Here is a 57,671-nt window from a genome sequence, read left to right on the forward strand (position 1 = left end):
GTTAATCGCGGCAGCTTTCAGCATGGCATACTCGCCGCTCACTTGGTATACAAAAGTGGGGGCACCAAATTGATCCTTCACACGGCGTACGATATCCAGATAAGGCATGCCGGGTTTAATCATCACCATATCCGCTCCCTCGTTCAAATCTAACCCAACTTCCCATAACGCCTCATCGGAGTTTGCCGGATCCATCTGATAGGTATATTTATTCCCCGCGCCAAGATTCGCTGCAGACCCAACTGCATCACGAAACGGTCCATAGAAACTTGAAGCATATTTTGCGGAATACGCCAATATACGGGTATGAATAAATTGTTGGCCGTCCAAACCATTCCGGATCGCTGCTATGCGTCCATCCATCATATCGGAAGGCGCGACAACGTCAGCTCCAGCTTGTGCATGCACCAACGCTTGCTGACACAAAACATTTACGGTTTCATCGTTCATGACGTAACCGTGTTGATCAATGAGACCATCCTGACCATGGCTGGTATACGGGTCAAGCGCAACATCCGTAATGACCCCCAGCTCGGGAAAATTCTGCTTCAGTTGCTGCACTACTCTAGGCACCAATCCATCGGGATTGTAGGCTTCACTCGCAGTCAGATTCTTAAATTCAGTGTCGATCACCGGAAAAATAGCCAGAGCTGGAATACCAAGCCGCAAACAGTTTTCCGCTTGTGCCATTAACAAATCTAAACTTTGCCTGACAATCCCCGGCATTGATTTCACATTTTCGCTGCGATTCTTCCCATCCAAAACAAATACTGGATAAATCAAATCATCTGCGCGAAGATGAGTTTCTTGCATGAGACGTCGGGAAAATGCGTCACGACGCATGCGTCGCATTCTTTTTTGCGGAAATTGGCTATACAAAGACATAAATAAAAATCAGGAAAAATAATACGATAAAAAATAATTCTATTAATTTGAGGAACTAATACAGTCGAGAAGATCTCTTAGCAAAGGACATCTTGATCGTCCCCCTGTCTTTCCTCCCTGAGACAGGGCCTTAAGTGTGATATTAAGGCGATTCCCCCCGGTTTTACTCCCCTTTAGCCGGGGGCTTTTTTTATAACTTGAATCACTCAATACTAAACACTAATCTGCACTTAGCCAAGAATTAATAACGGAAGTAGCATCTTCTATTCCGCTACGAGCCAAGCTAGAAAATAATTGCACACTACATCCTGGATATGATTCTTGTAAATATTGCGTCGCATGCTGTAACGTAATGTTTGCTTGTTGTTTACTCAATTTATCAGCTTTCGTCAATATAATGTGAACTGTCTTTCCTGTCGGTATAAACCAATCCAGCATCTGAATATCCAGTGCTTTGAACGGATGCCGGATATCCATGATCAACACTAAACCTTTCAGTGATTCTCTCGTCTGTAAATATTGACTTAATAACTCTTCCCAATGCTTGCGGATGTTATCCGGAACCTTCGCATACCCATACCCAGGTAAATCAACGAGAAACTTGCTTTCATTCAATTGAAAAAAATTAATATGTTGAGTACGCCCTGGTGTTTTACTCACAAAAGCCAACCGGTTCTTGTTGGCCAAAGTATTTATAACACTTGATTTACCGGCATTTGATCTTCCCGCAAAAGCAATTTCAATCCCTGTATGCTGTGGTAATGCATGCATATCATTGATCGAGGTATAAAAAGTCGCTTTCTGGAATAAGTGCATGAAATTTTACGAACTAGATAATTCTCGTTTTTTCAATTCATCTTTAGCAATCACCACCAATCCTTCCAAAACCAAGTTATTAATTATCTTTAACGGATACTTAATAAAAGGACTCAGCAACGATGCGTTTCCACCACTGATGATGCAATTTATAGATGAATGCTTAAGTTGTGTGGATAAAACACCATACATACGCTCAATAGCACCTACCAAGCTATGTATTATGCCACTATGAATTGCATTTTGCGTATTAACGGGAAAATTTTGGTAGACACCCAATTTATTGGGCTTCAATTGAGTACCGGAATAAAGGCTATTAAGCATCAAATAAAAACCAGGTAAAATAATGCCACCCAGGAATTTTCCGTTGTCAGATAGTGTATCGATAGTCACCGCAGTACCAGCGTTAATAACTAAACAGGCTTTGTGTTCTATGTTCCAAGCAGCAATTAAAGCTGCCCAACGATCACTACCCAATTGTTTGGGATCTGAATAACCATTTAAAACACCACATTGATAGGATTGCGAATGGTGCCATATTGGTTGTATTGACCAACGTGAAATGAATTTACAAATTTTGCTTTTTGTTTCATCACGTGCTACATGCGAAATTATAATTAAATGCGGTTCTGATAAAACACTGAATTCAGTTTGCAACTCAGAAATATCATCATGCGAAACACTGCGTTGTGTTAACCAAAGATCATTATTAAACAATCCCCATTTAACAAAAGAATTACCAGAATCAATGATTAATAAAACGGAATTCATTTACCGCTTAATTATCTTTTAATCGCATAGAGATATTACCAGTACTATAAGACTGTTTACCGTTAGGTGTAATTAAGCAAATAGAACCGTCATCATTTATATTATCAACAACTCCATCAACAGATTGCTTATTTGGAAAAAGCAGTGTCACATTTTTTCCTTGATATGCATGGTAACTTATCCATTCATCTTTAAAATATGAGAAACCATATTTCTCAAAATCAGTTAAAGCATTGTATAACTGCACAAGAAGCGCACTAAAAATTTCGTTACGATCTTGAACTTTACCTGTGCATTGCAATAAATCAGTTACTTTTTGTTGGATATGGGATTTAATCGAGAAAGGAAGAAGAAAATTTATGCCAATTCCAATAACTGCAAATGCTGGACCATCCATTTTTCCACGCAGCTCAACCAATATACCTGCCAATTTACTAGTATCATGCAGAATATCGTTAGGCCATTTAAGGTAAATATTATTATCTGAAAAAGATCTTAAGACACGTACGAGGACAATACCAATTACTAAACTCAAGCCAGATAAAACAGAGACTCCATATCTGAAACGCCATAGTATAGAAAAGGTTAATGTATTACCTAATGTACCACCATGCCATTTCCGATTTTCTCGACCACGTCCTCTTACTTGAACCTCAGCAGCAACAATAACTATAGGATTGTTATCGTATTCTGACTTATCAAATCTATTCAATAAATAATTATTTGTAGAATCAATTATATTAAATATTTTTATATCAAATTTATTGGAATAATGAGAAATAAAATTAAGAATCTTATTTTTATTTAATAAATCAACTTTAGTTACAATAATACTTTTAACTTTATTCTAAGTATGAGTAAGAACAAATATTTTCGAAATTAACATTAGTTAAACTTGAGAAATAGCGGAAATATTATTCTTCACTAATTTCTTTTTTATCTGATGTCTCTTGAATTGGACGATCGAGCAATTCTACGAGTGCCATTGGAGCATTGTCACCTTTTCTATATCCAAATTTAAGAATTCTGACATATCCTCCAGGTCGTGTAATATAACGGGGACCAAGTTCATCAAATAATTTGGTCACAATTTGGCGATCACGTAATTTATTAAAAGCTGCTCTACGATTGGACAAAGACGGCTTTTTGCCTAAGGTAATAACTGGTTCGACATAACTTCTAAGTTCTTTTGCTTTTGGAAGTGTGGTTGTAATCACCTCATGACGCAATAATGAGTTACTCATGTTACGAAACATGGCCAGTCTGTGACTACTAGTTCTATTTAATTTCCTGAATGCATTATTATGACGCATGATTCTGATCCTTCGATATATTTTCTAAATTAGCAGGTGGCCAGTTATCTAATTTCATTCCTAGAGTAAGTTCTCTCGATGCTAATACTTCTTTTATTTCGTTGAGAGATTTTCTTCCTAAATTTGGAGTTCTCAACAATTCAGCTTCTGTGCGTTGAATTAAGTCTCCAATATAGTAAATGTTTTCAACTTTCAAACAATTGGCAGATCTAACAGTTAGTTCTAAATCATCAACAGGACGAAGTAAAATTGGATCAATCTGAGGCATCTGCGGTTTTTCTTTTGGAATAGGAGTACTTTCCAAATCAGCAAAAACAGATAGTTGCTGCACTAAAACGCGGGCCGCATATCGTATTGCTTCTTCTGGTTCAACAACTCCATTAGTTTCAAGGTCAATGATTAATTTATCCAAATCAGTTCGTTGCTCTACACGAGCACTTTCAACAGTATAACTAACACGTCTGACTGGGCTAAAAGAAGCATCCAAAAAAATTGTACCTATGTCTTTATCTAAATTCTTATTTTTTCTTATTGTCGCCGGAACGAATCCTCTTCCTTTCTCAACTCTCAATTCAATATTGATTTTACTATCGGAAGTCAAATGAGCAATGATGTGTTCTGGATTAATTATTTCAACATCATGTCCGGTTTCGATGTCGCCAGCAGTAACAACACCTTTTCCATTTTTCCTCAAGTATAAAGTAGCTTCATCATTATTATGAAGTTTCAGGACTATACCTTTAATATTTAACAAAATATCTACAATATCCTCTTGAACTCCATCTAAAGCAGAATATTCATGGACAATACCTGCAATTTTTACTTCTGTAGGAGCAAAACCTGACATTGAAGATAATAGAATTCTTCGAAGTGCATTACCTAATGTATGGCCATAGCCTCTTTCAAAAGGTTCCATCACAACTTTGGCGTGTAATGGTGAAATATTCTGAACATCAATAATTCGTGGTGTAAGCAGCTCCGTACCGAGCATAAAAAAATCCTTTTGTGTAAAAAGCTTTATTGATTATTTTGAATACAATTCAATTATCAATGATTCATTAATAGAAGAAGGTAAATCTGAACGCTCAGGTTTCATTTTATAGATACCTTTCATTTCGATAACATTTACATCTATCCATGAAGGAAAATTTCGGCTGCTGGCTGTTTCAATAGAAGATTTAATACGTAATTGATTTTTTGCATTTTTATCAATTTCGATTGTATCTCCAACATTAACTAAATAAGCAGGTATATTAACTTTATGTCCATTTACCAAAATACAGTTATGCCTTACAATTTGGCGTGCTTCTGATCTAGATGATCCAAATCCCATATGATAAGCGACATTATCAAGGCGACTTTCTAATAATTGCAGCAAATTATCTCCAGTTATACCTCTTTCTTTATCAGCTGATTTATAAATATTCCGAAACTGTTTTTCCAGAATACCATAGATTTTTTTTACTTTTTGTTTTTCACGTAATTGACCACCGTAGTCTGACAAACGGCCTTTCTTTTGACCATGTTGACCGGGTGGATAATTTCTGCGTTCTATAGCGCATTTATCAGTAAAACATTTTTCACCTTTCAAGAAAAGCTTTTCACCTTCTCGACGACATTGTTTACATTTGGGTGCAAGATTTCGAGCCAAGATATCTCCTTAAATACGACGTTTTTTAGGTGGTCGACAACCATTATGGGGCACTGGCGTAACATCAGAAATACTAGTGATTTTAAAACCAGCCGCATTCAAAGCGCGTACTGCAGAGTCACGACCTGGACCTGGGCCTTTTACTTTTACTTCAAGATTTTTGACGCCACAATCAATGGCTATTTTACTTGCAGTTTCAGCAGCAACTTGCGCAGCAAATGGTGTGCTTTTTCTCGAACCTTTAAATCCAGCTCCACCTGAAGTTGCCCATGATAATGCATTGCCTTGCCTATCTGTTATAGTTACTATTGTATTATTAAAAGAAGCATGTATATGAGCAATTCCTTCAGAAACATTTTTCTTAATCTTCTTTTTAACACGTGAGTTTGTTTTATTCATGATAACATCCAAAATAACAACGAGTTATTCGTATAATTAACGAGCACGGATTGCTTTGCGAGGACCTTTTCTGGTTCTTGCATTTGTTCTAGTGCGTTGCCCTCGAACAGGAAGGCCTCGTCTATGCCGTAGTCCTCTATAGCAACCTAAATCCATTAATCTTTTGATATTCATCGAAATTTCACGTCGAAGATCACCTTCAATTGTCATCCGAGCAATATATTCGCGTAATTGATCTATTTGTTCCTCAGTAAGATCTTTTAATTTTATATTAGTATCTATGCCCACTGATTCGCAAATATTCTTAGAACTAGATCTACCAATACCATATATAGCAGTCAGAGCAATGCTAACATGTTGATGATTAGGTATGTTTACACCAGCAATACGTGCCATTTATGTTTTCCTATATAAACTTACTTTCACTTTTCTGTTTAGCCTTGACGTTGCTTATGTCTTGGATCTAAGCAAATAACACGAACAACTCTATTTCGTCTAATTATTTTACAGTTTCTGCAATATTTTTTAACTGAAGCATTTACTTTCATAAGATTAAATTTGATTATTAAAAATAGTAAAGAATTATATATTATTTGCGTGTTATTTCATTATTTTGCTCGAAAAGTAATACGAGCTCTTGTCAAATCATATGGCGTTAAATCAACTGTTACTTTATCGCCAGGCAAAATTCTAATATAGTGCATACGCATTTTTCCTGAAATATGTCCTAATACTACGTGCCCATTTTCTAACTTGACTCGAAATGTTGCATTAGGAAGCGTCTCGAGGATTTCTCCTTGCATTTGTATTGTATCTTCTTTTGCCATCAAAAAATGCCGAATATTTATCTTGTAGGTAATTTTGCTTGATTACTTTTGAAATTAGTTTTCTTAAGTAAACTATCATATTGCGATGACATAACATGTGATTGAATCTGTGACATAAAATCCATCGTCACAATTACAATAATTAAAAGAGAAGTACCTCCAAAATAAAAAGGAACATTCCATTTCAAAATTAAAAATTCAGGCAATAAACACACCAATGTAACGTAAATTGAGCCTGATAATGTTAAACGCAGCATAATCTTTTCTATATATCGTGTAGTCTGTTCTCCTGGTCTAATGCCAGGTACAAAAGCGCCACTCTTCTTAAGATTATCAGCGGTTTCCTTTGGATTAAAAACAAGAGCTGTGTAAAAGAAGCAGAAAAAAATGATCATCATCGCATACAAAATAACATATATTGGTTGTCCAGGAGATAATGCTGAACTAATGTCTTTTAACCATGTTACAGATTCATCATTTGCAAACCATCCAGCCAATGTTGCAGGAAATAAAATTATACTTGAAGCAAAAATCGGCGGAATGACACCAGACATATTTAATTTTAAAGGTAAATGCGAACTTTGACCGCCATAAACTTTTTGACCAATTTGTCGTTTCGCATAATTCACTAAAATACGTCGTTGTCCTTTTTCAACAAAAACAACAATTCCTGTCACACAAGCAGCTGCGACAAATATACTTAGTGCAATTAAAAAATGCATAGAACCAGTGCTAACTAAATCTAAGGTGCCACCTATTGCACTTGGCAAACCAGCAGCAATGCCAGCGAAAATTATCAACGATATTCCGTTACCAATGCCACGTTCTGTAATCTGTTCACCTAACCACATCAAAAAAATTGTTCCTGTTACCAAAGTAATAACAGTTGTAATCGTGAACATTCCTCCAGGATTTATTACCAAACCAGCTTGAGATTGTAATGCAATAGAAATTCCATAACTTTGAACTAATGCCAAAGCTACAGTACCATATCTAGTATATTGTGTAATTTTTCTTCTTCCACTCTCACCTTCTTTTTTTAAAGACTCTAAAAAAGGGATTGCAACTGTTCCTAATTGCATTATGATAGAGGCAGATATATATGGCATGATTCCAAGCGCAAATATAGAAAACCTGGAAAGAGCTCCCCCAGAAAACATATTAAACATGCCCAAGACGCCGCTTTCTTGCGATTCAAATAAATCTTTTAAAACAATTGGATCTATTCCAGGAACAGGAACATGGGCACCAATTCTATAGACAATTAACGCCAACAACAAAAACCATAAGCGTCTTTTAAGATCAGCAAATTTATCTACAGAGAGATTTGACATATTATTTAAATTGAAAAAACTTTATGAAATTGTGCTTCCAGAAGCCAGGAGTACATCTTTAACTCCTTTACTTATTACAATATTTTTAAAATTAAAAGTTTTGGTGCAATTTCCAGATTTAAAGATTCTAACTTTATTTGTTTTTCTTGGAATTAAATTATTTGCTACTAATGTTTCTATACTAATTTCTTTTTCGAAAAGTAAATTCAAATCACTTAAACGTAAACTAGGATATTCTCGCCGTTTTAAAATGACAAAGCCTCGTTTTGGTAAACGTCTTTGTATTGGCATTTGCCCACCTTCAAAACCGACCTTATGAAATCCACCAGATCGAGATTTTTGCCCTTTATGTCCTCTTCCACAGGTTTTTCCAACACCTGATCCCATTCCACGTCCAACTCGTACTTTAGTTTTTTTTGAGCCAACAGAAGGCTTTATAGAATTCAAAAACATAATTTAATCGCATCTAACTAAATAATTAATCTTATCAATCATTCCACGCACTTCGGGCGTATCAATAAGTATTGAAGAGCTATTTAGCTTCCTCAGCCCTAAACCCCGAACTGTTGCTTTATGTGATTTTTTAGTTCCTATCATGCTTTTAATAAGTGTTATTTTGATAGTCTTTTCTTTTTGAGAATTAACCATGATTTGAACCTAATATTTCTTTAATTGTTTTGTTACGCTTAGCAGCAATTGTTGCTGGAGTGTTCATCTGATTTAAGCCCTTTAATGTTGCTCTAACAACATTATATGGATTTGTAGAACCAATACATTTTGCCAAGATATTAGTCATTCCCATTACCTCAAATATAGCTCTCATTGGCCCTCCTGCAATTATACCCGTTCCTTCAGGTGCAGGTTGCATATATACTTTCGCAGCCCCATGTGATGCGGTTATAGGATGATATATAGATCCATTCTTTAATTTAATTTTTATCATTTTACGCCGAGCTTCATCCATTGCCTTCTGCACAGCAACTGGAACTTCACGAGATTTACCTTTACCCATTCCAACACCACCATCACCGTCACCCACAACAGTTAATGCCGCAAATCCTAAAATACGACCACCCTTGACAACTTTTGTAACTCTGTTGATAGCAACCATTTTTTCACGTAAATCATCGCTGCCTTCTTCTGCCCCTATTGTTTTAGTATTCATATTTTAGACCTTGGAATCATTACATTTTATTAAAATTTCAATCCTTCTTCACGAGCAGCATCAGCTAAGGCCTTAACTCGACCATGATATTTATATCCAGATCTGTCAAACGCGATATTTGATATACCAAACTTTATTCCTTTTACCGCAATTCTTTTTCCAATTATTGTTGCTGCCTCGATGTTACCACCTGTTTTTATTTCTTTTTTAACATCTGACTCTAATGTGGATGCACTCGCAATAGTTTTATTATTTTTATCATCAATCAATTGTGCATATATATGAGAATTACTTCTATGAATTGACAATCGAATAACCCCCAATTCTGCTATGGTGGCACGTGTTTTTTTAGATCTTCTAATACGTTTATCTTTTAAATTTGACATGATGATTTCACTTATTTTTTCTTAGTCTCTTTAAGAACAATAATTTCATCCGAATACCTTACTCCTTTTCCTTTGTAAGGCTCTGGTTTTCTATATGCCCTAATATCAGCTGAAACTTGTCCAACTTTCTGTTTATCAATTCCTTTGATTATTATCTCAGTCTGTGTTGGTGTTTCAATTTTAATTCCATTTGGAATTTCAAAATCTATTGGATGTGAAAAGCCGAGTGTAAGACTCAATTTATTTGCGTTTGCTTGCGCTCTGTAACCAACTCCAACAAGCTGCAATTTTTTTTCAAAACCCTTTGAAACTCCATGAACCATATTTGCAATTAATGCTCTGAATGTTCCAGATAACGCATTTGCATGCTGAGAGTTAGAGTTTGCTTTAATTTTGAGAAATTTATCTATTTGATCAACGCTAATTTCACAAACTAATGGATACTCTAAAACCCCAAGAGGTCCTTTTACCTTAATATCCTGTTTCGTCAAAAAAACTTCAACATTTTCAGGGACAGATATTGGATTATTACTTACACGAGACATTAAATAAATCCTTTAAACTAGAGTGCACAAGAGCTCACCACCGATACCCAATACTCGAGCTTTATTTTGTGTCATAACACCTTGCGATGTCGAGATTATAGCTGTACCCAAGCCGTTCATCACATTTGGTAAATTTTTACTAGATTTGTAAATTCTTAAACCAGGTTTACTAATACGCTTAATATTTTCAATTACAGGCTCACCTGCATAATATTTTAAAACAATTTCTAACGTACTTTTGTTATTTTCTTTAATAACATTATAAGAATCTATGTAACCTTCATCTTTAAGTACATTAGCAATTGATACTTTCAAGCGAGAACATTCCATTTTAGCAGAACGCTTTCTTGCCATCTGAGCATTTCTAATTCTTGTAAGCATATCTGCAATTGGATCGCTCATACACATATTGATTACACTCTATGATTAGTTATTTAACTTATACTTGGAATATCATTAGTAGATAAAAATTTTACCAACTAGCTTTTATGATTCCAGGAATCTTTCCACTCATTGCCATGTCTCTTAATTTGTTTCTTCCAAGTCCAAATTTAGAATATACTCCACGCGGTCTTCCTGTTAATTCGCATCTATTTCTTAATCTTACAGCGCTAGAATCCCTTGGAAGTTTCTGCAATTGTTCTCGTGCTTTTGCCCTATCATCTTCATCCAATGAATAATTAGAGATTATCTTGTATAAATTTTTTCTTTTTTCAAAATATTTAGCCACTAATTTTTGTCTTTTATTATTTCTATTCACTGTTGATAACTTAGCCATAATTTCCTCAATTCTTGAAGGGAAAACTAAATGCTGCCAACAAAGCTTTCGCTTCAATATCGTTTTTTGCAGTTGTTGTAATTGAAATATTCATGCCACGTAAAGCATCAATTTTATCGTAATCAATTTCAGGAAATATAATTTGCTCTTTTATACCCATATTATAATTGCCTCTACCATCAAATGATTTTCCTGATATACCTCTGAAATCACGTATTCTTGGTATCGCAATAGTAATCAATTTATCGAGGAACTCGTACATTCTAACTTTTCTAAGAGTTACCATGCATCCGATTGGATAATCTTTTCTTACTTTAAAAGTTGCAATTGATTTCTTGGCGCGTGTCACTACCGGTTGTTGACCGCAAATTTTTTTTATATCTGAAACTGCATTCTCGATTACTTTTTTTTCGATGGTCGCTTCACCCAATCCAATATTAAGTGTAATCTTGGTTATACATGGTACTTCCATTACAGATTTGTATCCAAACTGTTTTTTTAACTCTTCAGCTATTGTATTACGGTAATAATCTTGTAAACGCGCCATATCCTTACAATCCTCTTATACTTCGATCAATTCATTTGTAGTTTTAAAAAAACGTACTTTTTTATCATTGGAATCAAATCTAAATCCAACTCTATCAGCTTTTTTTGAAGCAAAGTTATAAATCGCAACATTTGAAATATGAATTGACATTTCTTTATTAATTATTCCTCCAGTTGTTCCAATTGAAGGATTAGGCTTTTGATGTTTTTTTACCGAATTTATTCCTTGTACTAACAAACGCTCCGAACCTATCGTACGTAATACTGTACCTTTTTTACCTTTATCTTTTCCAGTAATTACAATTACATCATCGCCCTTTTTGATTTTTCTCATATCTATTCTCTTCTAGGTATTACAGAACTTCCGGAGCAAGCGACACAATCTTCATGAAACGTGCATTTCGCAACTCACGCGTAACAGGACCAAATATGCGAGTTCCAATCGGTTCAAGCTTGTTATTTAATAGCACGGCAGCATTATCATCAAATTTTAACAACGAACCATCTAAACGTCGCACACCTTTTGCTGTACGCACTACAATAGCATTATAAACTTCACCTTTTTTTACACGCCCTCGCGGTGCAGCGTCTTTAATGCTTACTTTAATAATATCGCCGATACCTGCGTATTTTCTCTTTGATCCTCCAAGAACTTTGATACACATTAATGATCTTGCACCTGTGTTATCAGCAACTCGCAATATTGATTGCATCTGTATCATTTAATAGTCTCTTTTAAAAACTCATATCGAATATTTATTTAAATTTTTTGATTTTAATTAAATAAATAATATTTTTAATAAGTATCACTAAGAATCAAAGAGGCAGAATTATACAAGAAAAAATTCTTGCCTCATATACTTTATGACAAATAACGTCTAGAATCATAATAAAACTATTTATTTCTCAGATTCACTATTAATATGCTTTACTACTTTCCAGTTTTTGGTTTTCGATAATGGGCGACATTCTTCAATTAAAACAATATCACCTACAGCAAATTGCTCATCTGGTACATGCGCATGATATTTTTTTGATCTAATTACAAATTTTCCATAAAGAGGGTGTTTTATTCGACGCTCAACCTGAACTGTAACTGTTTTATTCATTTTATTACTTGTGATACGCCCAGTCAGTGTACGTTTTAATTTTTCACTATTCATAATTAACTTGCTTTCTGAGTCATAATTGTTTTAACTCTTGCGATATCTTTTCTAATCATTTTCATTCGACTTGTATCTGAAAGTTGCTGCGTAGCCAATTGCATTCTTAAGCTAAATTGCACCTTTAATAAGGAAATAAGTTCCTTGTTAAGCTCAGATAATGATTTCTCTTTCAATTCACTTACTTTCATTGTTATCCGCCAAGTTGCCTGATAGTAAATACTGTTTTAATTGGTAATTTTGCTGCAGCTAGTCTAAACGCTTCTTTTGCTAGCTCTTCACTTACGCCATCCATTTCATACAACATTTTTCCTGGCTGTATTTCAGCAACATAATACTCTGGACTTCCCTTACCATTTCCCATTCGAACTTCAGCGGGTTTATGGGAAATTGGCTTATCGGGGAAAATCCGTATCCAAATACGACCACCTCTTTTAATATGCCTTGTCATGGCTCTTCGTGCAGCTTCAATTTGACGAGCTGTTAATCGACCTCTATCAACTGCTTTTAGACCAAACTCACCAAAACTAACTTTTGAACCGCGTGTTGCGATGCCAGTATTTCTTCCCTTTTGTTGCTTTCTATATTTAGTTCGTGCTGGCTGAAGCATTTTTTCCCTCAGAATTAATTTTTTTCAGATATTAAAGAATCTAGTACTACTGATTAAATGATTTTATCATTCAATGCTTTTATCTATTTTAGAGTCAGATTCTTTAATAAATGCCGAAGAAGTTTTTTTATTAATTTTCTTTTTTTCGCTATCTAAAGCATTACCTGGTGTATTTAAACTATTTGCGTCACTTTTTCCAAGTATTTCACCCTTAAAAACCCACACTTTTATCCCAATAATGCCATAGGTAGTTTCAGCTTCTGATGTTGCATAGTCGAGATCTGCCCTTAATGTATGAAGAGGAACGCGGCCTTCTCGATACCATTCCGTACGGGCAATTTCTATTCCATTTAATCTACCCGAACTCATTATTTTTATACCTTGCGCTCCCAGTCTCATGGCATTTTGCATTGCACGCTTCATTGCTCTACGGAACATAATTCTTTTTTCCAATTGCTGAGCAATATTGTCTGCAATTAATTGCGCATCCAGTTCGGGCTTTCTAATTTCCTCAATATTAACATGTACAGGAACTCCCATTCTTTTTTGGAGCTCAGTACGTAATACCTCTATATCTTCACCTTTTTTTCCAATAACCACACCTGGACGCGAGCTATAAATAGTAATTCTTGCATTTTTTGATGGTCTTTCTATCAAAACTCTACCAACCGAAGCATTTTTAAGCTTTTCATTAAGAAAAGTCCGTACTTTTATATCTTCATTCAACATAGTTGCAAAGTTATTGCTATTTGCATACCACTTTGACAACCAATTTCTTTGAACTGAAAGACGAAACCCGATTGGATGTATTTTTTGACCCATATCAATTAGTGCCTATGATTTTATTTAATTTGACTACCATTATCGCTTACTGTTAACGAGATATGACATGTAGGCTTCACGATTCTATTGCCCCGGCCTTTAGCGCGCGCACTTGTCCGTTTCATCAGTATCCCTCTATCGATATATATAGATGAAACTTTCAATTCATCAATATCTGCACCATCATTATGTTCTGCATTTGCAATGGCTGATTCCAAGATTTTGCGTATTATTTCAGCGCCTTTCTTAGGACTAAAAGTCAAGATATTCAGTGCCTTGTCCACTGACAGACCTCGTATTTGATCTGCTACAAGACGTCCTTTTTGTGCTGATAATCTGACTCCGCGTAGTTTAGCAGTAGTTTCCATATTTATTCCTATCGCTTAGTAACTGCTTTTTTATCACCGGCATGGCCTTTAAAAGTCCGTGTAAGCGAAAATTCACCAAATTTATGACCAACCATATTTTCTGTCACAAAAACAGGAATATGCTGCTTACCATTGTGGACTGCCACTGTCATTCCTATAAAATCTGGCAATATGGTGGATCGTCTCGACCATGTCTTGACAGGTCTTTTATCATTTGTTTCACGAGCCTTCAATATCTTTACCATTAAATGCGCATCTACAAATGGTCCCTTTTTAACTGATCGTGCCATTTAATCTATTATCCTTTTTTTGAATAACGATGACGAACTATCATCACTTCCGTTCTTTTATTTTTTCTAGTTCTATAGCCTTTAGCCGGTGTTCCCCAAGGACTGACTGGATGTCTTCCAGCCGATGTCCTTCCTTCCCCACCACCGTGTGGGTGATCGATAGGATTCATTGCTACACCTCGTACTGTTGGTCTAATTCCACGCCAACGGACAGCTCCTGCTTTACCGATCGATCTTAAATTGTGTTCTGCATTACCTACTTCACCGATTGTAGCACGACAATCAATATGAACTTTCCGCATCTCACCTGAACGAAGTTTCAGTTGCGCATAATTTCCTTCTCGTGCTTGCAATTGTATAGAGGCCCCTGCAGATCGTGCTAATTGAGCGCCTTTTCCTGGTAGTAATTCAACACAATGAATTATCGTTCCCATAGGTATATTGCGCAAAGGCAACGCATCTCCGGGTTTTATCTGAGCATTTTTGCCACTAGAAATTTTTGTACCTACCGTTAATCCTTTTGGTGCAATAATGTATCTTCTTTCTCCATCTTGGTAGCAAATTAAAGCAATATTAGCTGTCCTATTAGGATCATATTCAATGCGCTCGACAATACCACTTATATCATCTTTATCACGTTTAAAGTCTATCAATCTATAATGATGTTTATGACCACCGCCACGATGCCTTGTAGTGATACGGCCATAATGATTACGCCCCGCAGTTTTAGTTTGTTTCTCTATTAAATTTTTATAAGGCTCGCCTTTATACAAATCCTTATTTACTAATTTAACTACAGATCTTCTTCCGGGTGAAGTCGGTTTTAATTTAACAAGGGCCATTATTTAACCTCTGCATTTGAAAAATTTGCAAAACTCAATTCCTGCCCTTCCTTAATGCTTACGATGGCTTTTTTCCAATCATTTCTGTGTCCCATGAACCGTCCAAATCTTTTGCTTTTCCCTTTAACGTTTATCGTTTGAACATTTTTCACTTCTATTTTTTGTTCTTTCCATAACAATTCTATAGCATCTTTTATCTCTTTCTTAGTCGCATCTGTCACTACACGAAATACCGTTTGATTATTTTTCTCTCCAATAAACGTAGCTTTCTCTGAGATGTGTGGTGCTAATATAACTTTTAATAAACGTTCTTGATTTATATTTGAATTTTTCATGACAGAAGTTCCTCAAGATTCTTTAATCCTTCTGTTGTAAGCAAAATCTTTTCAAATTTTAAAAGACTTACCGGATCTATATTTTTCACCTCAACTACGGAAACATGCGGAATATTACGTGAAGATAGATATAAATTTTCATCCACATTATTCGTAATCAGCATAACTTCATTGAGCCCTAACGCAATTATTTTTTCTCTAAAAGCTTTAGTTTTATGTGTATCGACATTAAAGTCATTAATGATCATTAATCGCTCATCGCGTACTAATTGCGAAAAAATTACACTTATACCAGTACGGTACATTTTTTTATTGAGTTTTTTCCTAAAATTTTCATCCGGACTATTCGGAAAAATTTTTCCGCCTCCGCGCCATATTGGACTTGATGCCATACCGGCACGAGCTCGCCCTGTTCCTTTTTGCCGCCATGGCTTTCGAGTTGACTTAGCAACATCTGCGCGCCCTTTCTGAGCTCGTGTTGCCCCTCGTGCATTTGACAGATAAGAAGTTATAACTTGATGAACAAGTGCTTCATTGTAATCTCTATTAAAGAGTGCATCAGAAACAGTAATATTTTCTGTTACCTGATTCTTTTCACTGATAAGCTTCAACTCCATTACTTGTTCATCCTATTGTTATTTCGTTTTATTAATCAATTTACTTTTTTACTTTGATGCTCGAACGCACTATTACATTACCACCTTTAGATCCTGGTATAGCGCCTTTCAAAAGCAGTAAATTTCTTGCTTCATCAATTCTTAATATCTCTACATTCTGAACAGTTCTTCTTACATTACCCATATGACCGGACATTCTTTTCCCGGGAAAAACTCGACCAGGATCTTGCGCCATCCCAATTGATCCTGGTTTATTATGCGCTTTTGAATTACCGTGACTAGCTCGATTGGAAGAAAAGTTATGTAACTTTATCGTTCCTGCATAGCCTTTGCCGATAGTTGTTCCAGATACGTCCACCTTTTGGCCAACATTGAATATTCCACATGTAATTACAGCACCAGTTTGCAGTTGATTGATATCTTCATCTGCAGTTACTCTAAACTCTTTTACTATGCTTCCTGCTTCTACGCCAGCTTTTGAGAAATGTCCTGCAATTGATTTATTAACTCTATTCGCTCTTCTCTTTCCAAATGTTAATTGCACTGCAGAATAACCATTTGTGTCAGATTTTTTTAACTGAGTTATGCGATTATTGGAAACATCAATGACTGTTACTGGCAAACTATCTCCATTCTCAGTAAAAATGCGAGTCATCCCAACTTTACGACCAATCAACCCTATTGCCATTTTCCGCCTCTATCAAAGAGTACATGTTTTTAATAAGAATAACTAAATACTCTAATTATTTATTTAAAAATACTTATAATTTGATTTCCACATCTACGCCAGCGGGCAAATCCAATTTCATTAAAGCATCGACTGTTTTATCAGTTGGATCAATGATATCCATTAATCTTAAGTGCGTCCTAATCTCAAATTGATCGCGAGATGTTTTATTTACGTGAGGCGATCTCAATACATCAAAACGCTCGATCCTAGTCGGCAGTGGGACAGGGCCCTTAACTACAGCCCCTGTTCTTTTTGCTGTTTCTACAATTTCGAGTGCCGATTTATCTATCAACCGATAATCGAATGCCTTTAGACGAATTCTAATTTTTTGGTTTTGCATATATATTTTAATTTCGAGTTTATAGATCCAATTTCACAATTGAATTGACTCTAACTTTATTTCGCCTTATAAAATATCATTCAATAATTTTTGCGACGACACCGGCACCAACCGTGCGCCCGCCTTCTCGTATCGCAAATCGCAATCCGTCTTCCATCGCAATCGGTGCTATCAGATTTACCGTCACCGATACGTTATCCCCAGGCATCACCATTTCCGTGCCCGCGGGTAATTCAATCGCCCCCGTGACATCCGTCGTTCTGAAATAAAATTGTGGACGATAACCAGGGAAAAATGGGGTATGTCTTCCACCTTCTTCCTTACTTAACACATATATTTCCGCTGTGAATTTGGTATGTGGCGATATGCTGCCCGGTTTTGCCAGCACCTGCCCGCGTTCTACTTCTTCACGTTTAGTGCCGCGCAACAGTATTCCCACATTATCACCGGCTTGACCTTGATCCAATAGTTTGCGGAACATTTCAACGCCCGTGCATACTGTCTTTAGCGTGGGTTTAAGGCCTACGATCTCAATCTCTTCACCTACCTTGATGATACCTCTTTCAACCCGTCCCGTTACAACCGTTCCACGGCCAGAAATCGAGAAAACGTCTTCCACTGGCATAATAAACGCACCATCGATTGCACGTTCCGGTTGTGGTATGTAACTATCCAACGCCGCCGCCAATTTCAATATGGAAGGTTCGCCGATATCGCTTTGATCACCTTCTAGTGCTTTCAGCGCCGAACCAACAATGATCGGTGTGTCGTCACCTGGGAAGTCGTATTTGGACAATAATTCGCGTATTTCCATTTCCACTAGCTCTATCAGCTCAGCGTCATCAACCATATCCGCTTTATTCATATAGACGATGATGTAAGGAACACCCACTTGGCGCGCCAGCAGTATATGTTCACGCGTTTGCGGCATTGGACCATCAGCAGCCGACACTACCAATATTGCTCCATCCATTTGGGCCGCGCCCGTGATCATGTTCTTCACATAATCCGCGTGCCCAGGACAGTCCACATGTGCGTAATGACGATTCTCTGTTTCGTATTCCACGTGGGCCGTATTAATGGTAATTCCGCGCGCACGCTCTTCCGGCGCTGAGTCAATCTGATCGTAACTCTTCGCTTCTCCGCCAAATTTCTTCGTCAATATCGTCGTAATTGCCGCCGTTAGCGTCGTCTTACCATGATCCACGTGTCCTATCGTGCCAACATTTACGTGTGGCTTCGACCGCTCAAATTTACTCTTTGCCATGTTCTATTCCTTTACACTCTATACAATTCGATTACTTTTTATTGATTATCGCATCAGCTACATTTTTCGGGGCTTCTGAATAATGCTTAAATTCCATTGAGTAAGTTGCCCTACCTTGTGTAGCTGATCTTAAGGCTGTTGAATAGCCAAACATTTCCGCCAACGGTACCTCGGCCCGAATCACTTTAAACCCGGGCACGTCTTCCATTCCCTGTATCATACCGCGCCTAGATGACAAATCTCCAACCACATTTCCCATAAAATCTTCTGGTGATTCAACTTCAACTGCCATCATTGGCTCCAATAGCACTGGATTGGCTTTACGCATGCCATCTTTGAAAGCTATAGATGCGGCCATCTTGAATGCATTTTCATTTGAATCTACATCGTGATAAGAGCCATCAAAAAGAGTAACCTTAACATCCACCACTGGATATCCTGCCAACACTCCACTTGGCAACGTTTCCAGCAAACCTTTTTCGACCGCTGGTATATATTCGCGCGGCACGGAACCGCCTTTTATCTCATCTACAAATTCAAAACCTTTACCCGCCTCATTCGGTTCCATTTTTAGCCATACATGACCATACTGACCACGCCCGCCTGATTGCTTGACAAATTTTCCTTCAATTTCAACTGATTTTTTTATCGCCTCACGATATGCAACTTGAGGAGCACCAACATTAGCCTCTACACCAAATTCCCGTTTCATTCGATCAACAATAATTTCTAGATGCAACTCACCCATTCCTGAAATGATGGTTTGACCGGATTCTTCATCGGTACGCACTCTGAAGGAGGGGTCTTCTTGCGCCAATCGATTGAGCGCAATACCCATTTTTTCCTGATCCATTTTTGTTTTCGGCTCAACAGCAACATGAATTACAGGCTCAGGAAAATCCATTCTTTCCAATGTAATTACCTTTTGTGGATCACAAAGGGTATCTCCCGTTACCACATCTTTCAAACCCACAGCAGCAGCTATATCGCCCGCCCTTACTTCTTTTATCTCTTCACGCTGATTTGCGTGCATCTGCAATATCCTACCTATTCTTTCTTTTTTACCCTTAACCGGGTTATAGACAGTATCACCAGACACAACAACACCGGAATAAACTCTAAAGAAAATTAACTGCCCAACGTACGGATCGGTGGCAATTTTGAAAGCAAGCGCCGAGAATGGCTCATCATCATCAGCCTTGCGTTTATCAGCCTCACCACTTTCGTTCTCGCCCTGTATCGCCAAGACATCGGTAGGTGACGGCATATAATCTATGACCGCATCCAGCATAGCTTGCACACCTTTATTTTTAAAGGCGGTCCCACACATCATCGGAACTATTTCATTATTGATAGTCCGTGCACGTAACCCAATTTTTATATCCGAGATCTCCAAGTCTCCATTCTCAAGATACTTATTCATTAAGTCTTCATTTGCTTCGGCTGCCGATTCCAGCATTTTTTCACGCCAAACCTGAGCATCAGCCTTTAAATTTTCCGGTATATCACGCTCTTCAAATTTCATTCCGCGACTGTCATCGTCCCAGTAAATAGCTTTCATCTTTACCAAGTCGACAATACCCTCAAATTTATCTTCAGCTCCGATGGGTAATTGTATGGGCACTGGCATGGCTTTTAATCGCGCCTTAATCTGTTCATACACACGCATGAAATTTGCACCAGACCGATCCATTTTGTTTACAAAGGCAAGACGCGGCACTTTGTATTTATTCGCTTGCCTCCAAACTGTCTCAGTTTGCGGCTGCACCCCACCCACTGCACAAAAAACTGTACATGCACCATCCAAAACACGCAATGATCGTTCCACTTCAATCGTAAAATCTACGTGACCGGGCGTGTCTATTATATTGACGCGATGCTCTGGATAATTTCCAGCCATCCCCTTCCAAAAACAGGTTGTGGCTGCCGACGTAATCGTAATACCCCTTTCCTGCTCCTGTTCCATCCAGTCCATCGTAGCTGCGCCATCATGAACTTCACCCAGCTTATGCGACACACCAGTGTAAAAAAGGACACGCTCGGTCGTCGTTGTCTTACCCGCGTCGATATGAGCCATAATACCTATGTTTCTATAACGCTCTATTGGAGTTTTTCTTGCCACGGTTTAATGCCTTACGATTAATTCAACTTACGATTATGTTTAATACCAGAGACACAATTTATTAAAATCTAAAATGTGAGAATGCTTTATTGGATTCCGCCATTCTGTGCACTTCTTCTCGTTTCTTTACCGCACCGCCACGCCCCTCTGCTGCTTCGGTCAATTCACCCGCCAGCCTTGCATCCATTGACTTTTCACTTCTCTTTCTAGCCGCATCACGGAGCCAACGCATCGCCAACGCATTCCGCCGCACCGAACGCACCTCTACTGGTACTTGGTAATTCGCGCCACCCACTCGACGACTCTTAACCTCTACTACCGGACGAACGTTAGTCAACGCCTGGGTAAAAACTTCGAGCGGATCATTCCCGGTTTTTTTGCCTATATGTTCTAGCGCGCCATAGATAATTCTTTCAGCAACAGACTTTTTACCACGCGTCATGAGAACATTGACAAATTTCGCCAATTCGACATTGTGGTATTTTGGATCAGGTAATATTTCACGCTTTGGAACTTCTCTACGTCTTGGCATTATGAAACCTCTACATTACTCAATTTTATTTTTTCTAGAAATTTGGAAGGTGTCTAAATTAATTTTAAGCAGTCTTTGGCTTTTTAGAACCATATTTTGAACGACTCTGTTTGCGATCTTTAACACCTGCTGTATCCAGACTTCCCCTGACCGTGTGATAACGAACACCCGGCAAATCTTTAACACGACCACCACGGATTAACACTACCGAGTGCTCTTGGAGATTATGCCCTTCACCGCCAATATAACTTGTCACCTCAAATCCATTAGTTAGCCTTACCCTAGCTACTTTCCGTAAAGCTGAATTTGGCTTTTTGGGTGTTGTGGTATATACCCTTGTACATACACCCCTTTTCTGCGGGCTGTTTTCGAGCGCAGGAACAGTACTTTTAACTTGCTTGGCAGCACGTGGCTTTCTAACTAACTGACTGATTGTCGGCATTTCTGTGTCCTAAAAAACTGGAATGGCTTTAAGCCGTCCTTCGTCTATTTGCTTTAATTTCCCAATAACAAATATATTGGCAATTAGTAATACCGTCCTTCAACTAATCCGAAGATACGGCAAAAAAGAGAGCGGATTCTATTGGGTTTATTCATATATGTCAAGACGAAGATAGATCATCCAAGTAATACGCTTCCTGCCCTTGTCACATATCCCCGCTACTTACTTTCAGCTTAGAATCTTAACCTTGTTTCCCAAACTGCAAAATTAAATTTTCCAGTAGCAATTAATCCCTGAAATTTTGAAATTGCAATGGAAAATTATCAATCGTTTTTTTTACCATCTGAATTGCTTCTTGCAGCATATCTTTTTTAGCGCCGGTTACTCGCACGACATCGCCTTGAATGCTAGCCTGAACTTTGAGCTTGCCATCCTTGATGTGCTTAATAATTTTCTTTGCCAGCTCAGTTTCAAGTCCTGTTTTAACTGTTACTACCTGCTTAACTTTATTCCCGCTAATTTTTTCAACCCGGTCTTTCTCCAAACATCGCACATCCACGTTCCGCTTGGTTAGCCGGGTTCTGAGAATATCCAATATTTGTTCCAGTTTAAATTCGTCGTCTGCGAATACCGTCAGCTGATAATCTGTCTGCTCCACTCTGGCATCCGAACCTTTAAAATCAAACCGGGTAGTGACTTCCTTGTTCACCTGATCAACAGCATTCCTGACTTCCTGCTTATCAACTTCCGAAACGATATCAAATGATGGCATTATCTCTCTCTGCGCAGAAACAATTACGCTCTACTCGCTTTCTATGAATTCATTATTCCAAGTAAACCAGTAATATCCTTGACATTAGGGTTTGAAGAAATTATTTTTGATGTTTCTTTCCTGCGTTAGCCGCAATGCGCATTCTTAAGGCATTCAGTTTGATAAACCCTGCCGCATCCCCTTGATTATAAGCACCCGCATCTTCTTCAAACGTTGCGATAGTGGGATCAAACAAGGAGTCGGTTTGCGAGTCTCTACCGGCCACAATAACATTTCCTTTATACAACTTCAGTCTCACCCAGCCATTTACTTTTTCCTGGCTCGCATCAATCATGGTTTGCAACATTTGGCGTTCAGGGCTCCACCAGTAACCGTTGTATATCAGAGCCGCATAACGTGGCATTAAATCATCTTTCAGATGCGCCACTTCCCGGTCGAGTGTAATCGACTCTATAGCACGATGCGCTCGCAACAAAATAGTCCCGCCTGGGGTTTCATAACAGCCACGTGACTTCATGCCCACATAGCGATTCTCCACCAAATCCAACCGGCCTATGCCATGTTTCCCGCCTAATTGATTGAGCTTTTCCAATACGCTCGCTGGCGATAATGCAGCACCGTTAAGTGCCACCACATCACCCCGTTTAAACTCGATATCCAGATATTCCGGCTCATCCGGTGCTTTTTCCGGCGAAACGCTCCAGCGCCACATGGACTCCTCCGGCTCCGCGGCAGGATCTTCCAGAATTCTGCCTTCGTAAGAGATATGCAACAAATTGGCATCCATACTGTAAGGCGATCCCACCTTTTTCTTCATTTCGACCGGAATACCATGCTGCTCGGCGTACTGTAATAATGTCTCACGGGAGGTTAAATCCCATTCGCGCCACGGTGCGATGACATGGATATCCGGTTGTAATGCATAATAACCCAGCTCAAAACGCACTTGATCGTTACCTTTGCCGGTGGCGCCATGTGACACAGCATCAGCACCGGTTTCTCTCGCGATTTCAATCTGTCTTTTGGCTATCAACGGACGCGCAATGCTGGTACCCAGCAAATACTCCCCTTCGTAAATTGTATTGGCACGGAACATGGGAAATACAAAATCGCGGACAAATTCCTCACGCAAGTCATCGATATAAATTTCCTTAACACCCAGCTGCTTTGCCTTTGCACGCGCCGGCTCCACTTCCTCTCCCTGCCCGATGTCTGCTGTAAAAGTTACGACTTCACACTGGTAGGTATCTTGCAGCCATTTCAAAATGACGGATGTATCCAGTCCCCCGGAAAATGCCAAAACCACTTTATTAATCTTTTTCATTATTCTCAGTACATTCGTTTATCTAGCGCTGTTATCCGTTAATGCGCAACCCATGAATCCCAATTGCAATTTTATTTTGCAGTATCTATTTTACCCAGCAGCAAATACTCCATCAGTGCCTTTTGGGTATGCAACCGGTTTTCCGCTTCGTCCCATACCACGGATTGCGGTCCATCCAGCACTTCCGCGCTAACCTCCTCACCCCGGTGAGCTGGCAGGCAATGCATAAATAATGCATCCGGTTTTGCCAGTGCCATCATCTCCTCGTCAACGCAAAACTCGGCAAAATCATTCTTTCTTTGCTCCGTTTCCGATTCAAACCCCATACTGGTCCACACATCCGTCGTGACCAGATCCACCCCTTGCACCGCTTTATGGGGACTGACAAATTTCTCAAAATGCGCAGTACCATTGAGCCCTATCCGCACAGAATCAACATCGTAACCGGGTGGCGTGGAAACATGCACTTTAAAGTTAAAAATCTCGGCCGCCTGCAGCCAAGTACTGCACATATTATTGGAGTCACCGATCCATGCCACTGTTTTGCCTTCTATACTGCCTCTGTATTCTGTGTACGTAAAAATATCGCTCATGATCTGGCATGGATGATATTCATCGGTTAAACCATTGATTACCGGTACTCTGGAATACTCCGCAAAGCGCCTGACAAGGTCATGCTGATAGGTTCGGATCATAATCAGATCGACCATGCGGGAAATCACCCGCGCCGCGTCTTCCACCGGCTCTCCCCGCCCCAATTGCGTATCCCGCGTTGACAGATAAATGGCCGCACCACCTAATTGATGCATACCGGCTTCAAATGACAAGCGCGTACGGGTTGAATTCTTGTCAAAGATCATCGCCAATGTGCGATCGGCCAACGGCCAGTATTGCCGGTATTGTTTGAATTCCTGCTTTATCCAGCGCGCGCGCGCAAATAAATACTCATACTCATCGCGGCTAAAATCCTTGAATTGCAAAAAATGCTTTAATTGCATAACGCGATAAACAACCAATCAGTAATGCATTGCTATGCAATCTGCTTAGTTATTCAAAAACTCCTTTATCAACAGACAAGTAATATCAATCACTTGCTCAGCCTCATGTTGCTGCATCACAAATGCTGGCAGCAAGCGAATCACTTTATCCGATGTTACATTGATTAATAATTTCTTCTCCAGCGCTTTCCTCACCAATTCAATGCAAGGCACGGAAAGTTCGACACCGACGATTAAACCCTGACCTCTGACCTGCACAACACCCGGAACATCGGCCAGTTGATTCCGCAACCGGTCACGCATGAAATCGCCTAATTTTGTCGCATGCTCCAGCAGACCTTCATCGGCAATTACTTTGAGTGTTTCAATCGCCGCCGCGCAGGCCAACGGATTACCACCAAAGGTGGAGGCATGATTACCCGGCTTGAACACTTCGGCAGCGGTGCCTTTGGCTAGACAAGCGCCAATCGCCACACCCCCGCCCAATCCTTTCGCCAGCGTAACAACATCCGGCATGATATCGCTGTGCTGAAACGCAAACCATTTACCGCTGCGCCCGATTCCCGATTGCACCTCATCGAGCATCAGCAGCCAGCCATTCTGGGTGCACAGATTGCGTAATCCTTGCAAATAATGCGCTTCGGGAATATTCACCCCGCCCTCGCCCTGAAACGGCTCCACCAGTACCGCCACAACATCTTTATTATTGGCGGCCACTTGCGCTATCGCTTCCAAATTATTATAAGGAGCGCGCACAAAACCGGATAACAGCGGTTCAAAACCGGCTTGCACCTTGCGGTTTCCACTGGCTGTCAGCGTTGCCATGGTACGGCCATGAAATGACCGTTCCATGACTACGATCGTGGGCAGCGATATCCCTTTGTTATGTCCATACAGCCGGGCCAGTTTGATAGCGGCTTCATTCGCTTCTGCACCGGAGTTGCAGAAAAACGCATTATCCATCCCGGATAATTCCGTTAGACGTTCAGCCAGACGTTCCTGCTTTTCAATGTGAAAAAGATTAGAGGTATGGATCAGCATCCCGGCTTGTTCACAGATCGCCCGGGTTAACCTCGGATGGCAATGACCCAGCCCGCACACCGCCACACCGGCCAATGCATCCAGATACCGCTCACCACGATCGTCCCATAACCAGACCCCTTCGCCTTTAACAAAGGTGACAGGCAACCGTGAGTATGTATTCATCAAATTAGACACTGCATCACACTCGCATTTGTATTTTAAACGAAAAATTCAATTCAGCGCTCCACCCGGTACGGTAAGGAAAATTTGAAAAAGTTGTTATGGTTACCTATTTAGTCTGCTTTTTCAAGCTTTTTTCTTTGCAGATCTACTCATTTATGGCAATTTTTATGCCGGAGGCATAGCAAAGTTAGTCGAGAAACGATAGCAGCATGTTAGAATGGCTCGGTTAACAAATTTCTTATAGCCAGTTTCAACTAAGATACATTTCTGCATCATAACCCGTTGTTTCTCACAAAATCATAAGATATGAATCAGTTTGCCAAGGAAACTCTGCCCATCAGTCTTGAAGAAGAAATGCGGCGTTCCTATCTTGATTACGCGATGAGCGTCATCGTGGGCCGCGCGCTGCCAGATGTTCGTGATGGCTTGAAACCGGTGCACCGGCGCGTATTATTCGCCATGCATGAGCTATCCAACGACTGGAACAGGCCTTACAAAAAGTCCGCGCGTATCGTCGGTGACGTTATCGGTAAATACCATCCGCATGGCGACACCGCCGTCTATGACACCATCGTCCGCATGGCGCAGGACTTTTCCTTGCGTTATATGCTGGTCGACGGACAAGGCAACTTCGGCTCGGTCGATGGCGACAATGCTGCGGCAATGCGTTACACCGAAATCCGCATGTCGCGCATTGCGCATGAATTATTGGTCGATCTCGACAAGGAAACGGTGGATTTCGGTCCCAACTACGACGATTCCGAAAAAGAACCGCTGATTCTGCCAGCCAAGATACCTAATTTGCTGATCAACGGCTCCTCGGGTATCGCCGTCGGCATGGCGACCAACATTCCGCCGCATAATCTGAATGAAGTTGTGGAGGCTTGCCTTGCCTTGCTCAAAAACCAGGATATCACCATTGATGAGCTGATCGATATTATTCCGGCGCCGGATTTTCCTACCGCCGGCATCATTTATGGCGTCACCGGGGTACGCGACGGTTATCGCACCGGCCGTGGCCGCGTGGTGATGCGTGCGCGCACACATTTTGAAGATCTGGAAAAAGGCAGCCGCCAATGCATCATCATCGATGAATTGCCTTACCAGGTTAACAAAGCCAATTTACTGATACGTATCGGCGAACTGGTACGCGACAAGAAAATCGAAGGCATTTCTGACTTGCGCGACGAATCCGACAAATCCGGCATGCGCGTCGTCATCGAACTGAAGCGCGGCGAAGTGCCCGAAGTCATTCTGAACAATCTGTATAAAGAAACACAAATGCAGGATACGTTCGGTATGAACATGGTGGCCTTGCTGGATGGCCAGCCGCGCTTGCTGAATTTGAAACAGATCCTCGATGCATTCCTGCGTCATCGCCGCGAAGTCGTCACACGCCGCACGGTATTTGAACTGAAAAAAGCGCGCGAACGCGGTCATTTACTGGAAGGCTTGGCAGTGGCGTTATCCAATGTCGATGAAATCATCGCGTTGATTAAAGCAGCACCGACGCCCGCTGACGCCAAGGAAGGCTTGATGGCGAGAACCTGGCATTCCAAATTGGTCGAGGAAATGCTGACGCGCGCCATGGCCGACGCCAATGCGCTGCGTCCGGAAGGGTTGGATAATATGTTCGGTTTGCAAGCCCAGGGTTACCGGCTTTCCGATGCGCAAGCGCAAGCGATCCTGGAACTGCGTTTGCAGCGCTTAACCGGTCTGGAACAAGAAAAGATCGTCGATGAATACAAGGAAGTCATCGATAAAATCATCGATTTTCTGGATATTCTGGCCAATCCGGAGCGCATCACCAGCATCATCACCGAAGAACTAGATGCAATCAAACAGCAATTCGGCGACAAACGCCGCAGTGAAATCATCATCGATACACAGGACCTTAGCGTCGAAGATTTGATCACACCCGCCGATATGGTAGTTACCCTATCGCACAGCGGCTATATCAAATCCCAGCTACTCGACGACTATCGCGCGCAAAAACGCGGCGGACGCGGCAAGCTGGCAACGAGCACCAAGGAAGATGATTTCATCGACAAACTGTTCATCGCCAATACGCATGACTATATTTTATGCTTCTCAAGTCTTGGACGTGTGTATTGGATCAAAGTCTATGAAGTGCCGCAAGGCGGACGGCAATCGCGCGGCAAGCCGATCATCAACTGGTTGCAGCTGGAAGAAGGTGAAAAAATCAACGCCATTCTGCCGGTTAAAACCTTTGATGAAAACCGCTTTGTTTTTATGGCAACATCGTTTGGCACCGTCAAGAAAACGCCGTTATCGGAATTTTCCCGTCCGCGCAACAATGGCATCATCGCCATTGGACTGGACGAAGGCGATTTTCTGATCGGTGTTGAACTGACCGAAGGTAAACATGATGTCATGTTGTTCTCGGATAATGGCAAAGCCATGCGCTTCAGCGAAAACGACGTGCGTCCGATGGGCCGTACCGCACGCGGTGTACGCGGTATGAAACTGGGTTCCGGACATAAAGTCATCTCGATGCTGGTAGCGGAAAATGAAGAACTTGCGGTGTTAACGGCAACGGAAAACGGTTTCGGTAAACGCACGCCAATCAGCGAATACACCCGCCACAACCGCGGTACGCAAGGTATGATCGCGATCATCACCAGCGCGCGCAATGGCAAGGTGGTCACCGCGAAACTGGTAAAACCGGACGATGAAATCATGCTGATCACCTCCGGCGGCGTCATGATCCGTACGCGTGTCAACGAAGTACGCGAAATGAGCCGTGCCACGCAAGGTGTCACCTTGATCAATCTGGATCCGGGCGAGAAACTGGCCGGTCTGGAACGGGTGGTCGAAAGCGAAGACAGCGATGGAGATGGTGAATAGCCAATAACTCACTAACCGGAAAAAACGCCATGGATCAGATCTACAATTTCAGCGCGGGACCCGCAGTCCTCCCGAAGGAAGTATTGCAACAGGCGCGCGATGAAATGCTCGATTGGCACGGCAGCGGCATGTCGGTGATGGAAATGAGTCACCGCGGCAAGGAGTTCATGTCGATTGCGGAAAAAACCGAGAACGATCTGCGCGAACTGGCGAACATTCCACGCAACTATAAAGTGCTGTTTCTGCAAGGCGGTGCCTCCAGCCAATTTTCCATGGTACCGATGAACCTGCTGCGCGGCAAAACAACAGCAGACTATATCAATACTGGCCAGTGGTCGGCGAAAGCCATCGAAGAAGCCAGCCGCTATTGCACGATCAATGTCGCTGCTTCGTCGGAAGATGCCCATTTCACGCACATCCCGCCACTGGAACAATGGCGTCTAAATCCCGATGCAGCGTATGTGCATTACACCAGCAACGAAACTATCGGTGGTGTCGAGTTTCACTGGGTACCGGAAACGTATGTCCCATTGGTCGTCGATATGTCATCCGATATCTTGTCACGTCCACTGGACGTAACGCGCTACGGATTGATTTATGCCGGTGCGCAAAAAAACCTCGGCCCCGCCGGACTGACATTGGTCATCGTGCGCGAAGATTTATTGGGCCAGCCGCTGCCCGGCACACCGACGCTGTACGATTATCAGATTCACGCCAAGAATGACTCGATGTACAACACCCCGCCCACTTACGCCATGTACATTACCGGCCTGGTGTTCGCCTGGTTGAAAAAACAGGGCGGGCTGGCGGCGATGGAAAAAATCAACATCGCCAAAGCCAAATTGCTGTATGACTTGCTCGACAGCACTGATTTTTATCACTGCCCGGTGGCGATAGCCGACCGGTCGCGTATGAATGTGCCGTTCACGCTGAAAGATTCCGCGCTGGACGGTGAATTTCTCAAACAAGCGCAACACAACGGTCTATTGCAGCTAAAGGGGCATCGCTCGGTCGGCGGCATGCGGGCATCGATTTACAATGCCATGCCGGTCGAAGGTGTCGCGACGCTTGCCGCTTTCATGAAGGAGTTTGCCAGCCGCCATGCCTGAACAACTACTCTTTAAAATTCTGACACTCAATTCGATTTCTTCGCACGGACTCAACCGCTTTCCCGCAGAGCGTTATCAGACCGGTCATGATATCGAGCAACCGGATGCCATCTTGGTGCGCTCGCATAACATGTTGAATAGTGTCATCCCGGAAAGCGTGAAAGCGATCGGACGCGCCGGCGCGGGTACCAACAATATTCCGGTCGACACGATGAATGCGCGCGGTGTGCCAGTTTTCAATACGCCCGGCGCTAACGCCAATGCCGTCAAGGAATTGGTGCTGGCCAGCTTGTTTCTGGCGGCGCGTAACCTGGTACCGGCATTGCAATTCGCCGACAGTCTGCAGGGTGACGATGCAGCGCTCAACAAGCAAGCTGAAGACGGCAAAAAACGTTTTTCCGGTATCGAATTGCCGGGGCGCACGCTAGGCGTGATCGGCTTGGGTGAAATCGGCCGCCTGGTTGCCAATTCAGCTATCCGGCTGGGCATGAAAGTCATCGGCTTCGACCCGAAAATCACTGTCGAATCGGCCTGGAGCTTGTCGGCGGAAGTCAAGAAAGCCAACAGCCTGGAAGATTTGCTGCGCCACAGCGAATTCATCAGCGTGCACGTGCCGCTGCTCGATTCGACGCGGCATTTGATCAATAGCGCCAGCATACAATTGATGAAGCATCATGCAATTGTGCTGAATTTCTCGCGTGGTGCGATCGTCGATGAAGATGCGATCCTGCAAGCCATCGCCGCCAATAAAATCAAAACTTACGTCAGTGATTTCCCCAGCGAGAAACTGCAACACCAAAAAAATGTGATTACCTTGCCGCACCTCGGCGCATCGACCACCGAGGCGGAAGACAATTGCGCCGTGATGGTGGTGGATCAATTGATCGATTACCTGGAAAACGGCAATATCACCAACACCGTCAACTTTCCGGATACGCAGATGGAACGCGAAGTACCTTACCGCGTCGCGGTCGCCAATGCCAACGTACCGAATATTCTGGGACAGATTTCGACCAGCATGGCGCAGGCTGGACTGAATATTCATACCATGATCAACAAATCGCGCGGTGGCATGGCTTATACGCTGGTCGATACCGACAGCCCGGTCCCGCCGCATGTTTTGCATGAGATAGCATCGATCAGCGGCGTGCTGATGGCGCGTTATCTGCGTCTTCCCGGATAAACCCCACGCACTACCGAATCGCCCAATGTTCAATGATTAACTAACCATGTCCGAAGAACTCAAACAACTCCGCGATCAAATCGACGCCATCGACAACGAATTACTGCAATTGGTCAGCAAACGCGCCGGATTGGCGCAACAAGTCGGCAAAATCAAGAAAAGCGGCATTGTCTATCGCCCCGAACGCGAAGCGCAAATATTAGCGCGTATGCAGGAACAGAATCCCGGGCCGGTCAGCAACGAGCATATTAAACAATTATTCACCGAGATCATGTCGTTATGCCGCGCGCTGGAAAAACCCATGAATGTGGCGTATCTCGGTCCTAACGGCACTTTCTCCGAAGAAGCGGCGCTGAAACGTTTCGGCAGCGCCATCACCGGAATGGCATGTGATTCGATCGACGACGTGTTCCGCATAGTGGAATCGGATGCAGCGAATTATGGCGTGGTGCCGGTGGAAAACTCTTCCGAAGGCGCGATTGGCAGAACGATGGATTTACTGCTGCAAACGCCGCTCACCATCTGCGGTGAAATCCAGTTACCGGTGCATCAGTTTCTGATGGCGCAGCAAACCGATCTGGCACACATCAGCAAAATTTACTCGCACCCGCAATCGCTGGCACAGTGCCGCCATTGGTTGAAAACCAATTTGCCGCATCTGCCCGATTCCGCGCTGATCAACGCCGCCAGCAATGCCGATGCAGCCCGGCAAGCCGCCGCTGACAAACAGGCTGCGGCGATCGCCAGTCACAGAGCCGCCGAATTGTTCGGGCTCTCCATCTGCGCGGAAAACATCGAGGACGATCCGAGAAATACCACGCGTTTTCTGGTGATCGGCAAACAAACCGTAGCGCCTTCGGGAAAAGACAAGACCTCACTGGTCATGACGACCAATAACCGTTCCGGCGCGATCTATACCTTGCTCGAACCGCTGGCGCAGCATGGCGTCAGCATGAGCCGCCTGGAATCGCGCCCATCGCGTACCGGTCTGTGGCAGTATGTTTTCTTTGTTGATCTTGAAGGACACCAGCAAAACGATAATGTCGCCGCGGCAATGATGGAGTTGCGTGACAAAGCCGCTTTCCTGAAAATCCTGGGATCATATCCGGCCGCCTGACGGCTCACCACCCTGAATAGCCGCATTATTCAATTCACACCATTTTCCCTATTCTTTTTTATTCATTAACACATTTAATCTTATGAATCTTTGCGATTTTGCTCCGGAATATATCCGCTCGATCCAACCTTACCAGCCCGGCAAACCGATCTCCGAACTGGCGCGCGAAATCGGACTGGATGAGTCCTACATCATCAAACTGGCATCCAATGAAAATCCGCTCGGAACCAGCCCGCTCGCACTCGATGCGATGATCAACACACTACATGACATCGCGTTGTACCCGGACGGCAGCGGTTACGAATTGAAAGCCGCGCTGTCGAAACGCTATAGCGTTGATCCGACGCAGATTATTCTGGGCAACGGCTCCAACGACGTACTCGATCTGGCCGCACGCGTATTTCTCAAACCGGGCGCGGCCGCGGTGTATTCGCAGCATGCCTTTGCGGTGTATCCGCTGGTCGTGCAAATGATCGGCGCCAACGGCATTGCGGTTCCCGCCCGCGATTACGGGCACGATTTGCCCGCGATGCTGGACGCCATCACGCCGGAAACACGTATCGTCTTTATCGCCAGCCCCAACAACCCGACCGGCACCTTATCGGACGAAGACGAATTGTTCCGTTTCATGGAACGGGTATCGCGTGATGTGCTGGTCGTCATGGACGAAGCGTATTACGAATACCTGCCTGAAGCCAACAAACCGGACAGTATCAAATGGCTGAAGCAATTCTCCAATCTGCTGATCACGCGTACTTTTTCCAAAGTTTACGGTCTTGCAGGCGTGCGTGTCGGATTCGGCTTGACGCATCCGGATGTCGCCAATCTGATGAACCGCGTGCGCCAGCCGTTCAATGTCAGCAGCATCGGTCTGGCCGGCGCACTGGCCGCGCTGCAAGATGCCGAGTTTGTGCAGAAATCGTATGCCTTGAACCGCGCCGGCATGCTGCAACTGACCGACGGCTTCCGCAAAATGGGCGTGGAGTACATCCCGTCGTACGGCAACTTCATCAGTTTCCGTGTCAAAGGCGATGCCGCCAACACCCCGAAAGTGTATCAAAGCTTGTTGCGACAAGGTGTCATTGTGCGTCCGTTGGGAATCTACGAAATGCCGAACCACCTGCGCGTAACCGTAGGACTCGAATCGCAAAACAAACGATTCCTGGAATCGCTGGAGCAAGCCTTAAGCGAACTGAATTAATTACCATCAAACAGCAATAGTCATGGCAACTATCACGGCACTGAATAAACTGGTCATTGTCGGCGTCGGCTTGATCGGCGGGTCATTTGCGCTGGCGCTGCGCAAAGCGGGTTTGGTCAAGCACATTACCGGCGTCGGGCGCAGTCAGGCCAATATGCAGCGCGCCATTGAATTGGGCGTGATCGATGAAATTGCCACTGACATCGCTTCCGCGTTGAACGGCGCCGATCTGGTGTTTCTGGCCATGCCGGTCGGACAGACCGCCAGCACCCTGGAGAAAATCGCGCCGCATCTACACGCCAACACCCTCGTCACCGACGCAGGCAGCACCAAACAAGATGTCATCGCCGCAGCCCGCCACCATCTTTCCATGCAAAACCGGCACCACTTCGTCCCCGGCCACCCGATCGCCGGTGCCGAGCATAGCGGCGTGCAAGCGGCACAAGCGGATTTGTATACCCACAAACATGTGATCCTGACGCCATTGCCGGAAACCAGTACGGCAGCCGTCGAACGCGTGCAACAATTATGGCAAGCCTGCCATGCCCAAGTCTCGCTGATGCCCCCGGACGAACACGACCGCGTACTCGCCGCCACCAGCCACCTGCCGCATATTCTGGCTTTCACCCTGATGAATCACCTCAACCACAGCACCGATGATCCGGAAAGCTTACTGCGCTTTGCTGGCAGCGGCTTCCGCGATTTCACCCGTATCGCCAGCAGCTCCCCGGAAATGTGGCGCGACATTTGTTTGGCGAATCGTGAGCCTTTACTCACACAAATCGATTCGTATCAGACCGAATTGAACAACTTGCGAGAGTTATTGAAGAAGAATGATGCTGACGCACTGGATCAAGCTTTTTCACAGGCGCGTAGTATGCGAGAGGATTGGTTGAAAAACAAAAAGTAGTATTCCTTTGTTATTTACTCCTTGATTTACAATTCAAAATATCCATGATCGCTATTTTGTGGAACCGTAATTGGTAATTGCACAAAATAGCGAGATGTCAGATATTCAATTATTGCCCTCCAGATTTCCCTGGTTGTTTACCCGCCGCGCGCAAATCGACAATCTTATTCAACAATTGAAACCAGAACGGCGCACCCAGCGATCCGGCGAAAGTCGTGATTAGAATTCCCAGGATTTTGACCAGCCATTCCATAAAACCGAATTCCGCGAAAACCCATTTACCATCTGACTGCTTCCAGCCTATCGGCAGATGCAATCCTTTAATTTGTTCAACCAGCACTCCGGCAGTCTTAGCGGATTGTTGAACATCGTTCATCGAACCTTCAACTGGCGCTTGTTCGTTTGGCTGCGCCGCAATTGCTGCATCGCCCGCTGGCACCGGCTTTTGTTTGGCAGATTCTTGAGTCATCAAACCAGCAACATCCGTCGAAGAAGCCGCTTCAACCAATGCTTGCCTGAGCGCGATATCGGTCCACAATGTCTGAGAAATTTTGATGGCATCGATGTTCAGCGCCGCACATACGATCAGTGCAACGGCAAAAATGACAATCTGCGTTTTCTGTTTGTACCAGCCGCCCACGCGATCCATCGCATCGTTGTACCAGCCTTCCAGATTCTTGCGCGCTTTTTCAGCATCGTCTCCGGCTTCATTCAATAACAGGATGATCGACTTGCCCGCTTCAGTTTTCGCAAACAAGCCTTGCTTCTCGATGGTCTCGATTAACGCTTTGTTGTCAGACGGCAGCTTACCGGTGTTGCCGGTCATGATGTCCATTAATGCCAAGGTAAAATTCTTCGGCGGGATATACGACGGTTTTTGCCCTGGTTTTGAAAGCCCGTTGATCAATGGATGCTTATAGAGATCGTCCGCCAGTTTGTTTCCCTCGCCCGATTGCAGCAGATTTCCCAATCCCGCCTCAAGATTTTTCGAACGCATGCGAAAAACTTGCGCAAGCATCTCGTTGACTGCGGAACACAACAAACTGACTAAAACAAACAGAAACACCATGCCCAAGGCGATATCCAAAATTGAAGAATTCAGCATTTTTCCTCCCGCAATTGATAGTCGTTACACGTCGTCGATCAGTTTAGCGCACAGAACCGGAGACAGGTTGCTTCGTTTGACAGCTTTATGGGTTTTCAGTATATTCTAGATTGAAGCGGGGTTATTATTTTTCTATTTCAACAGAAAAATTAAATACGAACAAAGGGTTAATGTTTCATCAATAAAAATTAATAACACGCATACCCACCTAGAAAAACCCTACACCGGAACAAGTATCCAGTCGGCAAATCGGTTGCTGATTAGCAAGGATTAGTAAGTTCAGCCAAATTAGAAACGTAGTAACAAAATCCACCCGTAAGGGGGGATTTCCGTACCAGCATCACCGCATCTGATCGTTTCAAGTCATCTTTGATGATAAGCGTAAGTTGAATAATTAAGCGCATCACTGAGCACATCTCATCAGTCGATGGCTTTATTAATAGGTGGTTACTATGACTGCAAATGCCTCGTTCAAATTGACCGGCCACTCGGGCGCTTTGGTTGAGCATCACCTTGATGCCGCATTGCCGCGTGTCGGCGCTGCCATCAGCAATTTAAAAGGCATTTATCAATTCCACCACATCAACGTAGGCCTGGGCACGCTGGGTTTCCTGGCAGTCAAACGTAACGCTCCGGATGGGGAATCGCTGGTGCTGGTATCCAATCGGCATGTTCTGTTCGCCAACGATGCGGAACACGACGAAATTATTTTTCAGCCCGATTACGAAGAACACGATGACCATGTCATTTTCGACGCGCCGCGCTTAAATGCCATTGCCAAAATCGACGGCGAAGGGTTATGCGGGCATTTCTCCTTTGCTTATCCGGGAGAACCGGAAAAACCTTATTACATCGATTGCGCAACAGCCAGCCTGCTGCTGAAGCAAAGCAAAAACCCGCAACGGATTCAAGGAAGGGTCCGGCACTTCGCAAAGATCGCCCGGGTGCATCCGCTGGATACGCTGAGAGGGCGAGAACTGAAAGTACGCTTGTTAGGCCGCCCTGATTCAACGTGGGGAAAAATCATTGACAGCGCAGCCACGGTTGAAACGATCCATGGCGAACTGTGCCGCAACACGTTGATCATCGAAGCGCTACCCGATCGCCACGGCGCTAGACAGCCGTTCTCACGTAAAGGCGATTCCGGTGCCTTACTCGTCGACCAATACCAGCGTGCGGTAGGATTGCTCTGGGGCCATCACATGCACAATCCCTGTATTTCTTATGCGTGCCACATTCATCCGGTGCTCAGTTGTTTGCAGATTACGCCTTGGTACTTCGATTTTTGCGCGCCCCGGCCTATCAATAAGGACTAACGCTATGCCACAGAAAAAATGCATTGTATTCGCACACTGCTGGCCGACTGGATGGAGGTAACGTAATGGATCAAAAAGAATTGGCTGCATTACACGCGGAAGCCGAAACCGAATTGAAAAAAATTCCCGGCGTGATCGGGGTCGGCTATGGCTTGAAAGAAGTCGGCGGCAAAACTACCGACCAGATTTCATTTCGTGTATACGTCAAAGAAAAACGTAAACCGGAAGACCTGAATCCAGCTGATATCATCCCGAAAGAATATAAGGGAATTCCCACCGATGTGGTGCTTGTCATTCAATCCAAACTAATACATTGCGAAGACTTGGATCAACATTCACCGTTGATTGGCGGTATATCGATCACCAATTTCAAAGCAGATAATTCAGGTCAAGTCGGTGTTGGAACCTTGGGATGCTTTGCCACATTGAACGGCGTCAGTGAACCGGAAAATGTAGTGTTACTTTCCAATAATCATGTGCTTGCAAGCAATACTGCAGTCAATGGTGATACTGTTTACCAACCGCGTCACATCGACAATGCCGGAACGATAAGCATAGACGCCACGCAGGAACGGCTTAATCCAGTTGGAAAAATTCATAACATCGGGCAGCAAGCAAATTATTCATATGCCTATCCCAGTGAAGCAGCCCAAAATTATTATCTTGATTGCGCCATCGCTAAGCTAGATATTTGCATTTCCAGCTGGTGCCATACCAATTGCGGGGTATCGTACAAGAACGAAATTCGCGGACTGAATATCGGCGGCAACAGCAAACTGGAAGACGTTGCACGCGTTGCACAAAGTGATTTGGGTGGTAGCGATTATGTGGTTTATAAAGTTGGCAGAAGAACCAGCAAAACAACGGGCAGGGTCATTGATTGTGCCGGGCTGAATCCATCCGGTGGCCGCGTGCTTTGTATCGAAGCCACACAACCCGATTGCAATGGTGTAACGCAATTTGCCGATCACGGCGATTCAGGCTCGGTTGTGGTTAATGCACAAAACAGAATCGTTGGACTATTGTATGCAGTGGATGCCGCCGACCCCACCCGGGGGATTGCCTGCCATATCCACCCGGTTATGGCCTACCTCAGTATCACTCCCATCACCACCGCCAATCCGCCGGTCGGTCCCGCCGGGCAAACGTTAAATGATGTCGAAGGTATTTTCACCGGCATCAACCACACCACCGAAGTGCGCGAGCGTTTTCTGAACACGCGCAAAGGCGCTGAGATTTATCAACAAATTCTTGATCACCGTCAGGAAGTGATTGCGCTCGTCAATCACCGTCGGCCAGTCACCGTGGCTTGGCATCGCAGCAAAGGCCCCACGTTTCTGGCGCACTTCGTCAACAATGCGCGCGATCCGGCACATGTCATTCCGTTTGAAGTAGAAGGCATCACACGTGACCAGATGATCCGGCGCATGGCTGAGGTGTTGACACAGCATGGCAGCGAGTCTTTGCAGCAAGTGATCCGGCATTACGTTGACGAAGTGATGAGATTCATTAACAGTTTTGACAATCTGCACGAGTTCGTTAAGCAGTTTGAAGATGCATCAGGCTCCAATGAATTCAGCGATCATCCCGCACGCATGGAGGAAACCACCGATGTCAAATGAAGTGGATACCTTACAGCGCGTTTTACTGCAAATTTCCAACGTATTGGAGCCGCTGGAGCGCGAGCTGAATAGCACGCGTGCGTTGCAAACGTTCGCCGAACTCGGCATCACGCTCAACAGCGGACAGGTATCGTCGCTGGCTTCACCGATGCAAGCGCTGGTCGCCAGCAGCAAAACCGTGTTGCAAAAAGCCGGGGATTTGGCGGAAGCCATCGACGCGGAAAATGTCGAGCAAATTGTCACCATCAGCGTAGAACTAATCAGCCAAGTCATCACCGCGATCCAGAAAATCGACCAGTTGCAGACCGCCTTGCAGGGAATCGGCGGTATTCCGGCCAGCATATCCAGTCATTTTGCCGAACGGTTGTTCAACTACTTGCTCGTCCGTTCGCTGGATGCCGCCAACGGCGTCAACGAGTTTCTCGAGTTGCTGGGCATACTTGAACGGCAGCGTAACAATGTCGGCTCCACCGACCCGGGCAACCCGGAATTCACCATCTCCACTTTTCATTTCAATGAATTGGGCAAATGGCTGGAATCGCCGGTGACCGCCTTGCAGTCACATTACAACTGGGGCAGCAACAGCCTCGACGCGGCGAATTTGTTGCAGCGGCTCGAACGCTTGCTGCTGCATCTCAAAGCACCGGTTTTCTATGACGACACCGCACCAACACCGATTCTCGAAGCGGTCATTTTTCAACTGCGGCCGCGCACCGATCTCAATCCCAATGGCTTGAGCCTGTCAGTTCGGCAGAATCTCAGTCCCGGTAAAATCGAATTTGCCGCCGACGATTTAAAAGTCATCCTGGATTTGCAAGCCACATTGCCGTTCGGCGCTGAGTTAGTCATCCAGCCGCCCGCCAAATTCACTTTTCATACCTCCGCAGCAGATACGGTTTCCGGTTCATTGAATCTCAGCGTCAGCGCCGACCGCACGCAAGCGGCGACGCCTTATCTGTTGATCGGCGATCCGGACGGCAGCCGATTGGAAGTCGGTAAATTCGGCGTCAACTTCGGCGGCCGGATTCAAGGCAGCGGCGGACAATCGGCCGCCGATTTTACCGTCGGTGGTGAAATCGGCGCTGGCAAACTATCGATCTCGTTTGCCGATGGCGACGGTTTTATCACCGACATTTTAAGCGGTGTCCAGCTTAACTCCGACTTCGGCATGGCGTTTGGTTACAACAGCAATGACGGTCTGTTTTTTACCGGCAGCAGCGCACTGGAAATCCAATTGCCGCTGCATCTGAATCTCGGCCCAGTGGAAGTCAGCGCGTTAACCTTTTCGGTCGGTATCGAGAACAACAAATTCCCCACCGCCATTTCAACGGATATCAAAGCCGCGTTGGGTCCGCTCGCCGCTGTCGTCGAAAACATCGGTCTGGCCATCGATTTCGCCTTAGTCAATGATCGCAAGGGCAATGCTGGGCCGGTCGACATCCAGTTAGGTTTCAAGCCGCCAAACGGTGTCGGCCTCTCGCTCGATGTCGGTATCGTCAAAGGCGGCGGCTATCTTTACTTTGATTTTGACAAGGAAGAATACGCCGGTGCGTTGGAGTTGATGTTCAGCGGCATGGTCACCGTCAAAGCGATCGGCCTGATCACCACGCGTATGCCCGACGGCTCCGAAGGTTTCTCGTTGTTGATCATTCTCAGCGCCGAATTCGGCACGCCGTTCCAGTTGGGTTTCGGATTCACTTTAAACGCCGTCGGCGGGCTGCTCGGCCTGAACCGCACCATGGAACTGGAAGTGATCGCCGTCGGGGTACGCACCGGATCGATCAACAGCATCATGTTCCCGGATAATATCATCGAGAACGCGCCACGCATCATCAGCGACTTGCGTCAATTCTTCCCGCCCGCGCAAGATGTGTTTCTGATCGGCCCGATGGCTAAGCTGGGTTGGGGAACACCGACATTGGTCAGCGCATCGCTCGGCATCATCGTCGAAATACCGCCGGGCAATATCGCCATTCTCGGCGTGCTGAAGGTCGCGCTGCCCGATGAGGACGCAGCGTTGATCATCATTCAGGTCAGTTTCATCGGCGCGCTGGAAGTCGACAAACAGCGGCTGTGGTTTTATGCCAGCCTGTACGATTCGCGGGTGATTTTTCTCACCATCGACGGCGATATGGGGTTATTGATCGCTTGGGGCGACAATGCCAATTTTGTCATCAGTGTGGGCGGTTTTCACCCCTCCTTTAAGCCGCCTCCACTGCCTTTTCCCAACCCCAACCGGATTGCGATCAACATCCTGAATACCTCATTCGCGCGCATCCGCGTGGAAGGGTATTTCGCCGTCACCTCCAATACCGTGCAGTTTGGCGCCAAGGCGGAAGTGTATTTCGGCCTCAGCGCCTTCAATATCTCCGGCCATGTCGCCTTCGATGCGCTGTTCCAGTTTTCGCCGTTTTATTTCGTCATCACCATTTCCGCATCGTTCGATGTCAAAGTGTTCGGTGTCGGCTTGTTCGGCGTGCACATGCGCGGCGAGCTCGAAGGCACCTCGCCTTGGCACATCGAAGGCGAAGGCTCGATCTCGCTGCTGTTCTGGGATATCGACGTACCCTTCAGCCATACCTGGGGCGAGGACGAAAACACCACACTGCCGTCCATCGACATCATGCCGCTGATCACGGCGGAATTCGACAAACTGGATAACTGGACAGCCGAATTACCGGCATCCAGTCAATTGCTGGTATCACTACGCGTCATCGAAAGTACGAGCGATTTGATTTTGCATCCGGTCGGCGTGTTGCGCGTCAACCAGCGCGCCATCCCGCTCGATCTTGATCTCGATAAAGTCGGCAATCAAAAACCGAAAGACGCCAAACGGCTGACCGTCGAAGTGATCGACACCGGCTTGGCCAAGGTGGCGGATACCAAGGAATCGTTCGCCACCGCGCAGTATAAAAACTTGAGCGATGCCAATAAATTGAGCGCGCCCTCCTACGAAAAACAAAACGCCGGTATTGAACTGTCAGTGAGCAACCAGCAACTGAAATCATCGGCAGCGGTTAAACGCGTGGTGCGCTACGAGCAAAATATTATCGACAACAATTTTGTTTCATTACTGATCCGTTTTGTCGCCATCGGCGCCGAATTTTTCAATCACTTTTTAGGCCGCAACGCCGCGTCGAAATCAGCACTTTCGGCCAGTTACAAAGCACAAAAAGCACCGGTCGAGCAGAAAATCGTCGTGAAAGAAACCGGTTACGTGGTGGCCTCAACGATGAATAACAGTCCGCATAGCAAAGACGCTTATTTTGCCACGCACGCGCAAGCACAAGACTTCCTGCGTAAGCAAGTCAATCAATCGCCCACGCTGCAAGACAATCTGCACGTCATCCCGAGCACGGAAGCAACAGCTCTGCAGGAGGCGGCATAATGGCGATCGGCATGTATACTTTTCTACCGTGGCTGCGGCAGGGCGTCGCCAATAATATCCAATCAGCGGATCTGGATGCTTCGGTCAAAACACGCGCCAGTGTCGCCGTCAGTCTGAATATCAAAGGCAGCGGCGGAGAAGGCGGCGATGTTGCTGCTCCGGTCAATAAGAACGTTGCCCTGTACGGTCCCGGCGATATCGTCGGTATTGAGTCGAGAGCGATTATCAAAACCGAACCGCTCAACTGGATCACCAACTTCGAACCGAATTATCTGTGCCACATCGAGTTTTACGATGAAGATTTTCCCTGGCGTTACACCCCCGCCGCACCGGCGGGATCGCGGTTGCGGCCTTGGGTCACGTTGATCGTACTCACCGAAGCCGAGTTTGCCGAGGGCGGCAATATTTCCGGCAAGCCGCTGCCCTTCATCGATATCAAAGCCAATCCGCTCACAACGGTATTCCCCAAAGCCGAGGAACTGTGGGCGTGGGCGCATGTGCACGTCAACAAAAATATCGCCGGTAACCAGGATGCCCCGCAAGCGCCGGACATCAACACCGCGCTGTCGCAACTGCAAACTGTGCTGGCGCAAAATGCCGACGAAGCTTATTCGCGCATCGTCTGCCCGCGGAAACTGACGCCGAACGAACGCTACCACGCGTTTCTAATTCCGACCTTTGAAACCGGCCGTTTGGCCGGACTGGGAATGAATCCTGACGACGCGCCGCACGCAACGTTCTCCGCATGGGGCGAAGGCCGTCCGGCACCGGCGCAGTTTCCATTTTATTACCGCTGGTTCTTCCGCACCGGCTCGCAAGGTGATTTTGAGTATTTGGTGCGCCTGCTCGAACCGAAACCGGCAGATAGCCGCGTCGGCCGCCGCGATATGGATGTACAGAATCCCGGTTCCAATATCAGCGGCATTCAGAATCCGGATCTCGAAGGCATACTGAAACTCGGCGGCGCGCTGCTTGCACCGCTCAACAGCGAGGCTGAACAGGAAATCGCCAAGTGGGAAAATTGGGATCAGCCGTATCCACATGTCTTCCAGCAGGAATTGGCAGCTTTTCTGAATCTCTCCGACGACTACGCCCGGCTCGCCGCCGATGCAGCTCACCAGAACACTGATCTACCCGCGGAAATTCAGGCCGATCCCGATCCGTTGATTACGCCGCCGATCTACGGCCGCTGGCACGCGCTCCGCAACCGCGTATTGAAAGAAGCCGATGGCAGCGACGCGCCCAATAACCAGAATTGGCTGCATGAACTCAACCTCGATCCACGCTGGCGCAGCGCCGCCGGTTTCGGCACTGATGTCATCATCGCCAATCAGGAAGAATACATGGATGCGGCATGGGATCAGGTCGGCGACGTGCTCGAAGCCAACCGGCAAATCCGTCTGGCGCAACTGGCTAAAATTACCGCCAATAGCTGGTATCAGAAACAAGTGCTGCCGCTGCAACAAATCAGCCACGATAAAATTCTGTTTATGACAGCGCCGGTGCAAAAACGCGTCATTAGCCAAGGCATCACGGTTTCACATCGAATCAAACAAAGTCCGGTCACATCCGCGCTGACCTCCGCGCCGCTACGGCGCATGCTGCGCCCGAATGGCCGCTTGCAAAAGCTATCCGCTTTCGATGAAAGTATTCACCCGAACAATTTAATCACGCGTGTCAACGATGGCATCGTTACTGCTGCGCCGTCGCATGTGATTCCCGCTACGTTGCCGTCGCTGGATAATCTTTCGCAAGATGCACAGCCGAAGAACGTGCCATCCTGGTTGCTGGATTTGCTGAAACGCTATCCGTTCATCCCTTACCTTTTGCTGGTATTGATTTTGCTGCTGATCGTCGTGCTGGCGATCACCGGTGTCAACACCGGAATCTGGGCTGTGGTAGCGGCAGTGAGCGCGGGATTATTGTGGGCTTACCGTACCGCGCAGCGTTTAATTACACAAATGAATCAAGCCGATTCGGTATCCGAAACCGCGCAAACACCGGCTGCGGTTGACGCGATGCCGCCCAGCAGTAACTTTGTGCTGACGCCGGAACTGAATCCTTTAACGCTGGACCCTGCCAATCCGCCGCAACCCGCTAGCGCCGGTGGAACCGACAGCATTCAATCGAGCCGCTTTAAAACCGCACTGAAAGACTCTTACACAGTGCTGCAAAATGGCCTGCAAGCCGGTGTCATTCCGGTAACCGTACCGGTCAATATGGCTCAGTTGGCAACGGATACGCTGGTTAAACTGAATCCGGCGGTGACGATTCCAAAATGGACACTAGGCAACATCCTGCTACCGGCGCATATCCTCGAATTGATCGGCGAGAAATTTGTTGAGGCAATGGCGTACCCGGAATTCGATGTCCCCATGTACAAACCACTGGTCGATAAATCCACCGAGTTGTTTGTGCCAAACCTGAATTTCATCGCACAAAATACCATCACGTTATTAAAGACCAACCAGCCATTCATCGAGTCGTACATGGTCGGCCTCAATCACGAATTCGCGCGCGAGTTGTTGTGGCGCGAGTATCCGACTGATCAGCGCGGTTCCTACTTCCGTCAGTTCTGGGATATCAGCGGTTTCTTGAGTCCGACCGAGGACAGCAAACAACGCCGCGAAGAATTGAAAGACATTCCGCCGATTCACCGCTGGTCACGGTTTTCCAAACTGGGCGAGCACGATCACCGCGAACAAGGTTTGGAAAACGAAGAAGAACTGGTACTGGTGATTCGCGGCGAATTGCTGAAAAAATACCCCAATGCGGTCATTTATGCGCAAAAAGCCAAATGGCAACCGATCAGCGAGACCAATCCGGCGCCGAATAAAAAAACCGAACGGGTATTCGACGACAGCGTGCCGATCAAAACACCGCTGTACGAAGCCCAAGTCAAACCGGATATTTACTTTTTTGGCTTCGATTTAACCGAAGAGGAAGCGCGCGGCAATCCTGAAGTTGACAACGAGCCGGGCTGGTTCTTCGTGATCAAGGAACGGCCGGGTGAACCGCGTTTCGGTCTGGATATCGATCGCGAAGGCCCGATCCAGGTTTGGAACGATCTCGCCTGGACCGATGTCGCGCCGGGCATCAGTGACGGCGAATTTATCGACATCGCCGCCGCACCCGCGCGCAGCCTGCCAAACGTTGAACCGGGCGGCACCGCGCAGGAAAAAGCGGAGCAATGGAAAGAGGATCATTTGCTGAGCTGGACCAACAATATCAACTCGGCAGAACTGGCTTACATTCTATTCCAGGCGCCGGTGCTCGTCGGTGTGCATGCTGCCGAAATGCTGCCACGCGATTAAGCATGGTTACATAAGTACAAAATCTCAACCGACAGAAATGGCTTATGACTCAATTTAAAGACACGCAAGAGCAGATCGATCAAGCACGGCGTCAGCACCGGCAAAGCCGGTTGAATTGGTCTGCCGCCAACGAGAAACTGCAAAAAACCGAGCGCTTGATCGCAGCATTGCGCCGCCGCTCCGACGGTGCGGCCAAGGAACAATTGCAGACTTTGCTGCGCGAGCAAGAAGCGTTGCGGGCTGATACTGCCAAACTGCAAACCGAACTTGAGCGGGATCGGCAAGTATTGATCGACCGGGAATCGCTGTTCGAGACTTTTTCCGATCCAGCCAAAAATATCGGCCAGTTGAACGATATCCATCCGATCCTGCTGTTTCCGCTGCGCATCGAGACGCGCTTCAAAAAAGTCACCGGCCCCAGCGGACGCGATGTCAGTACCGATCAACTATGGGTACGCGTCTACCCGGATGACATCAGCGTCGATACTTTTGAAGAAATTCCGTCCGAAGTTGAAATCAGCAACACCCGCGTGTATTGGACCAATATCTGGAAAGCGGGCGGCACCGACAGCGAAAAACGCGCAGCGTGGCAAGCGCTGGTGAAAAGCCACGGCGCGGGCCGGGCGTATTGGTTGAGTCAATTATTCAAGCCGCTGAATCTGACTGAAGAACCGGTCAAAGCGGATGGTGATTATATTTTGGTAATCGTTTCGGAACAGCCGCTGCCCGCCGCGGAGAAACCATTCGTACAACAATACTGGCAGGCTGTTTTCAACGCCAATAACGATGCCACGGCGTTGGATGCAGCGTATGCCAAACTCAAAAACGATCTCGGCGAAGCACGCGCGCAAGAAATCATTGCGTCGTACCAGCCGCAGAATCTGAACGTCAAACCCGCACCATCGCAAATTATCACCAAGGTGCGCGTCGAATTCCTAGAGTTACCCGTCGTCGATGGAGTCGATACGCAGCTACAGGCTTGGACCAATCCGGCACGCGTGGCGCTGTTGCCGGAGCGGTTCGTGGTGATGGGTTTCAACGGTAAGGAACAAACATTGTTGCATATCGGCCGTCCGGTACCTTCGGAGCTGATTGTAGGCCCCAACCCCAATGCACCGCAGGATCAGCAATTACGGTTGGAAGACGACGAACTGATCGTACCGGACGAAATGACATGGGTCACTGATTTTGACGAAGCGGTCGCCAAAGGCATGGGCTTCAAGATTAATCTGAACGATATCCAGGCGCGGCGCGGGTTCGACCGGTTGTTCGTGCTCGGTGTGCGACTCAGCGCCGATGTCGATAAAAGCCGTGAGCAATTGCAGCAGTTGATTCAGCATCATCAACGCAGCCGCAAAGGATTCAGTTTCCTGATGCAAGGCGCGCCGACCAACAACGTCGAAGATCAGGAAAGCGGCTATACCTGGTTCAGCGACGCCGATGCCAGTTACGATCACTATTTCAACCAATACGCCAGCGACGACGACCCTACCGATTGGCGCACCCGGAAAGACGGCCGCTGGCTGGCGCAGAGCTTGGGTATCGACCCGGCGATCCTGAAGTTATCGCCGCAGTATTACGCTAACGATCAGATGGAAGCCCGGGCGATGAACGAAGCACTGTGGCCAGCAACGCTCGGTTATTTCATGGAACAGATGATGGAGCCGGTGTTCAGCGACGGCACCATCACCAGCACGCGCAACTATTTCAACCGTTATGTGCTGGGCCGCGGCACGCTGCCCGCGATCCGCATTGGCAAGCAACCGTACGGCATCTTGCCGGCCGCACCGTTCTCACGCATGACGTGGATTAATCGCAAATTGTTCAACGACGACCGGTTGGAGCCGCATATCTCCGGCTCATTCCTGTTCCTAACCCGGCTCTACAGCCTTATCAAGAAGGCCGATGAGCGCTGGACTTCACTGCTGCCGCAGGTATCGTACGTCGGCAAGCCGCAAACCGATCCGCAACAAGCCTTGCTCGACATCGTCGGCCTGCACCCCGCATCGGTCGAGTTTTATCAACGCTACGCGGAAAGTGCCGAGCAGCTCTACAACCGCTATAAAACTTCCGGTATCAATGGCGCAATTTACGCCACAATTGCCTCGCTGTTTTATACCCAAAGCGGCCTTGCGCTGCTGGCGCAATTGGGCTATTCAGCGCAGGACAACAACAAGATTCCCGACATTCTGAATAAATTTTTCACGCTCGCCGCCAACCTGCTGAAAGGCCCGCTGATTGACGATCAGACGCTGTCCGAATTCAACCCGGTACGCGCTTATCGCCCCGACGGCACAAATTACCTGCAGTGGCTGACTGCGGCAGCGCGCGATTCGCACAACACCTTGCGCCTGCAACAAGGATTTATCGACGATAAACCGCCTGTTGCCTTGCTCTATTTGATGCTGCACCATGCGCTCGATTTATCGTACCTCGATACCAGTCTGCGCCTGCACCTGGAAGCGAATGTACTGAACCAACAGCAATTCTCATTGGCGAAACGTGAGCCGAAGTTCATGCACATTCAGGAAGTCGAAGACGACAAAGGCAGCCCGTGGCAGTACCTGTACAAAGCGGAACCGGCTATCACCAGTCAGCCGAATTTGCAAATCGCCGACTTCATTCCGCAAATCCTGACGCTACGCAACCCTTACCTGAATACCCAAATCAACGCGTTGGAACGGTTGCAGCACACACCGACGGCGCGACTGGAACGGATTCTCGCCGAGCACATCGATTGCTGCAGCTACCGTCTCGATGCCTGGTGGTTAGGGCTGTTGAACGTACAACTGGACATCATGCAGCAAATCGCCGGGCAAACGCAGCCGGAGCCCGGCACAACACTGGATCATGGTAATGCTGCCAACTCGCATGGTTGCTACTTGGGCGCCTACGGCTGGCTGGAGGATGTCCGGCCAGAAAACAAAAACCTGACGCCGGTCAAACTGACCGAGGAACTCAATAAAATTTTCAATAAGCCCGGTCAAGCCCCGTTGACCTCAGACGACAAGAATTTTGGTTATATCCACGCCCCGTCTTTAAATCATGCTGTCACCGCTGCCGTATTGCGCAACGGTTATCTGGCCAACGCCACACCCAGCAATCCCGATAGTCTGGCGATCAATCTCACTTCCGAACGCGTGCGGCTGGCGATGAACGTCATCGACGGCATGCGCAACGGCCAGAGTCTCTCGGCGCTGCTGGGTTATTACCTGGAGCGCGGTTTGCACGACGCCGGTGATTTATTTCTCGATAGCATTATTTTCGATCTGCGCAAGCAATTTCCGCTCGCGGGCGACCGGTTATCGACCACTGCAACGCCTAGCAACACACCGATCAGTGCCGTGGAAGCGCGCAACGTCGTCGACGGGCTGGCGCTGATCGAGCACGTGCAAGCACAAACCGGCGCAAAGCGGAATTATCCGTTCGGTATCGCGCAACTTCCGGCGATTACCGAGCAGAACAAACTGGATGCCATTAACCGCGAAGTTCAGCGCATCATGAATATCAACGATGCGGTTGCCGATCTGGCGATGGCGGAAGGCGTCTATCAAGTGGTGCGCGGCAATTACGAGCGTGCCGCCGGGACACTGGATGCCTTCAGCAAGGGACATTTCCCGCCGGTACCGGAAGTAGTGCAAACACCACGCAGCGGTGTCACACTGACGCATCGAGTCGGCTTGCACTTGCGCGCCGGATTGAACCCCGCCGATCCCGCCAACAGCACGCCACGCGCCAAAGGAGAACCGGCCATCAATCAATGGTTGACGCAGCTGCTGCCGCCGATGAGCGATATTTTCTGTACCATTGACTATTACAATCAAGGCAACGCGCAACAGGAGCAACAAACGATCAGCGCGCAAGATTTGGGCTTACTGGCGATCGACCTGATATACATGCTATCCAGCGACCAGCAGCAAATGACCGCGCTCGACGACCGTATCCTGACCCAGGCTTATGCGATTCTCGGCGTGCGGGTCGATAGCGATATCAAAATCCAATACCGCGGCAAACAAGCCGGAAAATATTCGTTCTTTGAAGTCATGCCGATGCTAAACGACCTCAAAGCATTGATCACGCAATCACGGCCGCTGAAAACCACCGACGTCAAACTGCCGAACGAAGCATCGCAGCAAGAAGATAGCGTCGCAGCGATACGCGCGGAAAAAGTCACTGCGGTACGCGATTTGCTGCTGCCGCAACAAACGGCCCTGAATGCATTGAAAGCACAAATCGATACCTGGTTGAACGATCCCGACCCGGCTGTCGCGGAAAGCAATGCGCTCACTCATCTCGATGAAATGATCAGTGGTTATCTGTCGCTTGCGCTAGCGGTCAATCGATTCGGTTTGAGCGGTGCGGCAACCGGTTTTGTGTACGATTGGCGGCGCACCCAATTCCTGGCGTTGCTGGAAAAACTGCAAGGCATCGTCACGCGCTGGCAAGCGGCGTTGCTGGAATTCGAACAGCGCATCGCCGATTTTGCCACGCTCGATCCGGCAACACCGGTCGAAGACAAAATGCAGTACCTGATGCAAGCAGCGTTATTGATCGTCACCGAATCGATCCCGATCCCGGCATCGAACGATCCCAACGATTTGCTCACCACGCTGAACACCACGCATAAAACCAATTTTCAGAGCAGCCTGAACAATCTTGAAAATCTGCTGGCAAGCGCCAGCCAGGTTGGCGCTTTGTATGCATCGCTGCAAGCCAAGGAAAGCGACATTGCATTGCACGACACGCAAACATTGGATATTGCCGACAACAAAACCGCCCTTATTAGCTTTGCACAAACATTGCAAGCCAAAGTGACGGGCTTGGCGGCTGATATCGACAAACGCCTGGCGGCGGCAAACAACCTGATCACCGGTGACGCTTCAGCCACTGTGGAGCAACGTATCGACGAACTGACACAAGCGATCCGGCAGTTGACGCATGACGATTTCGTCATTCTGCCCGAGTTTAATCTGGCCGCTGCGCATGGCGGCGAATGGCAGCAAAGCTACGATAATCGCGCACAGTTGCTGAGTTATCAAAAAAATGACCTGAGTGTAGATTTTCCCGAAGACAACTGGCTATATGGTGTCGCCCGGGTGCGGGAAAAATTACAGCGCTGGGAAAGCGTAACGCAGTTTGGCGAAGCATTGAACAATGTCAGTTTAAGTTTGACACCGTTGCAGTTTCCTTATCGCACCGGCGATCACTGGCTGGCATTGCAATACCCCGATACCCAGCCCGACACAGGCGAATCGTTTGTGATCGACAGCGATAAATTGTTGTACACCGCGCATTATGTCGATGCTTTTGCACAGAACGCTGCGATTTGCGGGTTATTGCTCGACGAGTGGACCGAAGTGATTCCCACCACCCAGGAAACCACCGGATTGACGTTTCACTACGACCGTCCTAACTGTGAGGCGCCACAGTCGTTATTGCTGGCGCTACCGGCCAACTTTACCGGTCACTGGCAGTGGCAGGATCTGGTCGATACCCTGCACGAAACCTTGGATATGGCCAGCAAACGCGCCGTTGAACCAGCGCATTGGAACGAAACCGAGTACGCGCGCTTCCTGCCCGCCGTGGTGTCTTCGGTGACCCGCTATCCGATCATGATGGCGCTCGATCTAGCCTTTAATAACGCGGTGCAATTCAAATCCAACGCAGAGAGTTAACCATGAACGATTTTATTGCGATAAAAAATATTCAGGAAGTCATTGATCGCAAAGTCTTGCTACCTACGGTGGTGCTATGGAACCGCCTGGAAGGACGGCCTCGCACCAAAAACTTTATCCGCGCATTGCGCGCCGAAGTTCGCGATCCGCTGTGGATGCTGTGCAAACAGTGGCAAACCGGGGAATTCAAAGGCGACGATGCCGGATCACCGATCTTCGCCAAGGTACATATGGCCACCACCGAGCTGACCAAATATCAACCGGGCGATGCCGCTATTCAGAATTTCGACCGGTCGGCACCGTTGGAGGCGATCGTCGAACAACGGCCGTTGCCTTACAACGTGCAACAGCACATTCTGTCGCTGGATATCCGTTTGCTGATGGGGCGGCAATGGTTGAAGTATTTACAATCGGCCGGTTTATCGGCTCTGAAAACGCAATACCTGCAACATCCCAGTTACCAAATCATCGAACCGGATCCCGCCAGCCGTAGCGATGCTTTCCTGACCGCGCATCCGGCGGTGTGGCAAAGTTTCTCGGCCATGGCAGGGCGTGCCATGGATGGCGCTAATCTGTATTTTTATTTAAAAGCAGACACTCAACATCACGCTTACGACGGCATTACCTTGACCAGCGACGGCGATAAAACCACCATCGACGGCTTGGCCGGAAAATTCGTGCAATGGTACGAGCAATTGTTCTATCAACCGGATCAAGGTCAAAACGATGCCTGGCTGCCGCAACAGCTGGAATATCAGTTTGCGGTGTCGGCACCGCAACATGGTGCGGAAAAAACCATGACCGCCGAGGAGTATTACCAAGGCCGGTTGGATTGGTACAACCTGGATGTCGATCCGGCCCGGGAAAGCTTGGGCGACGGCAATGGCAGTCCGCCGGTGGAAGGAAAGTCTACATTGTCGTTCTTTCCGACCGCGATTCAGTTCGAGGGCATGCCGAACACGCGCTGGTGGACGTTTGAAGAAGGTAAAACCAATTTTGGCGACATCAAACCCGATACCACCGACATCAACAAATTGCTGCTGATGGAATTTGGCTTGGTGTATGCCAACGATTGGTTTCTGGTGCCTTTCCAGTTGCCGGTCGGCAGTATCGCCGATGTGCAAGGGCTCGCAGTGACCAATGTGTTCGGTGAAAGAATCTGGGTCACAGCTTCCGGATCGGGCAGCGATGAAAACTGGCAACGCTGGGCGATGTACAACCTGTCGGTCAAAGGCAGCAATGACGTGCGCGCCGATACCTCGCTGTTGCTATTGCCAACCGTGCCTAAGATTCAGGAAGGAAAGCCGCTCGAAGAATTGTGGTTCGTGCGCGATGAAGTTGCCAACATGGTATGGGGGATCGAAAAAAATATCCCATTGATAACCGGTCGCAGCAAACCGGGCAATGAAGCAGGACGCGAGCTCTTCAGCCGCCTGGAAAGTATTCTGGATGGCGAAATCGAGGGTGGATTAGTTGTACCGGACATTCCGGAAGCAAGCGCGGCCATCCGTTATCAACTGATGCAAGGCGTACCGGAAAATTGGATTCCGATGATTCCCGTGCATCTGGACAACAACAACCGGGAAATCCAATTGCAGCGCGCGTCAATGCCGCGCATCATCCTGGGCGATCCCAATCCGCCGGAAAAAATCAAACCACGCACGGTATTATTGCGCCAAGGACTCGATCAGCAAACGCCACAACCTTATTTTCTCCACGAAGAGGAAGTGCCACGAGCTGGGATTCAAGTCACGCAGGCGTATCAGCGCACGCGCTGGAACAACGGTCAGGTCTTTTGCTGGCTCGGCGTGAAAAAACAAACCGGCCGTGGCGAAGGCAGCAGCGGTTTGGCTTTTGATCGCGTCAAACCGGTTAATCAACGGCTGCGGCGCGCACTGCGCGGTCAGTGAGCAAATAATTCCTTTATCTGCCGGAACTCGCTGCCGTAACAACCTTTCCCCCAGCTCGCGTTGTATATGGTCGACGGCAATGCGCGTAGCCGGGCCTATCTTTAGTCATGGCAAATCCTTGGTTGACCGCAAGTCTCGCTGGCAAGCTGAAAAAATTACTGTCATCAGTATATAATTTCCCCTTTCATTTTTTCTTCGCTCAAACAAAATGCAGGAACCTGAACCACCGGTTATACAACCATTCACTTTTGTTTTCAGTTGGCGGCGTTTTCTCGTGCACAGTGCAATCATGAGTATCTGCATATTGTTGGGCTTGATGACGTGGTATTTTGGTAAACCGCATAGCATCCGTTTTTATGAAACAAAATCCGAAGATACCCTAGTCACTACGATAGCACCCGGTATCAACATGGCACTCGATACGCGCAGTTCCGTCTCGGTAAAAGAAAGTCAGCCGCTACAAGTCGAACTATTTAAGGGAAATGTTTATTTCGATATCCAAAAGGATACTATCAATCAACTTGAAGTCAAAGTTGGCAATGCCATCATCAAGGATTTCGGCACTCGCTTCAGCATCGAGATGCATAAGGATGGCAGCAGCCATATTGCAGTCGCGGATGGACACATTAGGATCCAGGTCGCTTCAGGAACTTATCAGATCAACGCGCTTGAACAAGCTGATTTTGATGACACCAGGATCAGTAAACACCGGTTAGTCACAGAAAGCGACATTGCGCCTTGGCGCTCCCTGCCGCAGTAAAAATTAGAGGAACCTAAGCTCCTCTAATTTCCAGAACAGCGTTCTCTTTAAGAAATCTTACGGCGGCGTGCCATGAATCCTAATAAGCCTAACCCTGCCAACAACATCGCATAGGATTCAGATTCCGGTACCGCCGGGGTCAGGATTGCTGCAGTTAGAAAAATTCCATCTTCCGGCTGATTCGTGAAGGTACCGATAATGCTGGTACTAAATGCCCCGGCCGCACTATCCCAAAATATATGATACATGTTGTGATTGCTTTCATCGGTAATCACTGCATCACCCTTGTAAACCGAAAATTCGCTTGCACCAGCTTTAATCACATTAACGGGATAATTCGCGGCATAAAAACCCTCCAGCGGATTGCCGCTGTCACCTAAGTTTAAGGGCACAAAGCTCAGCATTTCAGGTGTACCAAAGTGGAGTCCCAGGTCTTTTTCTGTGCCATCGGGTGAAATAGCAGTCAATCGCCCGGTACCTTCCGAGACAACAACCAATGTATGCGCTGGAATATCGCAAAATGCCTGAGGTGTAAAATCCAAACCTTCGGCATCCGCACCGACATTGGCTAATAGAGTGGCGGAACCCGAGCTATCGACTCGATAGACATTACCTGTCTGTGTTGTCACCACCATATTGAAACCATAGTTGCCGTAAGGATCAAAAGCGATCCCGCGAACATCCCCGTTCAACCCGGTAGCAAACAGCGATTGCGTTGATCCGTCGTTAGAAAAACGGTAAACATTGCCCGCCGCTTCTGATCCGGCAAATATATCACGCGCCCCACTTGACCAGAACCCGCCCAGTCCCAAGGAACTAGAAACATATATTTCACCAATGCTGCCACTGCTGATAGGCAACGGCGCTCCGAACGGCAGAAGATTGCCGCCGCTGAGATCCGTTTGATAGAGTTGATTGTTAAAATAATTCGAGCCTACGAATTTATTGCCCGCATAGGCAAATCCGATGGGCGAACCGCCTGTACCACCTACAAAAGTACTGAAGCTAACCGCAAGCGCATTGCCAGTCCACAACAATGCGAGACTTCCTTCATTGGATAAATGATCATAAGCTTGAAGAGCCCCTTAATATAAGGGAAGTCTATACTATTTCATCTAGGTTATTTGTCCTACCCTCGGGTAATTTAGCACCTAAAATCAAACAGTAATGACAGGAGTAGCTTAGCACAAATTTTACCGGCGACCTATGATATGCGGTTTCCGGTGTTGTCCAGCCAGTTCGATAGAAAAAATTGTTTTATAGGAACCTTACGATCGCACCACAAGACATCCCATGCCCTGCCGAACTAGACTCTGACAGGCCGTACGCGCTTGGTTTTCCTGCAAACCTACCAGACGCGCCCGGTACAATTTGCGATTACTGACTTCCACTTCGGTGATTACCACTTCGCCCGGTATCAAGCGTGCGGCAACCTGAGCCTGTGCACGCGCCCGGTTCGATTCCTGGTAAGAACCGATCTGCACCGCCCAACCGTCGTTCGGCAGAATAGCCGCCTTTCGCGGTTGAGATTGCGGACTGGCTGATGGTTTAACGGCCAGTTGTTGTGCCGCAGGTTCGGCTGTTTTCTGAGCAATCAGAGTGGACTTGGGAAGTGGAGCCTGGGTTCTGGTTTTCTCTTTCCGTTCGCTAGGCGATACTGCTGGTACGGCTCGGCTATCCGTGGTATTGCTGGCTAAATGAACCGCACCCTGATTAAAACTGCGATCCAGCAATTGCGCCATGTGTTGATCGCGCGCCACCGCAGTGTTTCCTCCCATCACAACAGCAACCACGCGACGATCACCACGCTTGGCGGAAGTAGCCACATTAAAACCGGAAGCCCGGATAAACCCGGTTTTTAAACCGTCTACACCCGGTGTATTACGCACCATGCGGTTGTGACTTTTATAAGTGATGCCTTTGTGGTTGAACGACTGCGTGGAGAAATAATGATAATACTTGGGAAAATCCTTGATCAGCCGTGCGGACAGAGTGGCCATATCCCGTGCCGTTGTCTTTTGTTCAGGATTGGGCAGACCTGAAGCATTGCGAAAGGTGGTGGAATGCATACCCAGCTTACGCGCCTTCTCTGTCATCATGCGGCCAAAATTCGTTTCACTGGTACCTAAAGCTTCGGCCACCACAGCCGCCACATCGTTTGCAGAACGCACAATCAACGCCGGAATCGCTTCCCGCACACTGATACTATCTCCGGTGCGCAAACCGATATTCGTTGACGGCATCGATGCCGCATGCGCAGATACCGGCATGCGGAAATCCAGCGTCATTTTGTGTTGCTCGATCGCTTCAAACAACATATAAAGCGTCATCATTTTAGTCAATGAAGCCGGATAACGGCTAGCATCCGCATTGGACTCATGCAGCACGGCGCCGCTACTGGCATCGATTACGATAGCCGCGGAGCGCGGATTCGCTTGCGCCGGACTCACCAGAGTCAATAACACCGCGAGAACAAAAAAAACTTTCATTCCTATACGCTCCGGTATCGTCATACGATTTACTCCTTCTGAAAGTCTGTCCATAGAAAGAAGCTTAAATGACCGGCATGAAGTTTTTTTCACATGCCGGATCAATGCTGCTCCCGCTTGCTGAGATAATGACAAATATCCATTGATAGCTGCTTTTTTATTATTTATTTTGCTGATCATATATCGATGACTCAAAAATTTCCGTGGCGTAATTTCTCATCTGCACATTTTACTGGAGCAGCATAGTTCTATATTTCGTAATAAATAGCATATTTCCCTCTATCTACAAAGTATTTTATGCTGCAGCACGCTGTTAAATGCGCGGCCATTGAATTTTTCAGATTCAAAAATGCGTTATCAAGCAGAAAGTATTCCGCCCATGACAATGGCAGATTGGTAAAAAACCGAGGTACTAAAAAGCCATCATCTTGATTCAAAGATCTAAATGACTACTGGATGAATATACTAACCGTAGTTGAACCGGCGGAATATTCAGCATGCGTGGTAGGTGAGTGTGGAACAGAATGCGCTGACTGGTTCGCCAATCAGCGCAGCACAAGGAGATATTGTTTTTGGAAGGGATTGATCTTGCTGAATTACTACAGATGACAAACAAGAGCACCGCCTTGCACGGCAGCGCTCTTGTACAAATGTTTAGAACTCTTCCCAGTCACCACCACCGCCCGCAGCAACCTTGCGCGGTTGAGATTCTGGTGCCGTCGAGCCCGCGTTGGGATTGGCTGCAATTTTTCTGGTAGCAGACCCGCGATTAGGCAGTTTGGCAACCGGCGCCGTTCGATTGCTTCTTTTAACCGGTGTGACTGCGGTACTGCTGCTGCCATGCGATAATTTGAAGGTGCTGACCGCTTGTGTCAGGGAGTGCGCTTGGTCTTGCATGGACTCGGCGGCGGCGGCGGCCTCTTCCACCAATGCTGCATTCTGCTGTGTTACCTCATCCATCTGCATGACGGCTTGGTTCACTTGCTCAATACCCGAGCTTTGCTCCTGGGACGCAGCTGAGATCTCCGCCATAATATCCGTGACACGTTTTACAGCATTGACGATCTCATCCATCGTCGAGCCCGCCTCATCAACAAGGCGAGAACCGTCTTCCACTTTGGTGACAGAATCACTGATCAACTCCTTGATTTCTTTAGCCGCTGCCGCTGAGCGTTGCGCCAAGGTACGCACTTCTGTCGCCACCACGGCAAATCCACGCCCTTGTTCACCCGCTCGCGCTGCCTCCACTGCGGCATTCAACGCCAAAATATTCGTCTGGAAAGCGATACCGTCAATAACGCTAATAATGTCAACAATCTTTTTGGAGCTCTCATTAATCGAACTCATGGTTTGCACAACCTGACCGACCACCGCCCCTCCTTTCACTGCGACCTCGGAAGCACCTGCTGCCAGCTGATTAGCTTGACGGGCATTATCGGCATTTTGTCTAACTGTGGAAGTGAGCTCTTCCATTGAAGATGCGGTTTCTTCCAGACTGGATGCTTGTT

The 57,671-nt window shown here is 46.4% G+C and carries 57 protein-coding genes and 1 pseudogene (2 of these 58 cut by a window edge); 13 read left to right on the plus strand and 45 right to left on the minus strand.

Annotated features, from left to right (window positions below; all coding sequences use genetic code 11):
* From hemB to DU481_RS04270, 41 genes are all read right to left on the minus strand, one after another.
* Positions 1-885, minus strand: partial view of a porphobilinogen synthase gene (gene hemB / locus DU481_RS04070; RefSeq protein ID WP_350132810.1) — the 5' portion only. Its footprint begins 123 nt before the window's first position; only the first 885 of its 1,008 coding nucleotides appear in the window; its start codon is at positions 883-885; its stop codon lies beyond the left edge, outside the window.
* Positions 886-1,104: 219 nt separating this feature from the next.
* Positions 1,105-1,701 (minus strand): ribosome biogenesis GTP-binding protein YihA/YsxC, encoded by a 597-nt coding sequence (gene yihA / locus DU481_RS04075; protein ID WP_350132811.1) that lies wholly within the window; start codon positions 1,699-1,701, stop codon positions 1,105-1,107.
* A gap of 6 nt (positions 1,702-1,707) precedes the next feature.
* Positions 1,708-2,472, minus strand: coding sequence for a type III pantothenate kinase (locus DU481_RS04080; protein ID WP_350132813.1), 765 nt, complete (start codon positions 2,470-2,472; stop codon positions 1,708-1,710).
* A 7-nt stretch (positions 2,473-2,479) separates the two neighbouring features.
* The gene (locus tag DU481_RS04085; protein ID WP_350132905.1) at positions 2,480-3,304 is read right to left on the minus strand and encodes a biotin--[acetyl-CoA-carboxylase] ligase; all 825 of its coding nucleotides are present in this window, start codon (positions 3,302-3,304) and stop codon (positions 2,480-2,482) included.
* A gap of 82 nt (positions 3,305-3,386) precedes the next feature.
* Complete coding sequence (gene rplQ, locus DU481_RS04090; protein ID WP_350132815.1) at positions 3,387-3,785, minus strand: 50S ribosomal protein L17; 399 nt, start codon at positions 3,783-3,785, stop codon at positions 3,387-3,389.
* A complete protein-coding gene (locus tag DU481_RS04095; protein WP_350132817.1) occupies positions 3,775-4,776 on the minus strand; it encodes a DNA-directed RNA polymerase subunit alpha in 1,002 nt (333 codons plus the stop codon). Before DU481_RS04095 ends, rplQ begins: the two co-directional genes overlap by 11 nt.
* Before the next feature lie 33 nt (positions 4,777-4,809).
* A complete protein-coding gene (rpsD, locus tag DU481_RS04100) occupies positions 4,810-5,436 on the minus strand; it encodes a 30S ribosomal protein S4 (RefSeq protein WP_350132819.1) in 627 nt (208 codons plus the stop codon).
* A 9-nt stretch (positions 5,437-5,445) separates the two neighbouring features.
* A complete protein-coding gene (gene rpsK, locus DU481_RS04105) occupies positions 5,446-5,835 on the minus strand; it encodes a 30S ribosomal protein S11 (RefSeq protein WP_090319440.1) in 390 nt (129 codons plus the stop codon).
* Between the two features lie 36 nt (positions 5,836-5,871).
* Positions 5,872-6,231 carry a 30S ribosomal protein S13 gene (gene rpsM / locus DU481_RS04110; protein WP_350132821.1) on the minus strand — a complete coding sequence of 120 codons (360 nt, stop codon included), beginning with the start codon at positions 6,229-6,231 and terminating at the stop codon, positions 5,872-5,874.
* A gap of 38 nt (positions 6,232-6,269) precedes the next feature.
* Positions 6,270-6,383: a 50S ribosomal protein L36 gene (gene rpmJ / locus DU481_RS04115; protein ID WP_350132823.1), complete on the minus strand. Its 114-nt coding sequence runs from the start codon at positions 6,381-6,383 to the stop codon at positions 6,270-6,272.
* Between the two features lie 60 nt (positions 6,384-6,443).
* Entirely contained in the window at positions 6,444-6,662 is a 219-nt protein-coding gene (gene infA / locus DU481_RS04120; RefSeq protein WP_350132825.1) for a translation initiation factor IF-1, read from the minus strand.
* 17 nt (positions 6,663-6,679) lie between these two features.
* Positions 6,680-7,996 (minus strand): preprotein translocase subunit SecY, encoded by a 1,317-nt coding sequence (secY, locus tag DU481_RS04125; protein ID WP_350132827.1) that lies wholly within the window; start codon positions 7,994-7,996, stop codon positions 6,680-6,682.
* Between the two features lie 21 nt (positions 7,997-8,017).
* Positions 8,018-8,449: a 50S ribosomal protein L15 gene (gene rplO, locus DU481_RS04130; RefSeq protein ID WP_350132828.1), complete on the minus strand. Its 432-nt coding sequence runs from the start codon at positions 8,447-8,449 to the stop codon at positions 8,018-8,020.
* A 3-nt stretch (positions 8,450-8,452) separates the two neighbouring features.
* Positions 8,453-8,644, minus strand: coding sequence for a 50S ribosomal protein L30 (gene rpmD, locus DU481_RS04135; RefSeq protein WP_350132830.1), 192 nt, complete (start codon positions 8,642-8,644; stop codon positions 8,453-8,455).
* On the minus strand, positions 8,637-9,161 hold the full coding sequence (gene rpsE, locus DU481_RS04140; RefSeq protein ID WP_350132832.1) for a 30S ribosomal protein S5: 525 nt from the start codon (positions 9,159-9,161) through the stop codon (positions 8,637-8,639). The genes rpmD and rpsE overlap by 8 nt, the downstream gene beginning before the upstream one ends.
* 29 nt (positions 9,162-9,190) lie before the next feature.
* A complete protein-coding gene (rplR, locus tag DU481_RS04145) occupies positions 9,191-9,547 on the minus strand; it encodes a 50S ribosomal protein L18 (protein WP_350132834.1) in 357 nt (118 codons plus the stop codon).
* 11 nt (positions 9,548-9,558) lie between these two features.
* Complete coding sequence (rplF, locus tag DU481_RS04150) at positions 9,559-10,092, minus strand: 50S ribosomal protein L6 (RefSeq protein ID WP_350132836.1); 534 nt, start codon at positions 10,090-10,092, stop codon at positions 9,559-9,561.
* Between the two features lie 12 nt (positions 10,093-10,104).
* On the minus strand, positions 10,105-10,500 hold the full coding sequence (rpsH, locus tag DU481_RS04155) for a 30S ribosomal protein S8 (RefSeq protein ID WP_350132837.1): 396 nt from the start codon (positions 10,498-10,500) through the stop codon (positions 10,105-10,107).
* Between the two features lie 64 nt (positions 10,501-10,564).
* Positions 10,565-10,870, minus strand: a complete 306-nt coding sequence (gene rpsN, locus DU481_RS04160; protein WP_107803608.1) for a 30S ribosomal protein S14 — start codon at positions 10,868-10,870, stop codon at positions 10,565-10,567.
* 7 nt (positions 10,871-10,877) lie between these two features.
* Positions 10,878-11,417 (minus strand): 50S ribosomal protein L5, encoded by a 540-nt coding sequence (gene rplE / locus DU481_RS04165; protein WP_350132839.1) that lies wholly within the window; start codon positions 11,415-11,417, stop codon positions 10,878-10,880.
* A gap of 15 nt (positions 11,418-11,432) precedes the next feature.
* Entirely contained in the window at positions 11,433-11,750 is a 318-nt protein-coding gene (gene rplX / locus DU481_RS04170; RefSeq protein WP_350132841.1) for a 50S ribosomal protein L24, read from the minus strand.
* 19 nt (positions 11,751-11,769) lie between these two features.
* Complete coding sequence (gene rplN / locus DU481_RS04175) at positions 11,770-12,138, minus strand: 50S ribosomal protein L14 (protein WP_090319403.1); 369 nt, start codon at positions 12,136-12,138, stop codon at positions 11,770-11,772.
* A 177-nt stretch (positions 12,139-12,315) separates the two neighbouring features.
* The gene (gene rpsQ / locus DU481_RS04180) at positions 12,316-12,579 is read right to left on the minus strand and encodes a 30S ribosomal protein S17 (RefSeq protein WP_350132843.1); all 264 of its coding nucleotides are present in this window, start codon (positions 12,577-12,579) and stop codon (positions 12,316-12,318) included.
* A 2-nt stretch (positions 12,580-12,581) separates the two neighbouring features.
* Entirely contained in the window at positions 12,582-12,770 is a 189-nt protein-coding gene (gene rpmC / locus DU481_RS04185) for a 50S ribosomal protein L29 (protein WP_108698806.1), read from the minus strand.
* A 2-nt stretch (positions 12,771-12,772) separates the two neighbouring features.
* Positions 12,773-13,189, minus strand: coding sequence for a 50S ribosomal protein L16 (gene rplP, locus DU481_RS04190; protein WP_132427742.1), 417 nt, complete (start codon positions 13,187-13,189; stop codon positions 12,773-12,775).
* Between the two features lie 66 nt (positions 13,190-13,255).
* Positions 13,256-14,011 (minus strand): 30S ribosomal protein S3, encoded by a 756-nt coding sequence (rpsC, locus tag DU481_RS04195; protein ID WP_350132845.1) that lies wholly within the window; start codon positions 14,009-14,011, stop codon positions 13,256-13,258.
* A gap of 20 nt (positions 14,012-14,031) precedes the next feature.
* The gene (rplV, locus tag DU481_RS04200; protein WP_350132847.1) at positions 14,032-14,379 is read right to left on the minus strand and encodes a 50S ribosomal protein L22; all 348 of its coding nucleotides are present in this window, start codon (positions 14,377-14,379) and stop codon (positions 14,032-14,034) included.
* Between the two features lie 8 nt (positions 14,380-14,387).
* Positions 14,388-14,669 carry a 30S ribosomal protein S19 gene (rpsS, locus tag DU481_RS04205; protein WP_350132849.1) on the minus strand — a complete coding sequence of 94 codons (282 nt, stop codon included), beginning with the start codon at positions 14,667-14,669 and terminating at the stop codon, positions 14,388-14,390.
* Between the two features lie 8 nt (positions 14,670-14,677).
* Positions 14,678-15,511, minus strand: coding sequence for a 50S ribosomal protein L2 (rplB, locus tag DU481_RS04210; RefSeq protein ID WP_090319383.1), 834 nt, complete (start codon positions 15,509-15,511; stop codon positions 14,678-14,680).
* Positions 15,511-15,846, minus strand: coding sequence for a 50S ribosomal protein L23 (rplW, locus tag DU481_RS04215; RefSeq protein WP_350132851.1), 336 nt, complete (start codon positions 15,844-15,846; stop codon positions 15,511-15,513). Before rplW ends, rplB begins: the two co-directional genes overlap by 1 nt.
* Positions 15,843-16,463: a 50S ribosomal protein L4 gene (gene rplD, locus DU481_RS04220; RefSeq protein ID WP_350132853.1), complete on the minus strand. Its 621-nt coding sequence runs from the start codon at positions 16,461-16,463 to the stop codon at positions 15,843-15,845. Before rplD ends, rplW begins: the two co-directional genes overlap by 4 nt.
* Before the next feature lie 40 nt (positions 16,464-16,503).
* The gene (rplC, locus tag DU481_RS04225; protein ID WP_350132855.1) at positions 16,504-17,151 is read right to left on the minus strand and encodes a 50S ribosomal protein L3; all 648 of its coding nucleotides are present in this window, start codon (positions 17,149-17,151) and stop codon (positions 16,504-16,506) included.
* A 73-nt stretch (positions 17,152-17,224) separates the two neighbouring features.
* Positions 17,225-17,533, minus strand: a complete 309-nt coding sequence (gene rpsJ, locus DU481_RS04230; RefSeq protein ID WP_013966801.1) for a 30S ribosomal protein S10 — start codon at positions 17,531-17,533, stop codon at positions 17,225-17,227.
* A gap of 76 nt (positions 17,534-17,609) precedes the next feature.
* Positions 17,610-18,800, minus strand: a complete 1,191-nt coding sequence (gene tuf, locus DU481_RS04235) for an elongation factor Tu (RefSeq protein WP_090449274.1) — start codon at positions 18,798-18,800, stop codon at positions 17,610-17,612.
* Positions 18,801-18,831: 31 nt separating this feature from the next.
* Positions 18,832-20,922 carry an elongation factor G gene (fusA, locus tag DU481_RS04240; RefSeq protein WP_350132857.1) on the minus strand — a complete coding sequence of 697 codons (2,091 nt, stop codon included), beginning with the start codon at positions 20,920-20,922 and terminating at the stop codon, positions 18,832-18,834.
* Positions 20,923-20,983: 61 nt separating this feature from the next.
* Positions 20,984-21,454: a 30S ribosomal protein S7 gene (gene rpsG / locus DU481_RS04245; protein ID WP_090320199.1), complete on the minus strand. Its 471-nt coding sequence runs from the start codon at positions 21,452-21,454 to the stop codon at positions 20,984-20,986.
* A gap of 64 nt (positions 21,455-21,518) precedes the next feature.
* Positions 21,519-21,896 (minus strand): 30S ribosomal protein S12, encoded by a 378-nt coding sequence (gene rpsL / locus DU481_RS04250; RefSeq protein WP_090320171.1) that lies wholly within the window; start codon positions 21,894-21,896, stop codon positions 21,519-21,521.
* 286 nt (positions 21,897-22,182) lie between these two features.
* Positions 22,183-22,668 (minus strand): YajQ family cyclic di-GMP-binding protein, encoded by a 486-nt coding sequence (locus tag DU481_RS04255; protein ID WP_350132859.1) that lies wholly within the window; start codon positions 22,666-22,668, stop codon positions 22,183-22,185.
* A 100-nt stretch (positions 22,669-22,768) separates the two neighbouring features.
* The gene (locus DU481_RS04260; protein WP_107803493.1) at positions 22,769-23,992 is read right to left on the minus strand and encodes an argininosuccinate synthase; all 1,224 of its coding nucleotides are present in this window, start codon (positions 23,990-23,992) and stop codon (positions 22,769-22,771) included.
* 71 nt (positions 23,993-24,063) lie between these two features.
* Positions 24,064-24,990 carry an ornithine carbamoyltransferase gene (argF, locus tag DU481_RS04265; RefSeq protein ID WP_350132861.1) on the minus strand — a complete coding sequence of 309 codons (927 nt, stop codon included), beginning with the start codon at positions 24,988-24,990 and terminating at the stop codon, positions 24,064-24,066.
* Positions 24,991-25,035: 45 nt separating this feature from the next.
* Complete coding sequence (locus DU481_RS04270) at positions 25,036-26,196, minus strand: aspartate aminotransferase family protein (protein WP_350132863.1); 1,161 nt, start codon at positions 26,194-26,196, stop codon at positions 25,036-25,038.
* 306 nt (positions 26,197-26,502) lie between these two features.
* On the opposite strand from DU481_RS04270, the gene gyrA reads away from it, so the two are divergent.
* The 6 genes from gyrA (at position 26,503) to DU481_RS04300 (ending at position 34,584) form a co-directional block, all read left to right on the plus strand.
* On the plus strand, positions 26,503-29,064 hold the full coding sequence (gene gyrA / locus DU481_RS04275) for a DNA gyrase subunit A (protein ID WP_350132865.1): 2,562 nt from the start codon (positions 26,503-26,505) through the stop codon (positions 29,062-29,064).
* Between the two features lie 29 nt (positions 29,065-29,093).
* Positions 29,094-30,173 carry a 3-phosphoserine/phosphohydroxythreonine transaminase gene (gene serC, locus DU481_RS04280; protein WP_350132867.1) on the plus strand — a complete coding sequence of 360 codons (1,080 nt, stop codon included), beginning with the start codon at positions 29,094-29,096 and terminating at the stop codon, positions 30,171-30,173.
* Positions 30,166-31,356 carry a 3-phosphoglycerate dehydrogenase family protein gene (locus DU481_RS04285; protein ID WP_350132869.1) on the plus strand — a complete coding sequence of 397 codons (1,191 nt, stop codon included), beginning with the start codon at positions 30,166-30,168 and terminating at the stop codon, positions 31,354-31,356. The genes serC and DU481_RS04285 overlap by 8 nt, the downstream gene beginning before the upstream one ends.
* A gap of 46 nt (positions 31,357-31,402) precedes the next feature.
* Positions 31,403-32,473, plus strand: a complete 1,071-nt coding sequence (gene pheA, locus DU481_RS04290; RefSeq protein WP_350132871.1) for a prephenate dehydratase — start codon at positions 31,403-31,405, stop codon at positions 32,471-32,473.
* 82 nt (positions 32,474-32,555) lie between these two features.
* The gene (hisC, locus tag DU481_RS04295; RefSeq protein ID WP_350132873.1) at positions 32,556-33,674 is read left to right on the plus strand and encodes a histidinol-phosphate transaminase; all 1,119 of its coding nucleotides are present in this window, start codon (positions 32,556-32,558) and stop codon (positions 33,672-33,674) included.
* Between the two features lie 22 nt (positions 33,675-33,696).
* A complete protein-coding gene (locus DU481_RS04300; RefSeq protein ID WP_350132875.1) occupies positions 33,697-34,584 on the plus strand; it encodes a prephenate dehydrogenase in 888 nt (295 codons plus the stop codon).
* 109 nt (positions 34,585-34,693) lie between these two features.
* Here DU481_RS04300 and DU481_RS04305 read toward each other — a convergent pair whose 3' ends face one another.
* A complete protein-coding gene (locus tag DU481_RS04305) occupies positions 34,694-35,689 on the minus strand; it encodes a hypothetical protein (RefSeq protein ID WP_350132877.1) in 996 nt (331 codons plus the stop codon).
* Between the two features lie 452 nt (positions 35,690-36,141).
* On the opposite strand from DU481_RS04305, the gene DU481_RS04310 reads away from it, so the two are divergent.
* The 7 genes from DU481_RS04310 (at position 36,142) to DU481_RS04340 (ending at position 53,674) form a co-directional block, all read left to right on the plus strand.
* Complete coding sequence (locus DU481_RS04310; RefSeq protein ID WP_350132879.1) at positions 36,142-37,005, plus strand: hypothetical protein; 864 nt, start codon at positions 36,142-36,144, stop codon at positions 37,003-37,005.
* A 65-nt stretch (positions 37,006-37,070) separates the two neighbouring features.
* Positions 37,071-38,627: a hypothetical protein gene (locus DU481_RS04315; protein WP_350132881.1), complete on the plus strand. Its 1,557-nt coding sequence runs from the start codon at positions 37,071-37,073 to the stop codon at positions 38,625-38,627.
* Positions 38,617-42,015: a DUF6603 domain-containing protein gene (locus tag DU481_RS04320; RefSeq protein ID WP_350132883.1), complete on the plus strand. Its 3,399-nt coding sequence runs from the start codon at positions 38,617-38,619 to the stop codon at positions 42,013-42,015. The genes DU481_RS04315 and DU481_RS04320 overlap by 11 nt, the downstream gene beginning before the upstream one ends.
* Positions 42,015-45,329, plus strand: a complete 3,315-nt coding sequence (locus DU481_RS04325; protein WP_350132885.1) for a hypothetical protein — start codon at positions 42,015-42,017, stop codon at positions 45,327-45,329. Before DU481_RS04320 ends, DU481_RS04325 begins: the two co-directional genes overlap by 1 nt.
* A gap of 44 nt (positions 45,330-45,373) precedes the next feature.
* Positions 45,374-51,004, plus strand: a complete 5,631-nt coding sequence (locus DU481_RS04330; protein WP_350132887.1) for a hypothetical protein — start codon at positions 45,374-45,376, stop codon at positions 51,002-51,004.
* A gap of 2 nt (positions 51,005-51,006) precedes the next feature.
* On the plus strand, positions 51,007-52,914 hold the full coding sequence (locus DU481_RS04335; RefSeq protein ID WP_350132889.1) for a hypothetical protein: 1,908 nt from the start codon (positions 51,007-51,009) through the stop codon (positions 52,912-52,914).
* A gap of 289 nt (positions 52,915-53,203) precedes the next feature.
* Positions 53,204-53,674: a FecR domain-containing protein gene (locus tag DU481_RS04340; protein WP_350132890.1), complete on the plus strand. Its 471-nt coding sequence runs from the start codon at positions 53,204-53,206 to the stop codon at positions 53,672-53,674.
* A 47-nt stretch (positions 53,675-53,721) separates the two neighbouring features.
* On the opposite strand, the pseudogene DU481_RS15550 reads toward DU481_RS04340, so the two are convergent.
* From DU481_RS15550 to DU481_RS04355, 3 genes and pseudogenes are all read right to left on the minus strand, one after another.
* Positions 53,722-53,811 (minus strand): annotated as a pseudogene (locus tag DU481_RS15550) (PEP-CTERM sorting domain-containing protein); the annotation flags it as partial.
* 1,131 nt (positions 53,812-54,942) lie between these two features.
* Complete coding sequence (locus DU481_RS04350; protein WP_350132894.1) at positions 54,943-56,163, minus strand: serine hydrolase; 1,221 nt, start codon at positions 56,161-56,163, stop codon at positions 54,943-54,945.
* 654 nt (positions 56,164-56,817) lie between these two features.
* Positions 56,818-57,671, minus strand: the 3' end of a protein-coding gene (locus tag DU481_RS04355; RefSeq protein WP_350132896.1) for a methyl-accepting chemotaxis protein. The gene runs 871 nt beyond the window's last position; only the last 854 of its 1,725 coding nucleotides appear in the window; its start codon lies beyond the right edge, outside the window — the gene reads right to left on this strand; its stop codon occupies positions 56,818-56,820.

This window comes from Nitrosomonas sp. (assembly GCF_040240425.1).
In the GTDB taxonomy this organism is placed as follows: Bacteria; Pseudomonadota; Gammaproteobacteria; order Burkholderiales; family Nitrosomonadaceae; genus Nitrosomonas.

What these genes read in the sequence shown, in the direction of transcription:
- DU481_RS04320 (WP_350132883.1), top strand. Translation starts at nt 38,617, where the DNA reads ATGTCAAATGAAGTGGATACCTTACAGCGCGTTTTACTGCAAATTTCC.
- argF (WP_350132861.1), bottom strand. Translation starts at nt 24,990, where the DNA reads ATGCAATTAAAGCATTTTTTGCAATTCAAGGATTTTAGCCGCGATGAG.
- DU481_RS04325 (WP_350132885.1), top strand. Translation starts at nt 42,015, where the DNA reads ATGGCGATCGGCATGTATACTTTTCTACCGTGGCTGCGGCAGGGCGTC.
- DU481_RS04335 (WP_350132889.1), top strand. Translation starts at nt 51,007, where the DNA reads ATGAACGATTTTATTGCGATAAAAAATATTCAGGAAGTCATTGATCGC.
- rpmJ (WP_350132823.1), bottom strand. Translation starts at nt 6,383, where the DNA reads ATGAAAGTAAATGCTTCAGTTAAAAAATATTGCAGAAACTGTAAAATA.
- DU481_RS04260 (WP_107803493.1), bottom strand. Translation starts at nt 23,992, where the DNA reads ATGAAAAAGATTAATAAAGTGGTTTTGGCATTTTCCGGGGGACTGGAT.
- rpsC (WP_350132845.1), bottom strand. Translation starts at nt 14,011, where the DNA reads ATGGGTCAAAAAATACATCCAATCGGGTTTCGTCTTTCAGTTCAAAGA.
- DU481_RS04310 (WP_350132879.1), top strand. Translation starts at nt 36,142, where the DNA reads ATGACTGCAAATGCCTCGTTCAAATTGACCGGCCACTCGGGCGCTTTG.
- rplB (WP_090319383.1), bottom strand. Translation starts at nt 15,511, where the DNA reads ATGGCCCTTGTTAAATTAAAACCGACTTCACCCGGAAGAAGATCTGTA.
- pheA (WP_350132871.1), top strand. Translation starts at nt 31,403, where the DNA reads ATGTCCGAAGAACTCAAACAACTCCGCGATCAAATCGACGCCATCGAC.
- DU481_RS04340 (WP_350132890.1), top strand. Translation starts at nt 53,204, where the DNA reads ATGAGTATCTGCATATTGTTGGGCTTGATGACGTGGTATTTTGGTAAA.
- rpsM (WP_350132821.1), bottom strand. Translation starts at nt 6,231, where the DNA reads ATGGCACGTATTGCTGGTGTAAACATACCTAATCATCAACATGTTAGC.
- DU481_RS04305 (WP_350132877.1), bottom strand. Translation starts at nt 35,689, where the DNA reads ATGCTGAATTCTTCAATTTTGGATATCGCCTTGGGCATGGTGTTTCTG.
- rplO (WP_350132828.1), bottom strand. Translation starts at nt 8,449, where the DNA reads ATGTTTTTGAATTCTATAAAGCCTTCTGTTGGCTCAAAAAAAACTAAA.
- rplR (WP_350132834.1), bottom strand. Translation starts at nt 9,547, where the DNA reads ATGTCAAATTTAAAAGATAAACGTATTAGAAGATCTAAAAAAACACGT.
- DU481_RS04330 (WP_350132887.1), top strand. Translation starts at nt 45,374, where the DNA reads ATGACTCAATTTAAAGACACGCAAGAGCAGATCGATCAAGCACGGCGT.
- rpsN (WP_107803608.1), bottom strand. Translation starts at nt 10,870, where the DNA reads ATGGCTAAGTTATCAACAGTGAATAGAAATAATAAAAGACAAAAATTA.
- rpmC (WP_108698806.1), bottom strand. Translation starts at nt 12,770, where the DNA reads ATGAAAGTAAGTGAATTGAAAGAGAAATCATTATCTGAGCTTAACAAG.
- rplD (WP_350132853.1), bottom strand. Translation starts at nt 16,463, where the DNA reads ATGGAGTTGAAGCTTATCAGTGAAAAGAATCAGGTAACAGAAAATATT.
- DU481_RS04095 (WP_350132817.1), bottom strand. Translation starts at nt 4,776, where the DNA reads ATGCTCGGTACGGAGCTGCTTACACCACGAATTATTGATGTTCAGAAT.
- infA (WP_350132825.1), bottom strand. Translation starts at nt 6,662, where the DNA reads ATGGCAAAAGAAGATACAATACAAATGCAAGGAGAAATCCTCGAGACG.
- DU481_RS04350 (WP_350132894.1), bottom strand. Translation starts at nt 56,163, where the DNA reads ATGAAAGTTTTTTTTGTTCTCGCGGTGTTATTGACTCTGGTGAGTCCG.
- rpsJ (WP_013966801.1), bottom strand. Translation starts at nt 17,533, where the DNA reads ATGCAAAACCAAAAAATTAGAATTCGTCTAAAGGCATTCGATTATCGG.
- rpsQ (WP_350132843.1), bottom strand. Translation starts at nt 12,579, where the DNA reads ATGAATAGTGAAAAATTAAAACGTACACTGACTGGGCGTATCACAAGT.
- tuf (WP_090449274.1), bottom strand. Translation starts at nt 18,800, where the DNA reads ATGGCAAAGAGTAAATTTGAGCGGTCGAAGCCACACGTAAATGTTGGC.
- hisC (WP_350132873.1), top strand. Translation starts at nt 32,556, where the DNA reads ATGAATCTTTGCGATTTTGCTCCGGAATATATCCGCTCGATCCAACCT.
- rplX (WP_350132841.1), bottom strand. Translation starts at nt 11,750, where the DNA reads ATGAGAAAAATCAAAAAGGGCGATGATGTAATTGTAATTACTGGAAAA.
- serC (WP_350132867.1), top strand. Translation starts at nt 29,094, where the DNA reads ATGGATCAGATCTACAATTTCAGCGCGGGACCCGCAGTCCTCCCGAAG.
- rplE (WP_350132839.1), bottom strand. Translation starts at nt 11,417, where the DNA reads ATGGCGCGTTTACAAGATTATTACCGTAATACAATAGCTGAAGAGTTA.
- rpsG (WP_090320199.1), bottom strand. Translation starts at nt 21,454, where the DNA reads ATGCCAAGACGTAGAGAAGTTCCAAAGCGTGAAATATTACCTGATCCA.
- rpmD (WP_350132830.1), bottom strand. Translation starts at nt 8,644, where the DNA reads ATGGTTAATTCTCAAAAAGAAAAGACTATCAAAATAACACTTATTAAA.
- rplC (WP_350132855.1), bottom strand. Translation starts at nt 17,151, where the DNA reads ATGGCAATAGGGTTGATTGGTCGTAAAGTTGGGATGACTCGCATTTTT.
- DU481_RS04080 (WP_350132813.1), bottom strand. Translation starts at nt 2,472, where the DNA reads ATGAATTCCGTTTTATTAATCATTGATTCTGGTAATTCTTTTGTTAAA.
- rplQ (WP_350132815.1), bottom strand. Translation starts at nt 3,785, where the DNA reads ATGCGTCATAATAATGCATTCAGGAAATTAAATAGAACTAGTAGTCAC.
- rpsK (WP_090319440.1), bottom strand. Translation starts at nt 5,835, where the DNA reads ATGAATAAAACAAACTCACGTGTTAAAAAGAAGATTAAGAAAAATGTT.
- rpsS (WP_350132849.1), bottom strand. Translation starts at nt 14,669, where the DNA reads ATGGCACGATCAGTTAAAAAGGGACCATTTGTAGATGCGCATTTAATG.
- DU481_RS04315 (WP_350132881.1), top strand. Translation starts at nt 37,071, where the DNA reads ATGGATCAAAAAGAATTGGCTGCATTACACGCGGAAGCCGAAACCGAA.
- rpsL (WP_090320171.1), bottom strand. Translation starts at nt 21,896, where the DNA reads ATGCCGACAATCAGTCAGTTAGTTAGAAAGCCACGTGCTGCCAAGCAA.
- DU481_RS04270 (WP_350132863.1), bottom strand. Translation starts at nt 26,196, where the DNA reads ATGAATACATACTCACGGTTGCCTGTCACCTTTGTTAAAGGCGAAGGG.
- DU481_RS04285 (WP_350132869.1), top strand. Translation starts at nt 30,166, where the DNA reads ATGCCTGAACAACTACTCTTTAAAATTCTGACACTCAATTCGATTTCT.
- rpsH (WP_350132837.1), bottom strand. Translation starts at nt 10,500, where the DNA reads ATGTGTATGAGCGATCCAATTGCAGATATGCTTACAAGAATTAGAAAT.
- rpsE (WP_350132832.1), bottom strand. Translation starts at nt 9,161, where the DNA reads ATGAATACTAAAACAATAGGGGCAGAAGAAGGCAGCGATGATTTACGT.
- rplV (WP_350132847.1), bottom strand. Translation starts at nt 14,379, where the DNA reads ATGGAAACTACTGCTAAACTACGCGGAGTCAGATTATCAGCACAAAAA.
- DU481_RS04255 (WP_350132859.1), bottom strand. Translation starts at nt 22,668, where the DNA reads ATGCCATCATTTGATATCGTTTCGGAAGTTGATAAGCAGGAAGTCAGG.
- rplW (WP_350132851.1), bottom strand. Translation starts at nt 15,846, where the DNA reads ATGAAAAATTCAAATATAAATCAAGAACGTTTATTAAAAGTTATATTA.
- gyrA (WP_350132865.1), top strand. Translation starts at nt 26,503, where the DNA reads ATGAATCAGTTTGCCAAGGAAACTCTGCCCATCAGTCTTGAAGAAGAA.
- DU481_RS04300 (WP_350132875.1), top strand. Translation starts at nt 33,697, where the DNA reads ATGGCAACTATCACGGCACTGAATAAACTGGTCATTGTCGGCGTCGGC.
- rplN (WP_090319403.1), bottom strand. Translation starts at nt 12,138, where the DNA reads ATGATACAGATGCAATCAATATTGCGAGTTGCTGATAACACAGGTGCA.
- yihA (WP_350132811.1), bottom strand. Translation starts at nt 1,701, where the DNA reads ATGCACTTATTCCAGAAAGCGACTTTTTATACCTCGATCAATGATATG.
- rplF (WP_350132836.1), bottom strand. Translation starts at nt 10,092, where the DNA reads ATGTCTCGTGTAAGTAATAATCCAATATCTGTCCCTGAAAATGTTGAA.
- secY (WP_350132827.1), bottom strand. Translation starts at nt 7,996, where the DNA reads ATGTCAAATCTCTCTGTAGATAAATTTGCTGATCTTAAAAGACGCTTA.
- rplP (WP_132427742.1), bottom strand. Translation starts at nt 13,189, where the DNA reads ATGCTTCAGCCAGCACGAACTAAATATAGAAAGCAACAAAAGGGAAGA.